This is a genomic window from Microbacterium sp. CFBP 13617 (assembly GCF_014839445.1).
In the GTDB taxonomy this organism is placed as follows: Bacteria; Actinomycetota; Actinomycetes; order Actinomycetales; family Microbacteriaceae; genus Microbacterium.
The window spans coordinates 622,227-678,427 of the sequence record NZ_JACYNW010000004.1; the positions used below are offsets into that span (position 1 = coordinate 622,227).

The 56,201-nt window shown below is 71.3% G+C and carries 52 protein-coding genes and 1 tRNA gene (1 of these 53 only partly in view); 25 read left to right on the forward strand and 28 right to left on the reverse strand.

Annotated features, from left to right (window positions below; all coding sequences use genetic code 11):
- Window positions 1–89 precede the first annotated feature (89 nt).
- From IFU40_RS14805 to IFU40_RS14820, 4 genes are all read right to left on the reverse strand, one after another.
- A complete protein-coding gene (locus IFU40_RS14805; RefSeq protein WP_191926806.1) occupies window positions 90–1,076 on the reverse strand; it encodes an ABC transporter substrate-binding protein in 987 nt (328 codons plus the stop codon).
- Window positions 1,077–1,170: 94 nt separating this feature from the next.
- Entirely contained in the window at window positions 1,171–2,253 is a 1,083-nt protein-coding gene (locus IFU40_RS14810) for an ABC transporter permease (RefSeq protein ID WP_055839353.1), read from the reverse strand.
- Window positions 2,250–3,026, reverse strand: a complete 777-nt coding sequence (locus IFU40_RS14815) for an ATP-binding cassette domain-containing protein (protein WP_055839350.1) — start codon at window positions 3,024–3,026, stop codon at window positions 2,250–2,252. The genes IFU40_RS14810 and IFU40_RS14815 overlap by 4 nt, the downstream gene beginning before the upstream one ends.
- Window positions 3,023–3,721, reverse strand: coding sequence for a nucleoside/nucleotide kinase family protein (locus IFU40_RS14820; RefSeq protein ID WP_342343443.1), 699 nt, complete (start codon window positions 3,719–3,721; stop codon window positions 3,023–3,025). The genes IFU40_RS14815 and IFU40_RS14820 overlap by 4 nt, the downstream gene beginning before the upstream one ends.
- A 235-nt stretch (window positions 3,722–3,956) precedes the next feature.
- On the opposite strand from IFU40_RS14820, the gene IFU40_RS14825 reads away from it, so the two are divergent.
- Window positions 3,957–4,685, forward strand: coding sequence for an SDR family oxidoreductase (locus tag IFU40_RS14825; RefSeq protein WP_055839347.1), 729 nt, complete (start codon window positions 3,957–3,959; stop codon window positions 4,683–4,685).
- 76 nt (window positions 4,686–4,761) lie between these two features.
- Here IFU40_RS14825 and IFU40_RS14830 read toward each other — a convergent pair whose 3' ends face one another.
- Window positions 4,762–6,006, reverse strand: a complete 1,245-nt coding sequence (locus IFU40_RS14830; protein ID WP_191926808.1) for a D-arabinono-1,4-lactone oxidase — start codon at window positions 6,004–6,006, stop codon at window positions 4,762–4,764.
- A gap of 200 nt (window positions 6,007–6,206) precedes the next feature.
- Window positions 6,207–7,358, reverse strand: a complete 1,152-nt coding sequence (locus tag IFU40_RS14835) for an ROK family transcriptional regulator (protein ID WP_191926809.1) — start codon at window positions 7,356–7,358, stop codon at window positions 6,207–6,209.
- A gap of 127 nt (window positions 7,359–7,485) precedes the next feature.
- On the opposite strand from IFU40_RS14835, the gene IFU40_RS14840 reads away from it, so the two are divergent.
- The 4 genes from IFU40_RS14840 (at window position 7,486) to xylB (ending at window position 12,407) form a co-directional block, all read left to right on the forward strand.
- Complete coding sequence (locus IFU40_RS14840) at window positions 7,486–7,971, forward strand: glutathione peroxidase (RefSeq protein ID WP_055839341.1); 486 nt, start codon at window positions 7,486–7,488, stop codon at window positions 7,969–7,971.
- Window positions 7,972–8,295: 324 nt separating this feature from the next.
- Window positions 8,296–9,192 carry a lipase family alpha/beta hydrolase gene (locus tag IFU40_RS14845; RefSeq protein WP_191926810.1) on the forward strand — a complete coding sequence of 299 codons (897 nt, stop codon included), beginning with the start codon at window positions 8,296–8,298 and terminating at the stop codon, window positions 9,190–9,192.
- Between the two features lie 103 nt (window positions 9,193–9,295).
- Complete coding sequence (gene xylA, locus IFU40_RS14850) at window positions 9,296–10,483, forward strand: xylose isomerase (RefSeq protein ID WP_055939172.1); 1,188 nt, start codon at window positions 9,296–9,298, stop codon at window positions 10,481–10,483.
- Between the two features lie 532 nt (window positions 10,484–11,015).
- Complete coding sequence (xylB, locus tag IFU40_RS14855; protein WP_191926811.1) at window positions 11,016–12,407, forward strand: xylulokinase; 1,392 nt, start codon at window positions 11,016–11,018, stop codon at window positions 12,405–12,407.
- Between the two features lie 272 nt (window positions 12,408–12,679).
- Here the strand turns inward: xylB and IFU40_RS14860 are convergent, their stop codons facing one another.
- Window positions 12,680–13,180 carry a hypothetical protein gene (locus tag IFU40_RS14860; protein ID WP_206754877.1) on the reverse strand — a complete coding sequence of 167 codons (501 nt, stop codon included), beginning with the start codon at window positions 13,178–13,180 and terminating at the stop codon, window positions 12,680–12,682.
- A gap of 259 nt (window positions 13,181–13,439) precedes the next feature.
- Here IFU40_RS14860 and IFU40_RS14865 point away from each other — a divergent pair, with 259 nt between their 5' ends.
- Window positions 13,440–14,522, forward strand: coding sequence for an SDR family oxidoreductase (locus IFU40_RS14865; protein ID WP_055839311.1), 1,083 nt, complete (start codon window positions 13,440–13,442; stop codon window positions 14,520–14,522).
- A 33-nt stretch (window positions 14,523–14,555) separates the two neighbouring features.
- On the opposite strand, the gene IFU40_RS14870 is transcribed toward IFU40_RS14865, so the two are convergent.
- From IFU40_RS14870 to IFU40_RS14890, 5 genes are all read right to left on the reverse strand, one after another.
- A complete protein-coding gene (locus IFU40_RS14870) occupies window positions 14,556–16,112 on the reverse strand; it encodes a deoxyguanosinetriphosphate triphosphohydrolase family protein (RefSeq protein WP_191926813.1) in 1,557 nt (518 codons plus the stop codon).
- Between the two features lie 603 nt (window positions 16,113–16,715).
- Window positions 16,716–19,049 (reverse strand): beta-xylosidase/alpha-l-arabinosidase, encoded by a 2,334-nt coding sequence (locus IFU40_RS14875; protein ID WP_191926814.1) that lies wholly within the window; start codon window positions 19,047–19,049, stop codon window positions 16,716–16,718.
- A 7-nt stretch (window positions 19,050–19,056) separates the two neighbouring features.
- A complete protein-coding gene (locus tag IFU40_RS14880) occupies window positions 19,057–19,941 on the reverse strand; it encodes a carbohydrate ABC transporter permease (RefSeq protein WP_055839302.1) in 885 nt (294 codons plus the stop codon).
- Window positions 19,938–20,951 carry a carbohydrate ABC transporter permease gene (locus tag IFU40_RS14885; protein ID WP_055839300.1) on the reverse strand — a complete coding sequence of 338 codons (1,014 nt, stop codon included), beginning with the start codon at window positions 20,949–20,951 and terminating at the stop codon, window positions 19,938–19,940. The genes IFU40_RS14880 and IFU40_RS14885 overlap by 4 nt, the downstream gene beginning before the upstream one ends.
- Before the next feature lie 11 nt (window positions 20,952–20,962).
- Window positions 20,963–22,246, reverse strand: coding sequence for an extracellular solute-binding protein (locus IFU40_RS14890; protein ID WP_055839296.1), 1,284 nt, complete (start codon window positions 22,244–22,246; stop codon window positions 20,963–20,965).
- Window positions 22,247–22,417: 171 nt separating this feature from the next.
- Here IFU40_RS14890 and IFU40_RS14895 point away from each other — a divergent pair, with 171 nt between their 5' ends.
- Window positions 22,418–23,419: a LacI family DNA-binding transcriptional regulator gene (locus IFU40_RS14895; protein ID WP_055839293.1), complete on the forward strand. Its 1,002-nt coding sequence runs from the start codon at window positions 22,418–22,420 to the stop codon at window positions 23,417–23,419.
- A 51-nt stretch (window positions 23,420–23,470) separates the two neighbouring features.
- Here the strand turns inward: IFU40_RS14895 and IFU40_RS14900 are convergent, their stop codons facing one another.
- Window positions 23,471–24,184 (reverse strand): response regulator, encoded by a 714-nt coding sequence (locus IFU40_RS14900; protein ID WP_191926815.1) that lies wholly within the window; start codon window positions 24,182–24,184, stop codon window positions 23,471–23,473.
- Window positions 24,181–25,434, reverse strand: coding sequence for an ATP-binding protein (locus IFU40_RS14905; RefSeq protein ID WP_191926816.1), 1,254 nt, complete (start codon window positions 25,432–25,434; stop codon window positions 24,181–24,183). Before IFU40_RS14905 ends, IFU40_RS14900 begins: the two co-directional genes overlap by 4 nt.
- 141 nt (window positions 25,435–25,575) lie before the next feature.
- Between IFU40_RS14905 and IFU40_RS14910 the strand changes: the two genes are divergently transcribed.
- The 5 genes from IFU40_RS14910 (at window position 25,576) to mmuM (ending at window position 30,311) form a co-directional block, all read left to right on the forward strand.
- Window positions 25,576–26,568 (forward strand): Bug family tripartite tricarboxylate transporter substrate binding protein, encoded by a 993-nt coding sequence (locus IFU40_RS14910; protein WP_191926817.1) that lies wholly within the window; start codon window positions 25,576–25,578, stop codon window positions 26,566–26,568.
- A complete protein-coding gene (locus IFU40_RS14915; protein ID WP_070409295.1) occupies window positions 26,565–27,206 on the forward strand; it encodes a tripartite tricarboxylate transporter TctB family protein in 642 nt (213 codons plus the stop codon). The genes IFU40_RS14910 and IFU40_RS14915 overlap by 4 nt, the downstream gene beginning before the upstream one ends.
- A complete protein-coding gene (locus IFU40_RS14920) occupies window positions 27,194–28,750 on the forward strand; it encodes a tripartite tricarboxylate transporter permease (RefSeq protein ID WP_191926818.1) in 1,557 nt (518 codons plus the stop codon). Before IFU40_RS14915 ends, IFU40_RS14920 begins: the two co-directional genes overlap by 13 nt.
- A gap of 203 nt (window positions 28,751–28,953) precedes the next feature.
- Window positions 28,954–29,460 carry a MarR family winged helix-turn-helix transcriptional regulator gene (locus tag IFU40_RS14925; RefSeq protein WP_055839275.1) on the forward strand — a complete coding sequence of 169 codons (507 nt, stop codon included), beginning with the start codon at window positions 28,954–28,956 and terminating at the stop codon, window positions 29,458–29,460.
- The gene (gene mmuM / locus IFU40_RS14930) at window positions 29,457–30,311 is read left to right on the forward strand and encodes a homocysteine S-methyltransferase (protein WP_191926819.1); all 855 of its coding nucleotides are present in this window, start codon (window positions 29,457–29,459) and stop codon (window positions 30,309–30,311) included. The genes IFU40_RS14925 and mmuM overlap by 4 nt, the downstream gene beginning before the upstream one ends.
- Window positions 30,312–30,321: 10 nt before the next feature.
- On the opposite strand, the gene IFU40_RS14935 is transcribed toward mmuM, so the two are convergent.
- Window positions 30,322–31,326, reverse strand: a complete 1,005-nt coding sequence (locus IFU40_RS14935; protein ID WP_191926820.1) for a hypothetical protein — start codon at window positions 31,324–31,326, stop codon at window positions 30,322–30,324.
- A gap of 110 nt (window positions 31,327–31,436) precedes the next feature.
- Window positions 31,437–31,910, reverse strand: coding sequence for an Lrp/AsnC family transcriptional regulator (locus tag IFU40_RS14940; RefSeq protein ID WP_055939124.1), 474 nt, complete (start codon window positions 31,908–31,910; stop codon window positions 31,437–31,439).
- 154 nt (window positions 31,911–32,064) lie between these two features.
- On the opposite strand from IFU40_RS14940, the gene ald reads away from it, so the two are divergent.
- Entirely contained in the window at window positions 32,065–33,150 is a 1,086-nt protein-coding gene (ald, locus tag IFU40_RS14945) for an alanine dehydrogenase (RefSeq protein WP_070409299.1), read from the forward strand.
- Between the two features lie 101 nt (window positions 33,151–33,251).
- On the opposite strand, the gene IFU40_RS14950 is transcribed toward ald, so the two are convergent.
- Window positions 33,252–33,935, reverse strand: coding sequence for a response regulator (locus IFU40_RS14950; protein ID WP_191926821.1), 684 nt, complete (start codon window positions 33,933–33,935; stop codon window positions 33,252–33,254).
- Window positions 33,932–35,524 (reverse strand): sensor histidine kinase, encoded by a 1,593-nt coding sequence (locus tag IFU40_RS14955; protein ID WP_191926822.1) that lies wholly within the window; start codon window positions 35,522–35,524, stop codon window positions 33,932–33,934. Before IFU40_RS14955 ends, IFU40_RS14950 begins: the two co-directional genes overlap by 4 nt.
- A gap of 137 nt (window positions 35,525–35,661) precedes the next feature.
- Between IFU40_RS14955 and IFU40_RS14960 the strand changes: the two genes are divergently transcribed.
- Together IFU40_RS14960 and IFU40_RS14965 are read left to right on the forward strand one after the other, a co-directional pair.
- Window positions 35,662–37,113 (forward strand): cation:dicarboxylate symporter family transporter, encoded by a 1,452-nt coding sequence (locus tag IFU40_RS14960; protein ID WP_055839253.1) that lies wholly within the window; start codon window positions 35,662–35,664, stop codon window positions 37,111–37,113.
- Complete coding sequence (locus IFU40_RS14965; RefSeq protein ID WP_191926823.1) at window positions 37,110–37,943, forward strand: aldolase/citrate lyase family protein; 834 nt, start codon at window positions 37,110–37,112, stop codon at window positions 37,941–37,943. The genes IFU40_RS14960 and IFU40_RS14965 overlap by 4 nt, the downstream gene beginning before the upstream one ends.
- A 123-nt stretch (window positions 37,944–38,066) precedes the next feature.
- Here IFU40_RS14965 and IFU40_RS14970 read toward each other — a convergent pair whose 3' ends face one another.
- From IFU40_RS14970 to IFU40_RS14985, 4 genes are read right to left on the reverse strand one after another with little or no spacing between them, the layout of a single operon-like run.
- Window positions 38,067–38,621, reverse strand: a complete 555-nt coding sequence (locus IFU40_RS14970) for a DnaJ family domain-containing protein (RefSeq protein WP_191926824.1) — start codon at window positions 38,619–38,621, stop codon at window positions 38,067–38,069.
- Window positions 38,618–39,550 carry an oxygenase MpaB family protein gene (locus tag IFU40_RS14975; RefSeq protein ID WP_191926825.1) on the reverse strand — a complete coding sequence of 311 codons (933 nt, stop codon included), beginning with the start codon at window positions 39,548–39,550 and terminating at the stop codon, window positions 38,618–38,620. Before IFU40_RS14975 ends, IFU40_RS14970 begins: the two co-directional genes overlap by 4 nt.
- 48 nt (window positions 39,551–39,598) lie before the next feature.
- Window positions 39,599–40,093, reverse strand: coding sequence for a hypothetical protein (locus tag IFU40_RS14980; protein WP_191926826.1), 495 nt, complete (start codon window positions 40,091–40,093; stop codon window positions 39,599–39,601).
- A 38-nt stretch (window positions 40,094–40,131) separates the two neighbouring features.
- The gene (locus tag IFU40_RS14985; RefSeq protein ID WP_055839241.1) at window positions 40,132–40,542 is read right to left on the reverse strand and encodes a DUF4383 domain-containing protein; all 411 of its coding nucleotides are present in this window, start codon (window positions 40,540–40,542) and stop codon (window positions 40,132–40,134) included.
- A 272-nt stretch (window positions 40,543–40,814) separates the two neighbouring features.
- Between IFU40_RS14985 and IFU40_RS14990 the strand changes: the two genes are divergently transcribed.
- The 4 genes from IFU40_RS14990 (at window position 40,815) to IFU40_RS15005 (ending at window position 44,563) form a co-directional block, all read left to right on the forward strand.
- A complete protein-coding gene (locus tag IFU40_RS14990) occupies window positions 40,815–41,243 on the forward strand; it encodes a YdeI/OmpD-associated family protein (RefSeq protein ID WP_191926827.1) in 429 nt (142 codons plus the stop codon).
- A 54-nt stretch (window positions 41,244–41,297) separates the two neighbouring features.
- Entirely contained in the window at window positions 41,298–41,933 is a 636-nt protein-coding gene (locus IFU40_RS14995; protein WP_055839237.1) for a hypothetical protein, read from the forward strand.
- A gap of 86 nt (window positions 41,934–42,019) precedes the next feature.
- On the forward strand, window positions 42,020–42,232 hold the full coding sequence (locus IFU40_RS15000) for a hypothetical protein (protein ID WP_191926828.1): 213 nt from the start codon (window positions 42,020–42,022) through the stop codon (window positions 42,230–42,232).
- A gap of 51 nt (window positions 42,233–42,283) precedes the next feature.
- Window positions 42,284–44,563, forward strand: a complete 2,280-nt coding sequence (locus IFU40_RS15005; RefSeq protein ID WP_191926829.1) for a hypothetical protein — start codon at window positions 42,284–42,286, stop codon at window positions 44,561–44,563.
- Window positions 44,564–44,697: 134 nt separating this feature from the next.
- Here the strand turns inward: IFU40_RS15005 and IFU40_RS15010 are convergent.
- Window positions 44,698–44,770 (reverse strand) — tRNA-Arg (locus tag IFU40_RS15010).
- Between the two features lie 146 nt (window positions 44,771–44,916).
- Between IFU40_RS15010 and IFU40_RS15015 the strand changes: the two genes are divergently transcribed.
- Complete coding sequence (locus IFU40_RS15015; protein WP_070409306.1) at window positions 44,917–46,413, forward strand: L-serine ammonia-lyase, iron-sulfur-dependent, subunit alpha; 1,497 nt, start codon at window positions 44,917–44,919, stop codon at window positions 46,411–46,413.
- Window positions 46,414–46,467: 54 nt separating this feature from the next.
- On the opposite strand, the gene IFU40_RS15020 is transcribed toward IFU40_RS15015, so the two are convergent.
- Window positions 46,468–46,899, reverse strand: coding sequence for a MarR family winged helix-turn-helix transcriptional regulator (locus IFU40_RS15020; protein ID WP_070409307.1), 432 nt, complete (start codon window positions 46,897–46,899; stop codon window positions 46,468–46,470).
- A gap of 312 nt (window positions 46,900–47,211) precedes the next feature.
- Between IFU40_RS15020 and IFU40_RS15025 the strand changes: the two genes are divergently transcribed.
- On the forward strand, window positions 47,212–47,862 hold the full coding sequence (locus IFU40_RS15025; protein WP_342343541.1) for a Pr6Pr family membrane protein: 651 nt from the start codon (window positions 47,212–47,214) through the stop codon (window positions 47,860–47,862).
- 172 nt (window positions 47,863–48,034) lie between these two features.
- Here the strand turns inward: IFU40_RS15025 and IFU40_RS15030 are convergent, their stop codons facing one another.
- On the reverse strand, window positions 48,035–48,655 hold the full coding sequence (locus tag IFU40_RS15030; protein WP_055839222.1) for a histidine phosphatase family protein: 621 nt from the start codon (window positions 48,653–48,655) through the stop codon (window positions 48,035–48,037).
- Window positions 48,656–48,941: 286 nt separating this feature from the next.
- On the opposite strand from IFU40_RS15030, the gene IFU40_RS15035 reads away from it, so the two are divergent.
- Both IFU40_RS15035 and IFU40_RS15040 read left to right on the forward strand, forming a co-directional pair.
- Window positions 48,942–49,748: a Cof-type HAD-IIB family hydrolase gene (locus IFU40_RS15035; RefSeq protein WP_342343542.1), complete on the forward strand. Its 807-nt coding sequence runs from the start codon at window positions 48,942–48,944 to the stop codon at window positions 49,746–49,748.
- A 199-nt stretch (window positions 49,749–49,947) separates the two neighbouring features.
- On the forward strand, window positions 49,948–50,730 hold the full coding sequence (locus IFU40_RS15040) for an excalibur calcium-binding domain-containing protein (RefSeq protein ID WP_191926830.1): 783 nt from the start codon (window positions 49,948–49,950) through the stop codon (window positions 50,728–50,730).
- A gap of 41 nt (window positions 50,731–50,771) precedes the next feature.
- Here IFU40_RS15040 and IFU40_RS15045 read toward each other — a convergent pair whose 3' ends face one another.
- Window positions 50,772–51,974: a trans-sulfuration enzyme family protein gene (locus IFU40_RS15045; protein ID WP_191926831.1), complete on the reverse strand. Its 1,203-nt coding sequence runs from the start codon at window positions 51,972–51,974 to the stop codon at window positions 50,772–50,774.
- A 147-nt stretch (window positions 51,975–52,121) separates the two neighbouring features.
- On the opposite strand from IFU40_RS15045, the gene IFU40_RS15050 reads away from it, so the two are divergent.
- Both IFU40_RS15050 and IFU40_RS15055 read left to right on the forward strand, forming a co-directional pair.
- Window positions 52,122–53,576 (forward strand): amino acid permease, encoded by a 1,455-nt coding sequence (locus tag IFU40_RS15050; protein WP_191926832.1) that lies wholly within the window; start codon window positions 52,122–52,124, stop codon window positions 53,574–53,576.
- A 231-nt stretch (window positions 53,577–53,807) separates the two neighbouring features.
- Entirely contained in the window at window positions 53,808–55,130 is a 1,323-nt protein-coding gene (locus tag IFU40_RS15055) for a flavin monoamine oxidase family protein (RefSeq protein WP_191926833.1), read from the forward strand.
- Between the two features lie 19 nt (window positions 55,131–55,149).
- Here IFU40_RS15055 and IFU40_RS15060 read toward each other — a convergent pair whose 3' ends face one another.
- Complete coding sequence (locus tag IFU40_RS15060) at window positions 55,150–56,010, reverse strand: sulfurtransferase (RefSeq protein WP_191926834.1); 861 nt, start codon at window positions 56,008–56,010, stop codon at window positions 55,150–55,152.
- A 29-nt stretch (window positions 56,011–56,039) separates the two neighbouring features.
- Window positions 56,040–56,201, reverse strand: partial view of a DUF4188 domain-containing protein gene (locus IFU40_RS15065; RefSeq protein WP_191926835.1) — the end only. 339 nt of this gene lie beyond the right edge of the window; the window shows 162 of its 501 coding nt (coding positions 340–501); its start codon lies beyond the right edge, outside the window; it ends in the stop codon at window positions 56,040–56,042.

Below are 56,201 nucleotides of genomic sequence, written 5' to 3' on the forward strand. Positions count from 1 at the left end.
CGGTGTCCGAAGCGACGAAGTGTGGCGACTCACGCGAGGGGGGATGCCGGGACCCCCACGCGGATGTGGGAGCCCCGGCATCCGGGGTGTCAGCAGGTGGACTTGTAGACCGCGTCCTTGCCGTCGGTGTCGATGTTGTCCTTCGTCAGGATGGTGAAGCCGGTCTGGATCTTCTCCTCCGTCGCTTCGCCCTTGAGGGCGGCGATGGCCTGCTTCACGCCGTCGGAGCCGATGGTGGCGGGCTCCTGGGCGACCAGGGCCTGGACGGTTCCGGCTTCGAGGGCCTTCACCTGGGCGGGGCCGGCGTCGAAGCCGACGATGGTGATCGATCCCTGCTTGCCGGCCTGCTGGACGCCGGTGGCGGAGCCTTCGGCGGCGAACAGGTTGGCGGCGAAGATGCCGACGATGTCGGGGTCCTTCTGCAGCGCGGCGGTGACGATCTCGGCGGCGGTGGAGGGCTCGTTGTGCGAGTACTGCACCCCCACCGACTCGAACTTGCTGTCCTTGGCGACGGCGTCTTCGAAGCCCTGGGCGCGGGCGTCGGTGGTGGAGACACCGGGGTCGGTCGACACGACGAGCACCTTGCCGCCGTTCGGGTTGGCCTTCTGGATCGCTTCGAACGCTGCGGCGCCGCCGCCTTCGTTGTCGGACGAGATCTGCGACACAGCACCCGAGGGGTCCTCGAGCGTGGTGTCGACCAGGACGACCTTGATCCCGGCGGCTTCAGCGGCGGCGATCGGCGCCTGCATCGCGGACACGTCGGTGGGGGCGATGAGCAGTGCGTCGGGCTGGGAGGCGACGACGGCGTCGACGATGGGCTTCTGCAGGGTGGGGTCGAACTTCTCGGGGCCCTGGGTCGTGACCGTGGCGCCCTCCTTCTCGGCCTCGGCCTGGATGCCGCACTGCATGGAGATGTAGAACTCGTCTCCGGCGACGCCCTGCACGAACGCGATCTTGTACCCGTCGGCGCCGGCCGACGCGCCGCCCGAGGCGGCTCCGCCCGAACACCCCGCGAGGGTGAGCGTCGCAGCCATACCGAAGACCGTCAGTGCGGTCGCCTTCTTGTTCCACTTCATTGTGATCACCATTCTTTTTTCGGGTTGTCCTGTGTCGGGTTCTTCTTGGTGGGGTGGGGTTCGAGGGGAAAGGGAGCAGGGGTGCCGCCGCGGCTCAGCCGCGCCGACCTCCGCTGATGAACTTGCGCCAGAGGCCCTGCGAGTTGCCTCGGGTGGCGGCGGTGCGGCGCACCTGGTCGACGTAGACGGCGGTGATCAGCACCGCGCCCACCGCGACCTGCTGCCAGAAGGGCTGCACGCCGGTGATGACGAAGCCGTTCTGCAGCACCGCGGGGATGAACAGACCCACGACCGTGCCCATGATCGTTCCGACGCCGCCGAAGAGCGACGTGCCACCGATCACTACGGCGGCGATGACGTTCAGGTTGGTCTGGGTCTGACCCGCGATGGCGGTGGTCGAGAACTGCGACAGCGAGAGGATGCCGCCGAGCCCGGCCAGGGCGCCCGAGATCGTGTAGATCTTGATCAGCTGCGCGTCGACCTTCACGCCGACCCGGCGTGCTGCGATCTCGCTCGAGCCGACGGCCAGCGTGTAGAGGCCGAAGCGCGTGTAATGCAGCACGATGGCGCCGATGATGACGACGACCAGGGCGATCACGCTGATGATCGGGACGCTGCCGAACACGTTGCCGTACCCGATCGAGACGGTCAGCACGGTGGGCACGTCGCGGACGTCGACGCCGCCGGTGAGGATCTGGGCGAGACCCAGGGCCATGCCGAGCGAACCGAGCGTGACGATGAGCGGCGGGATCTTCGCCTTGGCGATGAGGAAACCGTTCAGCAGCCCCCAGCAGACGCCGCTGAGGATCGAGACGATGATGCCGACGGTGGCGACGCCCCAGCCTTCGCCGCCCAGGGCCCGCATCACGAGCGCCGAGACGACTCCCGAGAACACGAGCACCGATCCGACCGAGAGGTCGATGCCGGCGGTGATGATGACGTAGGTCATGCCGACCGCGAGCACGGCGAGGATGGAGGCGTTCTGGATGATGAGGCGGAAGTTCGACCACTGGGCGAACGACTCGGGAGCCAGGATGCTGAAGACGATGATGATGGCCAGCAGCACCAGCAGGATCTGGAACGCCTGCGTGCGCAGGACGGCCTTGATCGGGTTCGTCTTGTGGTTGTCGAAGGTGCCGATGGCCACCGTCTCGGTGGGAGGTGTCTGCGTGCTCACTTCTGGTCGTCCTTCGTGACGGCGCCGGTCATGAGTCCGACGAGTTCTTCCATGGAGGTGTCCGCGGCCTTGATGTTGGCGACGCGGGTACCGAGGCGCAGCACCTGGATGCGGTCGCTGACGTCGATGACGTGCGGCATCGAGTGCGAGATGAAGACCACGGCGATGCCCTTGTCGCGGACGCGCCGGATGGTCTCGAGCACGTTCTTCGTCTGACGCACGCCGAGGGCGGCGGTGGGTTCGTCGAGGAAGACGACGCGCGACGCCCAGTGCACGGCGCGGGCGATCGCGATGGCCTGCCGCTGTCCGCCCGACATCTCACCGACGGGCGAGGTGAGCGAGCGCACGGTGGCGCCGAGCTCGTCGAACGCGGCCCGGGAGGCGACGGCCATGTCCTTGGTCTTCATGAACCCGAGCGCTCCGGCGAGGCCGGGGCGGCGGAGTTCGCGGCCCAGGTACATGTTCTGCACCGGGTCGAGGTGCGGGGCGAGCGCGAGGTCCTGGTAGACCGTCTCGATTCCCAGGCCCGAGGCGACCTGGGGGTTCGACATGTCGATCGGGGTGCCGTCGAAGCGGATCTCGCCCTCGTCGGTGGCGAGGTTGCCGGACAGGGCCTTCACGAGCGTCGACTTGCCGGCGCCGTTGTCGCCGATGAGGGCGGTGACCTCTCCGGGGTAGACCTCGAAGTCGACGTTGTGCAGGGCGCGGACGGATCCGAACTGACGCGACAGACCCCGCGCCTGCAGCACGGGCACGGTCGTGGTGGTGCTCATGAGGCAGCTCCTTCGTGGTGGCCGACGCCCCCGGCGGGGGCGTCGGAGACGGTGATGACGAGATCGGCGCGGTGGCGCCCGCGCTCGACGACGAGAGCGTTGGCCTCGTCGACGTCGCGGACCCAGGCGACGGCGTCGTCGTGGGGATGGTCGTGGGACAGGCGGCGTGCGACGAGACGTTCGCGGCGGGTGTCGGCCTCGATGTCGAGGAACCAGACTTCGTCGAGACGGGATGCCACGGCATCCCACCCGAAGTCGTCGTGCAGCAGGTAGTTGCCCTCGGTGATGACGAGGGGGACGTCGGCGGGCACGAGCACCGCCGAGCCGATGGACTCCTCGAGGCCGCGGTCGAAGCGCGGGGCGTAGACGGCGTGGCCGGCGCGGAGGCGATCGAGCAGGGCGACGTAGCCCTCGACGTCGAACGTGTCGGGGGCGCCCTTGCGGTCGCGGCGACCAAGGCGCTCGAGCTCATCGTTGGCGAGATGGAAGCCGTCCATCCCCACCAGGACCGCGTCGGATCCGAGGGCGGCGAGCAGCGCATCGCTCACCGTCGACTTGCCCGCGCCGGGGGTGCCCGCCAGTCCCAGCACGCGGCGCTCGCCGGTCGCCGCGAGGTTCCGGGCACGGGCGACGAGGTCGTCGAGGTGCACGGTGACGGCGGCGGCCGTCGCGGCGTTATCCGAGGTGTGGGTCACAGCGGTGTGGTCCTTCCGGGCGACGCCGCACATCGGAGTGCTGCGTCGGTGAAGCGGGTCCGGCGGGAGGCCGCCGGTCGAACTCCGGTTACGGTAAGCCCGTGATGACACCGGTGTCAACACCCGTGATCAATTCGTCATGACACCGAAGTCATCCGCGTGATTCTGTGGTTATCATGGGCCGCGGCGACATCGACGTCGCCCCCGACATCGTGAACCCGAAAGAGCCCCGCCCATGAGCGAATTCTCCGACCGCACCATTCTCGTCACCGGCGCCGGTGGCGGTATCGGCGGCACCACCGTCCGCCACCTCGTCGCCGCCGGTGCGACCGTGCTCGCCGCCGGTCGCACGGCCGACAGCGTCGCCGCCATCGCCGAAGAGACCGGCGCCGAGCCCGTCGTGTTCGACCTCGAATCCGAGGACGAGATCCGCGCCGCGATCGAGGGACGCGACCTCTACGGCGTCGTCAACTGCGGCGGATGGGGCGGCGAGATCGCCACCCCCATGGAGACCGACATCGACGTGTTCGACAGGGTCATGAGCATCAACGCCCGCGGCTCGCTGCTGGTCACCAAGTACGCCTCGCGCGAGATGATCCGCGTCGGCAAGGGCGGCGCCATCGTCAACGTCTCGAGCCAGGCGAGCCTCGTCGCCCTCACCGGCCACATCTCGTACGGCTCGTCGAAGGCGGCGCTCGACAACATCACGCGCGTCTCCGCCCTCGAGCTGGGCGGCTACGGCATCCGCGTCAACAGCGTCAACCCGACCGTCGTGATGACGCCGATGTCGGCCTGGTACTGGGGGCGCCCCGACATCGAGGGCCCGTTCCTCGACGCGATGCCCCTGCACAAGTGGGCCACCGAAGACGACATCGCGGCCCCCATCGTGTTCCTCCTCAGCGACGGCGCCGGCATGATCTCGGGCGTCTCGCTGCCGATCGACGGCGGCTACTCCAGCCGCTGATCCCGGATGCCACGGGGCGGCGTCGCGGTGGGCGACGCCGTTCCGCGGTCTGTCCTGCGGTGGGCGGTGCGCCGGGCTACAGGCCGAGCGTCCGCCGCAGGAAGTTGTTGCGGAAGACGCCGCGGGGGTCGGCCCGATGTGCCGCGGCGGTGAAATCGTCGATCCGGGCGAGGCTCGCCCGCACGGCCTCGCCGGGCGTGGTGAACGCCTTGCCCCAATGCGGACGCACGTCGAACGGCGCGAGGGCGGCCTCGATGTGCGGGAGCACCGCGAGGACCCCGTCGGTGTCGTTGCGCCAGGTGAAGTGGATGGCGATCACGTCGCGCTGATACGCGGGGCTCAGCCAGAGTTCGTCGGCGGCGACCGTGCGCAGCTCGGAGACGAGCAACTGCGCGGCGAACGCGGGGGCGATGGCACGCACCGCCGCGAGCGCATCGCGGGCGGAGGCCATCGGCACGAAGTACTCGGATTGGATCTCGTCGCCGTCGCTCGGCAGGGCGTCGGCGCGGAAGTGCGGCAGGCGCGTGTGCCACGGGCCCGGTGTGCCGCGCGGAGTGGTGTTGTCGACGGTGCGGATGCGTCCCAGGTGGATGTCGTCGCCGACGGGGCGGCCCCCGAGCGCCTCCACCCAGTCCGGTGCGCCGTCGTCGCTCTTCGCCCACACCAGATCGTGCGCCGGGTCGCCCCACGTCGTGAAGACGCTGACGCTGCGTGAGCCGCCGAACACGCGCTCGGGGTCGCCCACGATGTCGTCCCACGCCACGCCGGTGTACGCCTGCTGCGTCACCGTGTACGACGGTTCGGTCTGCAGCTCGACGGCGGTGATCACGCCGAACGCGCCGATGCCGAGCGCCGCGGCGGCGAACCACTCGTGCGTCTGGTCGATGTGGTGCGTCTGGCCGTCGGCATCCATGACGTCGACCGCGCGGACCGCGCTCGACAGGTTGCCGTTGCCGAGACCCGAGCCGTGCGTGCCTGTCGCGGTGGCGCCGGCCACGGAGATGTGGGGGAGCGAACCGAGGTTGTGCAGGGCGCGGCCCTCGGCCTCGAGCACCGGGGCCAGCTCGGCGAAGGTGACCAGTCCCTCGACGCGCGCGCGGTCCCCGTCGATCTCGATGCGCACGGGCAGCTGCTCGAGCGAGACGAGCACGCCGTCGGTGTCGCCCACGTCGTTGAACGTGTGACGCGTCGCCTGCACACGCACCGCGTCGGCCGAGGTCAGGACCTCGGCGAGCTCGTCGAGGTCACCGGGCAGCAGTGTCTCGGTGGCACGGTAGCGGTGGTTGCCCGACCAGGTGGCGCCGGGTGGTCGTGTCTGCATCAGTGCTCTCCTCGCGTGGATGCTCCCATCCTGCCCCGCACCACCGACATTCGGGTGGGCGCGTGCGAGTGCGGCGGCGGTGCGGAGGGGAGGGTCGGGGACCAGCGGAGGGTGCGTGGGGCGCGGTTGGTCCTCCGCTCGTCCCTGGTCCTCCGCTCGTCCCGCCCCGCGCCGCCGCCTCAGCGCTCAGCCGCCCCGGCTCAGCGCGCCGGGAACAGCGCGGCCTCGAACACCGCCTCGGCGGCGCCGACCAGCAGGCGGTCCTCGCCGAGCTCGGCGACGGCGAGGCGTAGACCCTCGGCGCACGCGGGGATGGTCTGCGCCCGCACGGCCGCGTCGAGTCCGGCCAGGTCGCGCGCCGCGAGCACGGCGAGGAACCCGCCCAGCACGATCACGGCCGGGTTCAGTACGTTGGCGGCGTTCGCCAGGGCCGTGGCGAGGATGCGCCGTTGGCGATCCACCTCGGAGACGTCGGGAATGGATGCCAGAGCACGGGCGAGGGCGGCATCGTCGCCGCCGTCGAGCGCCGCGGCGGCGAGCAGGTGGGCCCGGCTCACCTCGTCTTCGAGCACGCCGTCGGCCGCCCGCCGGTCGGCGATGTCGACGATGCCGGGCCGGTTCTGCCCGAATTCTCCCGCGTAGCCTCCCGCTCCGCCGAGGGGGGTGCCCCCGACGATCACGGCGCCGCCGATACCGCTCGCGCCGCCGTTGAGGTAGACGACGTCGTGCGCTCCGCGCGCGGCACCGAAGAGGTACTCGGCGAGTGCGCCGAGGGCGGCGTCGTTGCCGACGTGGGCGGGGAGGGCCGTGGCATCCGTCACCAACTGCGAGAGCGGGGCGTCGATCCATCCGAGGTGCGGGGCTTCGCGCACGAGTCCGTCGGAGGCCCGCACCGGTCCCGGCACGGCGATGCCCACCCCGGTGATCCGGGCGTCGGCGAGGGGGCCGTGACGCCAGGCCGCCAGCCGCTCGGCGATGATCTCGGCGGTGCGTTCGGGGGTGAGCAGCGCCCGTTGGTCGAGGCGTTCGCGCACGAGGATCGTGCCGTCGAGGGCGATCGCCGCGAGGTCCAGCGCGTCGACCTCGGGGTTGGCCGCCACGGCCACGACGCGGGGGTCGGGGGCGACGATCGGTGAGGGGCGGCCCACGCGACCCTGAGTATCGGACGCCCGCTCGATCACGAGCCCCCCGCGCTGCAGTTCTCCGACGAGGTCGGCGATCGTGGAGCGGTTCAGTCCGGTGGCCTCGGTCAGCGCGGCGCGCGAGCGCGGGCCCTCGCGGTGCACGGTTCGCAGCACGAGCGAGAGATTGGCGCGGCGCATGCCGTCGCCCCGAGTGCCCGCGGTGACCATGCGACCACTGTGCCATGCGCCGAGCGCTCGGCCCGCGCGCGTCGGTGTCCCGTGCGGGCCTGCGCCGCTTGCCGTGAAGAAGCGATGTTCCCACCCCGGGCCTAGCTAGCGGTGCCAGGATCGGAGCATGGACCTTTCCGGCATCCCCATCACCACCCTCCAGGGCGAAGAGACGACCTTCGGCGCGCTCACCGACGGCAAGGCGGCGCTCGTGGTCAACGTCGCCTCGCGCTGCGGGCTCGCGGGGCAGTACGAGATCCTCGAGGCGCTGCACAAGCGCTACGCCGAGCGCGGATTCACCGTGATCGGCTTCCCGAGCAACCAGTTCCTGCAGGAGCTCAGCGACAGCGAGAAGATCGAGCAGTACTGCTCGGCGACGTGGGGCGTGACTTTCCCGATGACCGAGAAGGTCAAGGTCAACGGGCGCAGCGCCCACCCCCTGTACAAGGAGCTCACGACGACCCCGGATGCCGAGGGCAAGACCGGTCGCATCTCGTGGAACTTCGAGAAGTTCGTCGTGGCCCCCGACGGCCGCGTGGCGCGCTTCAGCCCGCGGACCCAGCCCGACGACCCCGAGGTCATCGCCGCGATCGAGGGCGCGCTGCCGCGCTGAAGTCCTGACGCGCTGACGCCGTGACGCGCTGGCGCGGCGACGCGCTGACGCCGTGACGCCGTGACGCGCTGACGCCCTGACGCCCTGACGCCCTGACGCCCTGACGCCCTGACGCCCTGACGCGCTGGCGCCCTCCCGAAGCCGTGACGCCGAGGGCGGCGTGCCTTGGCTGTCGAGTGTCCAGAACACGCCGTCTCCGCCCGGCGTGGCGCGGCGTGCCCTGGACACTCGACGGGGGAGCGGGAGTGGGGCGCGGGCCCGAGGCGGGTCGATGTCGGAGGGCTGCCCTATCCTGACCGGGACCTGACCCGTGAAGGAGTCGCCATGGCCGATGCCGTCGTCCTCGTCTCCGGTGGTGCGGCCGTCTCGCCGTACACCGACCCCGATCACGCCGCCGGCCGCGGGCTGGCCGCGGGAAACACGCTCACCGCGCTGCGCCGGCACCTTCTCGATCGTGGCCTGCGGGTGTACACCGCACCCGCCCGCCTCGGTGTCGGCGAGGTGCGGGCCGATGCCGGGTGGCAGGGCTTCGACGACGTGCCCGTCGTGTTGCCCGCCGAGATGACGATCAACTCGGTCGGCACCATCGACGACGCCGGCGTCGCGCTCGCCGCGTTCTTGCGCCGGCTCGCCGCCGAGCACGCGGTGACGAGCGTCGACCTTGTGGGGCATTCGATGGGCGGGCTGTTCGCCCGCGCCGCGATCCGCGAGCTGGGCGACGAGGACCCGCGTGCCGAGCGGCTCATCACCCTCGGCACCCCGTGGGACGGCGCGGTGCTCGGCGATGCCGTCGCGGGCGAGATCACGGATGCCGACGCGCACGGCGACCCGTCGACGACGACGATCCTCGCGCAGGCGCGCGCGTACGCCGCGGCGAACTCCGAGGGCGCGGCCGAGCAGGTGTCCCATCGATACCTGCGCGAGTGGAATCGGGCGCAGGCGGGAGTGCTCGACGGCATCCCGGTCACCGCGATCGGCGCGGGGTACTTCGCCGCGGCGGTCGAGCCGGCGCGTCTCTGGCCGCACGACGGGCTCGTCTCGCTCCGCAGCGGACGCGCCGACGACATCCCCGCCGAGGTGCTTCCCGAGGCGAGGCGTCACGCGTTCCCCGACGACGTGCACAGCATCTTCTTCGCCGATGCGTTCGGGCTGCCGTGGGAGCGCGCGCTGACGTGGGACCCCGCGGTGTTCGCGGTCGTCGACGAGGCCCTGGGAATCTGACCGGAACGCTGGACGCCGTGGCATCCGGGTTATATGTTGTGAGAACCAACAAACCCGCCGTGCGTCACCGCGCACTCGTGCGTCTCCATGCGAAGGAGCAGGAATGCCCACCCCCACCCGCGATGACAAGTTCTCGTTCGGCCTCTGGACCGTCGGCTACAACGGCGCCGACCCGTTCGGCGGCCCGACCCGCCCGGCCCTCGACGTCGTGCACGCCGTCGAGAAGCTCGCCGAACTCGGCGCCTACGGCCTCACCTTCCACGACGACGACCTCTTCGCCTTCGGCTCCACCGACGCCGAGCGCCAGAAGCAGATCGACCGCCTGAAGGGCGCGATGCAGGACACCGGCATCATCACGCCGATGGTCACCACCAACCTGTTCTCGGCCCCCGTCTTCAAGGACGGCGGCTTCACCTCGAACGACCGCGAGGTGCGCCGCTTCGCTCTGCGCAAGGTCCTGCGCAACCTCGACCTCGCCGCCGAACTCGGCGCGAAGACCTTCGTCATGTGGGGTGGCCGCGAGGGCGCCGAATACGACTCGGCGAAAGACATCCGCCAGGCACTCGAGCGCTACCGCGAGGCCGTCAACCTGCTCGGCGACTACGTCACCGACAAGGGCTACGACATCCGCTTCGCGATCGAGCCGAAGCCCAACGAGCCCCGCGGCGACATCCTGCTGCCGACCCTCGGCCACGCGATCGCCTTCATCGACTCGCTCGAGCGTCCCGAGCTCGTGGGCGTCAACCCCGAGGTCGGTCACGAGCAGATGGCGGGCCTGAACTTCTCGGCCGGCATCGCCCAGGCGCTTTACCACGGCAAGCTCTTCCACATCGACCTCAACGGCCAGCGCGGCATCAAGTACGACCAGGACCTCGTCTTCGGCCACGGTGACCTGCACAACGCGTTCGCGCTCGTCGACCTGCTCGAAAACGGTGGCCCCGGCGGCGTTCCCGCCTACGACGGCCCTCGCCACTTCGACTACAAGCCCTCGCGCACCGAAGACGAGACGGGCGTCTGGGACTCGGTCTCGGCCAACATGAACACCTACCTGCTGCTGAAGGAGCGCGCCGCGGCCTTCCGCGCCGACCCCGAGGTGCAGGCGGCGCTCGAGGCATCGAAGGTCCCCGAGCTCGCTCAGCCGACGCTGAACGAGGGCGAGACCTACGACGACTTCCTCGCCGACCGCTCGGCCTACGAGGACTTCGACACCGACGCATACCTCGGCGGCAAGGGCTTCGGCTTCGTCCGCCTGCAGCAGCTCGCCACCGAGCACCTGCTCGGCGCGCGCTGAACGGCACGGGCCCGGATGCCGCGGCATCCGGGCCCGATGCCCCGCCCCCGGTGATGTCTCGGCGTCGCACCCCGTTGAGCGTCCAGAACACGCCGTTCCGGACCGAGCGGGTGCGGCGTTTCGTGGACACTCGACGGGGGAGGCCGGGCCGCCCGTCCGACCCGCCCAACCGTCGCGTCATCATGCCGTTGAGTGTCCAGAACACGCCGTTCCGGACCGAGCGGGTGCGGCGTTTCCTGGACACTCGACCAGGGGAGGCCTGCCCGCCCGGCTGCCCCGCCCGGCGGCGGCGCCGCCCGTCCGGCCCGCCCAACCGCCGCGTCATCACCCCGTTGAATGTCCAGGACACGCCGTTCCGGACCGAGCGGACGCGGCGTTTCCTGGACACTCAGCTACACCTCGCGGCATCCGCGTCGCGTGTCGAGGGACACCCGGACGCCCTCCGGGCACATCCGGGTGTCGTGGACACTCGACGAGAACACCACACGAACAACCCGCGCCGATGACGGCGCGGACGGCAGAGAGGGTGAGCATGGCGCTCGTCATGGGAGTCGATTCGTCGACGCAGTCGTGCAAGGTCGTCGTCGTCGACGCCGAGACCGGACGCGTGGTGCGCGAGGGGCGCGCGTCGCATCCCTCCGGCACCGCGGTCGATCCCGAGGCATGGTGGAGCGCGCTCCAGGATGCCATCGCCCAGGCCGGCGGTCTCGACGACGTCGCCGCGGTCTCGATCGCCGGGCAGCAGCACGGAATGGTCGCCCTCGATGCCGAGGGTCGCGTCGTGCGCGACGCCCTGCTGTGGAACGACACCCGCTCGGCTCAGGCGGCACGCGACCTCATCGACGAGGTCGGTGCCGACGCGTACGCCGAACGCACGGGCGTGGTGCCGGTCGCCTCGTTCACCGGGACGAAACTGCGATGGCTGCGGGATGCCGAGCCCGACAACGCCGCGCGCGTCGCCGCCGTGGCGCTGCCGCACGACTGGCTCACCTGGCGTCTGCGGGGCTTCGGTCCCGGCAACGCTGTGCTCGACGAGCTCGTCACCGACCGCTCCGACGCCTCGGGCACCGCGTACTGGGGCGCCGGCGGGTACGACCTCGAGCTGTTCCGCCGCGCCCTGGGGCACGATGCCGTGCTGCCGCGCGTGCTCGGCCCGTGGGAGAGCGCCGGAACCCTCTCGGGCGGCGCCCTCGTCGGCCCCGGCGCCGGTGACAACGCCGGCGCAGCGCTGGGCCTGGGTGCGGGGGTCGGCGACGTCGTCGTCTCTCTCGGTACCTCGGGCACCGTCTTCGCCGTCGCCGACGCACCCACGCGCGACACCACGGGCACCGTCGCCGGATTCGCGGACGCCACCGGCAAGTTCCTGCCCCTGGTGGCGACGCTGAACGCTGCCCGGGTGCTCGACGCCTTCGCGGGGCTGCTCGGTGTGACGCACGACGAGCTCGGAGCCCTCGCCCTCGAGGCAGCGCCGGGCGCCGAGGGCGTCGTGCTCGTGCCGTGGTTCGAGGGGGAGCGCACCCCCAACCTTCCGCGGGCGCAGGCGTCGCTGACGGGGCTGACCCTGGCATCCACGAACCGCGCGAACTTCGCGCGCGCCGCGATCGAGGGCATGCTGAGCGGTCTGGCCGTGGGGCTCGAGGCCATCCAGGCGCAGGGCGTTGATGTGCGGCGCATCCTGCTCATCGGCGGCGCGGCCGCGAACGAGGGTGTCGCGCGGATCGCTGCGCAGGTCTTCGACGCCGAGATCGTGGTGCCGGCGGCGGGGGAGTACGTTGCGCTCGGTGCGGCGCGACAGGCCGCGGGTGTGCTCGCGGGCGGACCGGTGGATTGGGCGGTCGCGACGACGCGCGCTGTCGACGCCGATCACCGGCCGCAGATTCGCGAACGTTACGACGTCGTCGCAGCGTTGCGTGCGGCAGAGTAGACCTGGGACCGTCGACATCTTGTAAGGGGGATGTCGGCGGTCTCTGCCTTCCGCGGCGGATGGGCTCGGTGGACGCGTCGCCGCGGCGGCCGAGGGCTGACACGCCGCTACCGCGAAGGACCATGAGCGGCGGGGCCGGGGCGGCGTGCGCGAGGTGACTACGCGTGCCGCCGTCCGTCTCGCGTCCGGCGTCGTGCGCTTCGGCGACACCGCGCTCGCCCACTTCCGCACGTAGACGCCCTGGCATCCCGTGCCGCGTGAAAGGGCGCTGCTCAGCGTGGAGCGAAGGACGACAGGGCTTCGCGATACGTGGCGGAGTCGTCGCGAACCTCGGTGGTGACGAGCAGCCCGGCCGGGCCGAGGGTGCGGACGTAAGAGCCGCGGCAGGGGATCACGACGACCCTGATGAGGCCTCTGCGCCACGCAGGGGCGAGGGCGACGACATCGCGCCTCTCCGGGAGATCGTCGAGCCGACGGGGGCGAGTCGTGCGCCAGGCCTCGAGAGAACGCTCCTCCGCGTCGCGGTACGACGGGTCGTGGAACACCTCGTGGCCGAACTCGTCGCTCCAGGACGGACCGGTGACTTCCGCGAGGAGAGTCGCGCGCTCATCGGCCGACAGGTCTTGGCGGAGGAGGCGATCCATGGCCGGGGTGTCGGTGGGCTGCCCCGCGTGCTCGATGACCGGCGTCCACAGCGAGGACCAGGCTGCCTCCCAGCGCGCGCGTTCCGTCCGACCCAGCGAGCGTGTCGCGGGTGCGGGCGGATCGATCAAGGGGGGAGGGAGGTCCCCGGAAGGCGCGAGCCCATAAGCCTCGCGGACCCACAGCATCTCCCACGCGGAATGCGGCCGGTCCTCGATCGAGACGACCATGTCGTGAGGCCAGGGGTCGCCGGCGCTCGGGTGAGCGGACTTCATCCGTCCATGTTCGCGTGCGCGACCCGGCATTCGAAACCCCCGTCGGATGATCCCCGCCGCCGAACGCGGAATACCGGCCCTCTGCCGGTGGTTTCCCCCGGTTCACCTCAACCCGATGGGAACCCCCGTTTTGACAGACTCCTCACACGCCCTCGTCGTCGGCGCCACCGGTATCGCCGGGAGCGCCCTCCTCGACCGTCTGGTCGACGACGGCTGGGAGGTGACGGCACTGTCGCGTCGGCCCGGAGCGGCGCGAACGGGAGTGACGTGGCGGTCCGCCGATCTGCGCTCGCCGACCGCGCTGACCGACGCGCTGCGAGGCGTTCCGGTCACGCACGTGTTCTTCACCGCGTGGTCGCGGCAGGACACCGAGGCCGAGAACATCGCCGTCAACGGGGGAATGGTGCGCGACCTGCTCGCGGCGCTCACCGACGCCCCGGTACGCCACGTCGCGCTGATGACCGGGTTGAAGCACTACCTCGGCCCCTTCGAGGCCTACGGCCAGGGGGACATGCCCGACACCCCGTTCCACGAGGACGAGCCGCGCCTCGACGTCGACAACTTCTACTACGCGCAAGAAGACGAGGTCTTCGCGGCCGCGCATCGTCAAGGATTCACCTGGTCGGTGCACCGCTCGCACACCGTGTTGGGGCACGCGGTCGGCAACGCGATGAACATGGGCCTCACGATCGCCGTCGCGGCCGCGATCAGTCGCCACACCGGTCGACCGTTCATCTTCCCCGGCAGCGAGACGCAGTGGAACGGCCTGACCGACGTGACCGATGCGGATCTGTTGGCGAATCAGATGGTGTGGGCGGCCACCCATCCCGAGGGCGCGGACGAGGCGTTCAACACGGCGAACGGCGACGTGTTCCGCTGGCGCTGGATGTGGCCGCGGATCGCCGCCGACCTCGGAGTCGAGGCCGAAGGCTTCGACACCGCTCCCCGCCCCTTCGAGCAGCAGATGGCTGACGCGGCACCCCTGTGGGCCGAGATCGTGGAGCAGCACGGCCTGATCGAGTCCGACCTCACGCGGGTCGCCTCGTGGTGGCACACCGATGCCGATCTGGGGCGTGACATCGAGGTGATGACCGACATGTCGAAGAGTCGTCTCGCGGGCTTCACCGAGCATCACCGCACGCGGGACTCCTTCACGCGGCTCTTCGAGCGGTACCGCGCGGCGCGTCTCATTCCCTGAGCGGGGCGCCGCCGGCCCGTCGGCGCCGGGGCGTCACAGTCGCTGCCCCAGTGCCCACAGCCGATCCGCTCGCCCCGAGATCGCCTCCGACAGCGCGAATGCCTGCGAATCGGTGAGGGATGCCACGTAGTCGACGATTCCGCGGGAGCGCGCGAGCGTCTCGGCATCGGCATCCGAGGGGCGGCGATCGGCGGGGAGCTGCGCGTACTGCTCGTGCGCGAGGGCGATGAGCTCGCGCAGGCGCCGCGGCGTGCGCGCGCGGTCGAGGTCGTCGTCGAGCCACTCGCCGAGGGCGCGCACCGAGCGGGCGAGGATGCGGCTCATCCCCCGCTGCTGGATCGCCAGGTCGGGTCGGCTGAGCACGAACCGCTTGTGCACGAACTTCAGCACCTCGACGTGGTGCCAGGCCCACGGCGACAGCACGACGGGACCGGCCCGCGGTGTGTCGAGCGGGCGCAGCTGCGCCGACTCCTGGAACCGGCGGATCCACCGGTCGGTGAACGAGGCCAGGCGCCGCTCGGCCGTCAACGAGCCGTCGAACGGGCGGGCGAGCAGGTCGGTGACCATCTCGGCATCCACGTCGCTGACCGCGGCGAGGAAGGCTTCATCGTCGGCGATCCACGGGTCGTCACGGCGCATCTTGCGGCGCAGCCGCTCCAGTCCCGCACCGGAGGCGAGCTCGGCGCGCACCTCGGCGTCGTCGCGGGAGCGCCACTCGAGCACGTCGTCGAGCCAGCCGCGGAACTCCGCCGCGATGGGGGCATGGTCGAGGATCCCCGCGCGGTAGAAGTCGTCGACGTCGTGCACCGAGTACGCGATGTCGTCGGCCAGGTCCATCACGGCGCCCTCGATGCTCTGGCGCAGGGGCTCGGCATCCACTCCCCGACGCGCTTCGACGAGGTCGTCGAGATCGAGGTCGTAGGCCGAGTACTTGTGCACGCGGTACGCGCCGTCGGAGGAGCGACGGATGCCGCGGGGCGGGCCGATCCGCTCGATGTCGGCGGCGTCGACCGTCGGCGCCCAGGGGTACTTCGCCGAGGCGGAACGCACCGCGGCCGTGAGGTTGAGTCCGCGGGGCGCGTTCTCGACGACGTCGAGGGCGGTGAGGATGCGATAGGTCTGCGCGTTGCCCTCGAAGCCGTCGGCGAGGCCGAGCTCGGTGCGGGCGAGGCGGTCGAGCGTCGACTCGCCGAGGTGCCCGAACGGCGGGTGCCCGAGGTCGTGCGCGTAGGCCGCGGCCTCGACGACCGTGGCGTTGCAGACGTCGCCCTCGCCCGCTCGGCGCGACCGGGTGTTCAGCTGCAGGGCCACCACGCGGGCGATCGCGCTGACCTTGAGCGTGTGCGTGAGGCGGTTGTGCACGGGGGCGCCACCGATCGACGGTGACACCACCTGCGTCACGGCCGAGAGGCGCGAGAAGTACGGCGAGAACTGGATGCGCTCCAGATCGATCGACCACGGGTCGGCGCGGGCGTCGTCGCGATCGGGGTGGACCCGTGAGGCCGGGTTGCCCACGACCGTGTCGGGGTGCGTCGGGGCGGTGGCGAGCGCGTCCGCGGCCGGGGGAGGGGTCTCGTCGTGCAGGGTCATCCGGTCCTCTCGCGGCGTCGGCGGCGTGGGTCAACGCTAACGCGGATGCGCGGCCCGCTCGCCGCCGCGCGTCGCTCCGCTCGCGTCGCGTGCCTCCCTCTTTTCGTTGAGTGTCCAAGACACGCCGCTCGCGCCCCTCGTCACGCGGCGTGTCCTGGACACTCAACGGGCTGGTGCGACCGCGCCGCCCCCGACGCTCTGCGGGCTCGCGTCACCCCGCCGCCTCCGACACTCGGCGGGCTCGCGAGCCCCCGCCGCCCCCTGTTGAGTGTCCAAGACATGCCGCTCGCGCCCCTCGTCACGCGGCGTGTCCTGGACACTCGACGGGCTTGTGCGCCCCCCGCCGCCCCGACACCCGGCGGGCTCGCGAGCCCCCGCCCCCCCTGCTGAGTGTCCGAGACACGCCGCTCGTGCCCCTCGTCGCGCGGCGTGTCCTGGACACTCAACGGGCTCGCAAGCCCCCGCCGCCCCGACACCCCGCGGGCTCGCGTGACCCCGCCGCCCCCCTGTCGGGTGTCCAAAACACGCCGCTCGCGCCCCTCGTCACGCGGCGTGTCCTGGACACTCAACGCCCCCACACCAATCCAGGGCGCCGCGCCGCCCTCAGCCCCGGCGCACCTCCACGTCGACCACGCGGGGGTCGTCGACGCTCAGCTCGTACGTCGGGCCGGTGATGCGCAGCGGGGCGACGGCGTCGAACGCGGCGCACGACGGGCCCAGCCGCAGCTCGACCTCGCCGGGCTCGACCACTCGGCGCAGCGCCCGGTCGCTGTAGGCCAGCCGCGAGGCGGGAACGGTGAAGCGCACTTCGGCGCTCTCGCCGGGTTCGAGCTCCACGCGGGCGTACGCCACGAGCTGCGCGACGGGGCGGGTGACGCTGGCCACGGCGCGATGCGCATACACCTGCACGACGTCGGCCCCCCGCACCCGCCCGGTGTTCGTCACCCGAGCGCTGATGCGGAACGCGTCGCCCGCGCGCACCTCGGCGGCGGTCCCGGATGCCGTGACCCCGGCCGGTGCCGTATCGACCCGCAGCTCGTCGCGCTCGAACGACGTGTACGACAGCCCGAAACCGAACGGCCGCACGGGCGTCGGATCGGTGCTCGTCACGCCCGAGGGGCCGCCGAGGATCGGGTGCAGGTACGAGTAGGGCTGGGAGCCCGCCGAGCGGGGGAGCGAGACGGGCAGGCGCCCCGACGGAGTGGCATCCCCCGACAGGAGCGAGGCGAGCGCGGGGCCGCCCTCTTCGCCCGGGAAGAACGCCTGCAGCACCGCGGCGGGGCCGTCGACGGTGTCGAGCGCCCACCCGATCGCATACGGGCGGCCGGTCAGCAGCACGAGCACGACCGGGGTGCCGGTGGCGACGACGGCGTCGACGAGCTGCCGCTGCACGCCGGGGAGCTCGAGCGAGTCGGCGTCGTTGCCCTCGCCGACCGTGCCGCGGCCGAAGAGCCCGGCGCGGTCGCCGACCACGACGATCGCAACGTCGGCGCCGCGTGCGATCTCGGCGGCGGCGTCGAAGCCCGAGGTGTCGGAGCCCTCGACCGCGCAGCCCTCGGCGTACGCGACCTCGCCGAAGCGCGCGGCCACGGCCTCGCGCACGGTGGGGATCTCGAACCCCATCGCGAAGCCCGGGTGATGCGCGAGCACGTGGTTCGCGAACGAGTAGCAGCCCATCAGAGCCTCGGCGCTGTCGGCGTTCGGCCCGATCAGGGCGATGCGACCGGGGGTGGCGAGCGGCAGCACGCCGTCGTTGCGCAGCAGCACGACCGATTCCTCGGCGATGCGGCGGGCCAGCGCCCGGTGCTCGGTGTCGTCGAGGTCTACCGCGGTCGGAACGTCGTCGAAGTCGGCATCCAACAGCCCGAGGTCTTCTTTCTCGGCGAGCACGCGGGCGACGGCGCGGTCGATCACGGCCTCGGGCAGGGCGCCGGATGCCACCCGCTCGGCCAGGTGCGGATATGCGTCGGGCCCGGGGAGCTCGACGTCGATCCCCGCCTCCAACGCCAGCTGCGCCGCCTCGCCGAGCGACCCGGCGACACCGTGCATCGAGCGCAGGAACTCGACCGCGAAGTAGTCCGAGACGACGGTGCCGTCGAAACCCCATCGACGGCGCAGCAGGTCGGTCAGCAGCTCGGGCGACGAGGCGACGGGGACCCCGTCGATCTCGGTGTACGAGTTCATCACCGAGCGCACCCCGCCGTCGCGCACGGCCATCTCGAACGGCGGAAGGAAGACGTCCTGCAGCTCGCGCTGACCGGCGTGCACGGGCGCGTGATTGCGACCGGCGCGCGAGGCGGAGTAGCCGACGAAGTGCTTCAGCGTCGCGTGCACGCCGGCGCCCTGCAGGCCCCGGACGTACGCGGTGCCGATCGTGCCGACGACGTAGGGGTCTTCGGCGATGCACTCGTCGACGCGGCCCCAGCGGGCGTCGCGCACCACGTCGAGCACGGGCGCGAGGCCCTGGTGCACCCCGAGTTCGCGCATCGAGCGACCGATGGCGGATGCCATGAGCTCCACGGCATCCGGATCGAACGACGCGCCCCAGGCGAGCGGGGTCGGGAAGGTCGCCGCCTGCCAGGCCGCGAAGCCCGTCAGGCACTCCTCGTGCACCAGGGCGGGAATGCCCAGGCGCGTCTCGGTTCTCAGTCGCCGCTGCTCGCCCCACAACCAGGCGGCGCGTTCGATCGGATCGACCGGCCGGGTGCCGTACACGCGGGTGAGGTGGCCGAGGCCGTGCACGGTGGCGTCGGTGTACGCGGCCGAGGTGACCTTCTCGCCCGAGAGGGGGGCGACGACCTCGTCGCCCTGGTCTACCCAGTAGCCCACGAGCTGTGCGAGCTTCTCGTCGAGGGTCATGTCGGCCACGAGAGCCTGCACCCGGGGCGAGAAGCCCGCCGCCAGGGCAGCGCCGACGTCGGTGTTGTGGATGGTCATGGCGGGGTCAGCCCTTCACGGCGCCGGTGAGACCGCCGACGATCCGTCGCTCGAACACGCTGAAGAACAGCAGAGCGGGGATCATCGACAGCGAGGTGAACGCGAGCACGCGCGCGGTGTCGACGGAGTACTGCGAGGCGAAGGCCTGCGTGCCGAGGGGCAACGTGTACGCGGCCTCGTTGTTGAGGATGAACAGCGGAAGCATGTACGAGTTCCAGCTGTTGACGAACGCCAGGATGCCGACCGTCACCACCGCGGGGACCGCGAGCGGCAGCACCATGCGCCAGAAGAAGCCCAGGCGGCCGAGGCCGTCGATCGAGGAGGCCTCCTGCAGTTCGGCGGGGATCGCGGCGAGGAACGGCGACAGGATGATGATCGTCAACGGCAGCGCGAAGGCGATCTGCGGCACGATGACGCCCGCGAGGGAGTTCATCAGGCCGAGGTTGCGCACCAGGATGTACAGGGGCGTGATGGCGACGGTCATCGGGAACATGAGCCCGGCGGTGAACAGGGCGTAGACGGCCCCGCGCCCGCGGAAGCGGTAACGGGCGAGGGCGTAGGCCGCCATCAGGCCGAGGGCCACGACGAACAGCGTCGTCGCGATCGCGGCGATGGCGGAGTTGCCGACCTGCCCCCAGAAGATGCCGCTGGTGAGGACGTCGGAGTAGTTCTCCCAGTTCCATCGGGTGGGAAAGCCCGAGGGGTCGACCGTGATCTCGGCGTTCGAGCGGAACCCGCCCAGAATGATGAACACCACGGGCGCGAGCATCATGCCGATCAGCAGCAGGGCGACGAACCCGACGATCACCGAGGTGCCGCGGCTCGATCCGACGGGGGCTCGACGCGGGGTCCTGCTTCCGCGCGGGGTGACGAGGGTGGCGGTGGCGGTCACTTGGTGCCTCCGGTGAGGGCGCCGGCCGTGTCACGACGGAGCACGAAGCGCTGGTAGATGAGGGCGACCGCGAGCGAGATGAGGAACATCACCACGGCCACGGCGCTGCCGTACCCGAAGCTGCCGGCGTTGCGGCCGTTGGCGACCATGTACGTGGCCATGGTCGAGGTGCCCGCTGTCGAGGCGACGTACTGGCCCCAGATGATCCAGACGAGGTCGAACAGCTGCAGCGAGCCGATGATCGACAGGAACGCCCAGATGCGGATGGTCGGGCCCATGAGGGGCAGCACGATGTAGCGCTGGATCTGCCAGTACGAGGCGCCGTCGATGGCGGCGGCCTCGCTGAGCTCCTCGGGAATGCCCTGGAGGCCGGCGAGGAAGAGGATCACCGCGAAGCCGATGTACTTCCACGTGATGATGATGAGCAGCGTCCAGATCGCGAGCGCCGGATCCGAGATCCAGTCGGCGCGCAGGGCGCCGAGGCCGATCCTGTCCAGCGCCCCGTTGAGCGCGCCGCCCGACTGCAGCATGAGGCCCCACCCGAGGCCGACGACGACCTCGGAGATGACGTAGGGGACGAAGATCAGCACGCGGATGAGCGACTGGCCGCGCATCTTGCGGTTCAGCAGCAGGGCCAGACCGAGCGCGAGCGGTCCCTGCAGCACCAGCGAGCCGACGACGATGAACGCGTTGTGACCCAGCGCCTCGTGGAAGGCGGGGTCGGTGAGGATCGTGACGTAGTTCCGGATGCCGACGAAGTCGACGGGGGTGCCGAAGCCCGACCATTTGTAGAAGCCGTAATAGGCGGCCAGGGCCACGGGCAGGATGACGAACGACACGAAGACCACGAGGGCGGGGCCCAGGAGGATCGCGAGTTCGCCGCGGATGCGCCAATTCTCGAGTCGGCGCCGCGCGGGCGGCCGCCCGGCCGAGGGGACGCGGTGAGCGCCCTCCCCGGCCGGGCGGCGAGACCCGGCGTCGGTCGCCGAGGTGGCGAGCTGGGTGGTCATAGCCGTCGTCCTCAGCGCGAGGCCGCGGCGTTGACGGCGTCGACGATGCCCTGCGGGCTGCCCTTGCCGGCGAACAGGTCGACCACCGCGACGTTCAGCGCGTTGCCGACGTTCTGGCCGTACAGGGTGTCGAGCCAGACCGAGACGTACGGGGCGTCGGTGTAGGCCTGGAGCGCCGACTGCAGGGCGGGGGTGGTGACGGCCTCCGTGGCCTCGCTCGAGGCGGGGATGGTCTGGAAGGCGTCGGCGTAGCTCTCCTGGTTCTCCTTGTTGACGAGGAAGTTCAGGAAGTCGGTGCACTGCGCGGGAGCGTTGACCCAGCACGAGTATCCGTCGACGCCGCCCATGATCGCGCCGGGCTCACCGTCGCCACCGGCGACCTCGGGGAACGGGAACCAGCCGAGGTCGGCGAGCGGCTTCTCGTCGGGGGTCAGCGAGGCGATCACGCCGGGGTTCCACGCGCCCATGAGCTCCATGGCGGCCTGGTGGTTGGCGAGCAGGCCCGCCGAAGATCCCGCGCCCTGCTGGGCGGCGGTGGTGAGGAAGCCGTCGTTGAACGGCTGCGTCTGCAGGAACGACTGCAGGTTCTCGCCGGCTTCGAGCCAGCACGGGTCGTCGAAGCTCCGGCTCTGCGCGGCCTCGTCGAGCACGTCCTTGGCGCAGGCGCGCAGGGCGAAGTTGTAGTACCAGTGCGCGGCGGGCCAGGCGTCCTTCGCACCGACCGCGATGGGGGCGACGCCGGTGGCGCGGATCTTCGCGTCGGCGGCCTCGAGGTCCTCGATCGTGGCCGGGGCCTCGGTGACGCCGGCCGCGCTCAGCAGGTCCTGCGCGGTGAAGATGCCCGAGGGGAGCACGGCGACGGGCATGCCGTAGTTCTTGCCGTCGACCTCGAAGGCGTCGAGCGAGGTGCCGAGGGCGGTCTTGGCCTCCGCCGAGATCTTGTCGGTGAGGTCCATCGCCTGACCCGCTGTGACGATGTCGGCGAGCTTGCCGCCGCCGCGGGCCATGAACAGGTCGGGGGCGTCGCCGGAGTTGAGGGCGGTCTGGAGCTTTCCGTCCATCTCCTCGTTCTGCACGGCCTGGATCTCGACCGTGACGCCGGGGTTGGCTGCCTCGAAGGCGCTGGCGGTGTCTTCCCAGTACTGCTTCCCGTCGCCCGTGGTGGAGTTGTGCCACAGGGTCAGGGTGACCGAGCCGTCGGCGTTCTCTGCGCCGCCGCCGCCGGCGCAGCCGCCGAGGGCCAGGGTGCCGGCGACGGCGAGGGCCGCTCCGGCGAGGATCTTGCGCGTGTTCATGTGATTCCCGTTTCTCTTCGTCGAGGTGCGTCCGTGAGGAGGCGTCGGTTGTCATGGGCAGCGTTGCCGTTTCCCGGGGTGTTGCTGCGCCCCGGGTCTGAGCAGTGTCGCCCCGCGCGGAAGGGTCGTCAAACGTTTTCGAAAATGATTTCCACGCTAGGGTCGGATGCCATGACGAGGCGCCCGACCATCCACGACGTCGCTGCGGCGGCCGGCGTCTCGGTCGCCACGGTGTCGAAAGCCGTGAACGGCCGCTACGGGGTTTCGCCCACGACGGTGAGCCGGGTACTGGACGCCGTGAAGACCCTCGGCTACGAATCGAGCCTCGTCGCGAGCAGCATGCGCTCGCGCCGCACGGGGGTCATCGGCGTGCTCGTCGCCGACATCGAGCCCTTCTCGGCCGAGATCCTCAAGGGCGTCGGCGGGGCCCTGTCCGACACCGGATACGACCTGCTCGCCTACACCGGCGCGCGCCGCGACGGTGAGGGGTGGGAGCGCCGCTCGCTCAGCCGTCTGAGCGGCACGCTCATCGACGCCGCGATCATCGTCACGCCGACCATCGTCACCGTCGCGAGCGAGGTGCCGATCGTCGCGATCGACCCGCACACCGGCCGCGGGGTCGTACCGACCGTCGAATCCGACAGCTTCACCGGTGCGCAGCAGGCGGTGCACTACCTCGTGCAGCTCGGCCACCGCCGCATCGGCTTCATCGCGGGGCGCCCGGATCTGCGTTCGGCGGTCGCCCGCGCGTCGGGGTACCGCGCGGGGCTGTCGGCGGCCGGCATCCCCTTCGATCCCGCCCTCGTCGGCGTGGGGCGCTACGCCCAAGACGTCGCGCGCGAAGCGGCCGAGGCCATGCTGTCGCTCGACGACCCGCCCACCGCGGTGTTCGCTGCGAACGACCTGTCGGCCCTGTCGATCATCGACGTCGCCGCCGACCGCGGGCTGCGGGTGCCCGAAGACCTCTCGGTCGTCGGGTTCGACGACGTGCCCGAGGCCGCCCGCGCCCAACCGGCGCTCACGACCGTGCGCCAGCCGATGAAGCGCCTCGGCGCCGAGGCGGTGCGGATGGTGCTGGCCCTGCTCGCCGGCGAGGAACTGCCCGAGACGCACATCCAGCTGCCGACGCGCCTGGTCGCGCGTGGCACGACCGCGCCGCCGCGGGCGGGCTGACACCGCGCGCGGCGCCGAGCTCCGGTCGCGCCGCGCACTCGAACCCCCGCGTCAGCGCGCCGCCAGCCGGTACAGCACCTCGGGTCGCCCGCGCGCGCCGAAGCGGTGCGAGACATCGACCTCGCCGCGAGCCACGAGGGCGTCGAGGTACCGGCGCACGGTCGCACGCGAGGCGCCCGACGCGGCGGCGACGTCGCGGGCGCTCGCCGGGGTCACCGGGTGCAGCGCCGCGCGGATGGTGTGCAGGGTCGATTCTGCGAGGCCCTTGGGGAGGAGGGGCTCGGATGCCGACACCGCACGCACCGGAGCGGTCGCCGGACCCACCAGCCGGTCGATGTCGCCCTGCCCCATGCTCACCGGCACCTCGGCGGGGCGGGCGGCGCGACCGCGGCGGTACTCCTCGAGCCGGCGCACGAAGGCCTCGCGCGTGAAGGGCTTCGCGAGATACCCCACGACGTGGGCGGCCGCAGCCTGCCGGATCGTCAGGGTGTCACGGGCCGAACTGATGACGAGCACGTCGACGTTCCACTCCCGCACGAGCCGCAGTCGGTGCAGCACCTCGACCCCGCTGAAGTCGGGCAGGTTCATGTCGAGCAGCACGAGCTCGACGTCGGTGCCCGTCGCCAGCGCCGCCCCCGCGGCCCCCGTCCGCGCCGTCCCGACGAGCCGGAACCCGGGCAGCGACTCGAGATAGGCGGTGTGCAGCCGCACCACCGCGGGGTCGTCGTCGACGATCACGGTGCGGATCGCGGCATCCGGGGTCATGCCCGCACCCCCGCGTGCGGCAGCTCCACCGTGAAGCGCGCCCCGCCCGCGGCCGCCGCGCCGACGGTGATCGAACCGCCGCGCGCTCCCGCGATGCGGCGCACGAGGTCGAGGCCGACGCCGCGGCCCGAGGCAGCCTTCGAACTGACGCCGCGGTCGAAGATGCGGGCGACGTCGGCGGGCGGCACGCCGGGGCCGTCGTCGGCGACATCGATCGTGAGCCGTTCGTCGCCGGCGAGCACGAGCACGTCGACGTGTCCGCCGGGGCCGGCCGCTTCGGCGGCGTTTCGCACGAGGTTGCCGATGACGCTCAGCGCGTCGTCGTCGACGACTCCGCGCGGCACGAGGCTCGCCGGATCGACCCGCAGGCCCCGGTGCTCGGCCGCCAGCCCGTCGAGCAGGGCGCGCAGCGCCGGGTCGTCGATCGAGAGACCGGACGCCACGGGCGCCAGCCCTCCGATGTAGGTCAGCGCGTCGCCGGTCTCGCCCTCGGCGACGAGCCCGCGGATGACGTGCAGCCGCGTGTGGAACTCGTGCGTCTGGTCGCGCAGGGCGCCCGAGATGCGGCGCTGGGTCTCAAGTTCGCGCGCGTCGGCTTCGAGTCGTCGCACGCGTCGACGCAGTGCCGCCGTCAGCAGACCGCTCAGCACGACGCCGAGCACGATCGATCCGGCGACCCAGGGCAGCAACCCGCCGACGGCTTCCTCGTAGCTGCCCGCGATCTCGGACTCCAGCACGCCGACCGAGGCCGTGCCGATGACCGCCCCCGTCTCCGCATCACCGGCCCGCACGGGCACCTTGGCGCGCAGGCTCGGGCCGATCGTGCCGGTCTCGGTGCCGAGGAACGTCTCGCCGGCCAGCACCGCCGTCGCATCCGTCGACACGCTGCGCCCGCGCTCCGCCGGGTTGGGGTGGGTGAGACGGATGCCGCGGGCATCGGTCACCACGACGTAATCCACCCCGGATGCCGCGGCGACGACGTCGGCGAGGGGCTGGAGCTCTGCGGTGGCGGCGTCGGCGTCGAGCAGCACGGCGCGCCGCACCTGATCGAGCTCGGCGAGGCTCCGAGCGACGTCGAGCACGCGCTCCTCGGTCGCGGTGCGGATGCTGCGCTCCTGCGTCGACATGGCGACGAGGGTCGTGGCGAGCACGCACACCAGGACGACGGTGCACTGCAGGGCGAGCAGCACGGCGAGGCGCACGCGCACCGGCGCACGGTCGGCCGCGCGGTCGAGGGGGGCGGTCGACATGGGCACCTCCTCGTGCGCATCGCGGGTGAGTGCGAATCGTGAGCATCTAAGAGCGCAATGCCTTCGCACGGCGCCGCAGGGGGGACGGCGCTGTCAACCTAGCTTCTCATCCGGCAACGACGATGTCCCGGGAGGGCGACGATGCAGTCATCAGCGCGAAAGCGGATCACCGGAGCGATCGTGGGCGTCGCCGCCGCCGCCCTGTTCGTGACGGCGGGTCTGAGCGCGGCCGCGAGCGGCGGGGTGGCGAACCCCCGCACGAAGCTCACCATCGTGGCCCCGGCCGCCCCCGGCGGCGGGTGGGACACCTTCGGCCGCGAGGCCCAGCAGGTCATGCGCGAAGAGGGCATCGCCGGCGCCGTGCAGGTGATGAACATCCCGGGAGCCGCCGGCACCATCGGCCTCGGCGCGGTCGCCGAGATGGGCGATCGGCACGACATCATGCTCGTCACCGGCGGCGTGATGGTGGGCGGCGTGATCGTCAACCGCTCGCCCGTGAGCCTCGAGGACGTGCGGCCCATCGCGCGCCTCGCCGACGACTTCAACGTGCTCGTCGTGCCCGGCGACTCGCCCTTCCAGACCCTCGACGACTTCATGGCCGCGTTCCTCGCCGACCCCGAGGGCACCGCCATCGCGGGCGGGTCGCTCGGCGGCATCGACCACCTGCTCGCCGGAATGCTGGCCCAGCAGGGCGGCGTCGATCCGCAGCGCGTGAACTACCTCGCGTACCCCGGCGGCGGCGAGGTCGTCACCTCGCTGCTGTCGCACACCACGCAGGCGGGGCTCTCGGGGTACAACGAGTTCCGCGACCAGATCGAGTCGGGCAATCTCCGCGCCCTCGCGCTGTCGGCCGAGGAGCCGCTCGACGACGTCGACGTGCCCACCTTCCGCGAGCAGGGGGTCGATGTCGCCATGTCGAACTGGCGCGGGCTCGTGGCGCCTCCCGGCATCGACGACGAGGTGCACGCGGAACTGGTGGCCATGGCATCCGAGATGCGCGAGACCGACGCCTGGCAAGAGGTGCTCGCCCGCAACAGCTGGGTCGACAGCTTCCTCGTCGGCGACGAGTTCGCCGCATACCTGGCGGAAGAGACCGAACGCACGACCGCGATCATGAAGGAGCTGGGTCTGTGACCGAACCGTCCACCCTCACCACGGGATCGCTGCGCGTGCAGCGCACGCCCCGCTGGTACACCGGCCGCAGCGAGCTGGTGGTCGTCGCGGGAGTCTTCGTCCTCGCCGGGTTCATGACCCACGGCACGGTCACCATGCAGGTGCCCGCCGACGTCGCCGTCCCCGGTCCCCAGTTCTTCCCGATGCTCGTCAGCGGTTTCCTCTGGCTCGCCGGTGTCGGCCTGCTCGTTGAGGTGCTCCGCACGACCCGTCGCTCCCACGTCGCCGACGACCCCGTCGAGATCTCGAACGAGATGCTCGAGGACCTCGGCGCGATCGACGAGACCGGCGAGATCCGTGTCGTCTCACCCGAAGACGTCGCCTCGTCGTCGGCGCCGGCGCGCGTCGACTGGCGGACCCTCGGGATCACCGTCGTCAGCCTGGCCGCGTTCATCGTGGTGCTGCCGGTGCTCGGCTGGCTCCTCTCGGCCGCGGCCCTGTTCTGGGTGCTCTCGTGGGCGTTCGGCAGTCGCCGGCCCCTTCTCGACATCGGCGTTTCGGTGATCGTGTCGTCTCTCGTCCAGCTCGCGTTCGGCGCGGGCCTGGGCCTGTCGCTTCCCGCCGGCATCCTGGAAGGACTCTCGCCGTGGATCAGCTGATCAACCTCGCCGATGGATTCGCGGTCGCCTTCACGCCGCAGAACCTGCTCTTCCTCGTCATCGGCGCCGTGCTCGGCACCGCCGTGGGCGTGCTCCCGGGCCTCGGCTCGGCCATGGCGGTCGCGCTGCTGCTGCCGGTCACCTTCAGCCTCGACCCCACCGGCGCGTTCATCATGTTCGCGAGCATCTACTTCGGGGGGCTCTTCGGAGACTCGACCGCCGGCATCCTGCTCAACACCCCCGGCAACTCCTCGGCGATCGCGACGACGTTCGAGGGTCATCGGATGGCCAAGAGCGGCAGGGCGGCGAAGGCGCTCGGCACGTCGGCCATCGGCGCCTTCATCGGCGGCACGATCGCGTGCGTGCTGGTGGTGTTCTTCGCCCCGTACATCGTCGAACTCGCCAAGGTCTTCGGCCCCGCGGAGTACTTCGCGCTCGCCGTCTTCGCGTTCGTGGCGATCTCGGCCGTCGTGGCCGACTCGATCGTGCGCGGTCTCGTCGCCCTGGGGCTCGGCTTCGCCCTGGCGCTGGTCGGTATCGACGGGATGACGGGAGCCGAACGCTTCACCGGCGGCAGCCCTGTGTTCTTCGACGGGATCTCGATCATCGTGATCACGGTCGGTCTGCTCGCCATCGGCGAGGTGCTGCACGTGTCGTCGCACATCCGCCGCGCGGGCGGACCGGGCAAGCTCGTCACACCCAGCGGCTCGCCGCTGCTGTCACGGAGCGAATGGCGTCAGGCCCTGCCCGCGTTCCTGCGGGGCACGGCGTTCGGCGTCCCGTTCGGGGCGATCCCGGTCGGCGGGTCGGAGGTACCGACGTTCCTGGCCTACGGCACCGAGAAGCGCCTGGCCCGCCGCCGCGGTGACACCGATTTCGGCTCGCGCGGAGCGATTCAGGGCGTCGCCGCCCCCGAGGCTGCCGGCAACGCCACCGCCGGCTCCGCGATGGGCGCGCTGCTCGGACTCGGCCTCCCCACCTCGGCCACGGCGGCGATGATGATCGCCGCGTTCCAGCAGTACGGGATGCAGCCGGGCCCGCTGCTGTTCGAACGCTCCGGCGATCTCGTCTGGCCGCTGCTGGCGAGCCTGTTCCTGGGCCTGATCATCCTGCTGATCATCAACCTGCCGTTCGCGGCGGTCTGGGCCAAGCTCCTGCTCATCCCGCGCCACTACCTGTACGCGGGCATCACCGTCGTCGCGATGCTCGGCATCTACGCGATCGCCTCGCGCGTGGTCGACCTGTGGCTCGCGCTGGCGATCGGCGTCGTCGGGTTCGTCATGCGGCGCTTCTCGATCCCGCTCGCTCCGGTGCTCATCGCCGCGATCCTCGGACCCATGGCCGAGACGCAGCTGCGCCGGGCGCTCGCCGTGTCGGAGGGCGACCCCACGATCCTCGTCGCCTCGCCGCTGACCATCGTGCTGTACGCGCTGCTCGCGATCATCGTGACGGTGAGCGTGCTGCAGCACGCCCGTCATGCTCGCCGCGAGCGCCTCGAGGCCGCCGCCCGCCGCGACGCGCCGGTGCCCGCAGTGCGTCGCTGACCGCTGCGCCTCCTCGGCGTTTCCCCGAGGTCGAGTGTCCGAGACACGCCGGTCGTGCCCCTGGCCGCGCGGCGCGTCTCGGACACTCGACGCCCTCCGGCCGACGCAGGGCGCCGCGCCCCTCGGGCCGGCGCATCTCCCAAAGCCCCGCACACGCCCCCGCCGCGCGCCGCATCCCCTCGCGGCTCCGGTACCGTCGAGGTGTGACTACCGCCAGCAGCAAAGACGACGAGGTCGACCTGCTCATCGACGCGTGGTCGCAGCTGCTGCCCGAGGTCGACCTCACCCCGCTCGACGTCATGTCGCGCCTGCGTCGTGCGGCGTTCCACCTGTCGAAGCTGCGCGCGAAGGCGTTCGCCAGCGCGGGCATCGCCGTGTGGGAGTTCGACGTGCTGGCCGTGCTCCGCCGCGCGGGCACCGAGCTGAGCGCGACGCGCCTGATCACCGCCACGATGATCGGCAGCGCCGCCATGACCAACCGTCTCGACAAGCTCGCCGAGCGCGCTCTCGTCCACCGGCGCCCCAATCCCTCCGACGGCCGCGCGATCCTCGTCGCGATCACCCCCGAGGGCATCGAGCGCGTCGACGCCGCGATGACCGAGCTCGTCCGCCTCGAGGGCGAGGCCCTGCGCGATGTCAGCCGCGGCGACCAGGCCCTGCTCGCCAGCGCCCTGCGCGTGCTCGCTGCGGGCGAGACGCACGAGGCGTGATCGACCTCGCCGCGACCCTGCGGCAGCGTCCCGTCGTGCTCGACGGCGGCCTCGGCACCCTGCTCGAGGCCCGCGGCAACGACGTGTCGTCGGCCCTCTGGTCGGCGCAGGTGCTGCGTGACGCCCCCGACGAGATCCGCGCGGCGCACGCGCAGTTCGCCACCGCGGGCGCCGAGATCGTGATCACGGCGTCGTATCAGGTGGGGTTCGGCGGCGAGATCCCCGATGCCGAGGTCGAGACGCTCCTGCGACGTTCGGTGTCGCTCGCGCGAGAAGCCGCCGACGTCGTGGTCGCGGCATCCGTGGGTCCGGTCGGAGCGCTGCGCGCCGACGGCAGCGAGTACACGGGAGAGTACGGACTCTCGCTCGACGAGCTGCGTCGCGCGCATCGACGGCGCCTGCACGTGCTGGCCGACGCCGGGGCCGACGTGCTCGCGGTCGAGACGATCCCCTCTCCCCTCGAGCTCGAGGCGGTGGCGCTCGAGCTCGCCGACCTCGGAGTCCCCGCGGTGGTGAGCCTCTCGGCCGACAGCACCGGTTTCTCCGTTTCCGGCTCTCGAGCCGCGGCGCTGCGCCTCGCGGCATCCGTTCCCGGGGTCCTCGCCGTCGGCGTGAACTGCTGCGCGCCCGACACGGTGCTGCCCGCGCTGGCCGAGGCGCCCGGCATCGCGCTCGTCGCCTACCCGAACACGGGGGAGCGGTGGGATGCCGAGACCCGCACCTGGCACGGCGGCACCGCCCCGCTGGCCGAAGGCGTTCCCGCGTGGGTCGCCGCGGGAGCGCGCATCGTGGGAGGCTGCTGCCGCTCGATGCCGGCCGACATCGCCGCGATCGCTGCGGCGGTGCGCTGACCCCGCACGGTCACCGCGCGTCGAACCCGGGGAGCGCGGCGCCGCCCCCGTCGACGACCTCCTCGCCGGCCAGCGGAGTCACCGACGGCGGCAGCTCCCGATCGCTGCGGCGGAGCGAACGCGGAGCGGCGGTGGTGAGCAGCGCGACCTCTTCGGGTTTCCAGCCGTGGGAGTCGCGCATGCGCGCGCTGAGCGTCGAGACGGCCGAGGGGTGCGCGACTTCGACGCCGTGCATCGCGTCGACGGCCGAGGGGTCGACCTCGCGGGCGGCCAAGCGCAGGTCCAGCAGCAGGGCGAGCACGCGGTCTCTCCCGTACGCCGCGGTCGCGAGCTTCCAGTCGCCGATCACCACGGCGGTGCGGGGCCGGCGATCGGCGTAGGTTCCGACGGTCGCCGGGCGCCCCACGAGGGCGACCGAGAGTCCCGTCAGCATCATCGCCGTGATGGCTGCGACGACGATCCCCGCGGGCGAGAAGACGAGGTCGGCGGCGGGGGATCCCAGACCGGGCAGCGCCGTCACCGCTCGACCCGCCGAGTAGAGGGCGTAGGCGGCCGTCGTCACGAGCAGCACTCGTCGAGAGCTTCGGGGGAGCGCGCGGTTGCGCACGGTGAGCAGCGCGCAGACCGTGCAGCTGAGGGCGAGAGCGGCCGCCTTGACCACGAGCGCGCCGCCGTGCGGAAGCAGCGCGGAGCTCGCCGCGACCCCCGCCCCGACGACCAGCACGAAAGCCACGGCCGCGCGCAGGCGCCGCCCACGGGGTGCCGACACCGCGAGGCACATCGTCGCCGGACCGAGCACCATGGCGGTGTCGGCCATCACCTGTGACACTGCTCCACCGCCGTTGAAGCGCACCACGTACAGGGTTCCCGCGCCCACCGACATGGCGCCCGCCACCGATGACAGTCGCAGGAAGACGCCGAGAGGGGTGGGGCTTCCCACGCGCGGCAGCACGATGACGATGATGCCGGCGGCCAGGCCGGCGCACATCACGACCACCCCGATCGACAGCAGCATGGCACCCCCGCGCCCCATCATGCCGCCGCGCCGCACGCGCCGTGGAGTGGGGGCGGGTGTTGACGCCGGGCGTGGAACGTGACAGGGAGTCGACGTCGCCGTACGCGGGATCAGTCGAAATCGGCCGCCACGGCGTTGCGGTGGTACTCGAAGATGATGCTCGTGCGCGTGGATGCCACGCTGTGCCGCGCCGAGAGGTGATCGACGACGAAGCGTCGCACGGCCGAGGAGTCATCGACGGCGATGTGCACGAGGAAGTCGTCGGCGCCGCCCAGGAAGAACAGCTGGATGACGTCGGGATGCCGGCGCACTTCCTGCGCGAAGGCGTGGATGCTCTCCTGCCGCTGCCCGGGGCGCAATGTCACACCGACGATCGCCTGCAGCCCGCGGCCGAGGCGACGCTGATCGACGGCGGCGTGGAACCCGGTGACGAGGCCGCGGTCGACGAGCGAGCGCAGGCGCGAGTGCGCGGTCGAGGGGGCGACCCCCAGCGCCTCGGCCAGTGCCGCGTTGGTCATGCGCGCGTCGACCGAGAGCAGCTCGATGATGCGGGCGTCGTGCGGGTGCAGTTCGTCGTCGGGCATCGCAGATCCTTCGGCCGTCGGTCGCGCTCGGAGCGTCAGGATCCGACGATACGCGTGCTCCTCGACCGCTGCGCGAAGAATCTGCGGGTTTACACCACCGAAACACCCTGTTCTGCGATTCTTCCGGCACGCCCATCCGCTCGAGGAGGAACCCATGCGCGTCTCTGTGCCGACCGAGATCAAGAACAACGAGAACCGCGTCGCCATGACCCCCGCCGGGGTCGACGCGCTCGTGCACCGCGGCCACGAGGTCCTCGTGCAGGCCGGTGCCGGGGTCGGGAGCGGCTTCGCCGACGAGCAGTACCGCGCAGCGGGGGCCGAGATCGTTCCGACCGCCGACGAGACGTGGGCGCGGGCCGAGCTGCTGGTCAAGGTGAAGGAGCCCATCGCGCCCGAGTACGGCTTTCTCCGCCGCGACCTCACCCTCTTCACCTACCTGCACCTCGCCGCCGACCGCCCTCTCACCGACGCGCTCATGGCCGCGGGCACCACGGCCGTGGCCTACGAGACCGTGCAGACCGCCGACCGTGCGCTCCCGCTGTTGGCGCCCATGAGCGAGGTCGCGGGACGCCTGTCGATCATCGAGGGCGCGCATCACCTGCTGCGCGCGTCGGGCGGGCGCGGCCTGCTTCCCGGTGGCGTTCCCGGCACCCCGCGGGCCAAGGTCGTCGTGATCGGCGGCGGCGTCGCGGGCGAGCACGCCGCGGCCAACGCGCTGGGCCTCGGCGCCCGGGTGACGGTCGTCGACATCTCGCTGCCCAAGCTGCGCCAGCTCGAGGAGCGCTTCGGCGGCGCCATCGAGACCCGCGTCTCGACGCGCCTCGAGATCGCGGAGCAGCTCGCCGACGCCGACCTCGTGATCGGTTCGGTGCTCATCCCGGGCGCCGCCGCCCCGAAGCTGGTCACCGACGAGATGGTCGCGTCGATGAAGCCCGGCTCGGTGCTCGTCGACATCGCGATCGACCAGGGCGGCTGCTTCGAGGGCTCTCGCCCGACCACGCACGACGCGCCCACGTTCCGCGTGCACGAGGCGCTGTACTACTGCGTCGCCAACATGCCCGGCGCCGTTCCGCACACCTCCACGCGGGCGCTGTCGAACGCCACGCTCCCCTACATCACGCGGATCGCCGACGCGGGCTGGGAGTCCGCGGCATCCGCCGATCCCGCCCTCGCGAGGGGGCTGAACGTGCGCGCCGGCGTCGTGGTGAACGAGGGCGTCCGCGCCGCCTTCTCGCTCTGACTCCCCAGACGTCCTTCACCCCCTGTTGAGTGTCCGAGACACGCCGCGCGCCTGCGCGCCCGAGCGGCGTGTCCTGGACACTCGACGGGGGCTCGAGCGACTCAGCCCCGCACCCACGCGTACGTGATCTCGGGGCGCCCCTGTCCGCCGTAGCGGGGCTCGCGGCGCACGCGGCCGACGTCGGCGAGGTGCTCGAGGTAGCGCCGGGCGGTGACGCGCGACATGCCCTCGCTCTCGCCGAGCTCGGTCGACGACACGGCTCCGGATGCCGTGCGCACCCGTTCCGCCACGGCCTGCAGCGTCTCATCGCTCAGGCCTTTCGGCATGAGGGGCGGCGCCACGGTGCGCAGTGACCCGAGCAGCGCGTCGACCTCGGACTGCGTGGCCTCTCCGGCTGCGCGGTCGAGGCCCTCGATGTACGCGCGGTACGCCTCGAGGCGCTCGCGGAACGCGGCGAACGCGAACGGCTTGATCAGGTACTGCACGACGCCGATCGAGACCGCGGCGCGCACGGTCGCGGCATCGCGGACCGCCGTGACGGCGATGATGTCGACGCGCGAGCCCGCGGCACGCACGCGCCGGGCGACGTCGAGACCCGAGCCGTCGGGCATGGTCATGTCGAGCAGCACGAGGTCGATGCGGCGCTGCGCGTCCGACAGGGCGGTGAGCGCGGCCCGGGCGCCGGCGGCCTGCCCGACCACTTCGAAGCCCGGCACCCGCGCGACGTAGGCGGTGTGCAGTTCGAGGGCGAGCGCGTCGTCGTCGACGACCAGCACCCGGATCATGACGGCGCCCCCGCCAGGAACACGCGCACGGTCGTGGGGTCGGTGCCCAGCTGCAGGGTGCCTCCGTGCGCTGCGACGATGTCGCGCACGAGGGCCAGGCCCACGCCGCGCCCGCCGACGGCATGGGCGGGTTTGGTCGAAGCCCCGAAGGCGAAGGGGTCGTCGAGTGCGGGGTCGAACCCGGCTCCGCTGTCGCTCACCTCGAGCACGACGTCGCCGCCGCCCTCGCGCACCACCACGCGCACCCACCGCGGCTCGGCGCCCGAGCTCGCGGCATCCAGGGCGTTGTCGACGAGGTTCCCCACGATCGTGACCGCCTCGGCCGGGGCCAGGGGCAGTGCGGGCGTCGGTTCGGCGACGTCGAGGTCGAGGCGCACGTCCCGCTCGGCGGCCTCGTCGAGCTTGCCGAGCAGCAACGCGACGACCACGGCGCCCTCGTCGTCGGACACCAGGCGGTCGGCGAGTTCTTGCCGTTCCCCCGTGGATGCCACGATCAACCGCCGCGCGTCGTCGATCCGCCCGAGTTCGAGAAGCGCCAGCAGCGCGTGCAGCCGGTTGCCGTGCTCGTGCGTCTGCGAGCGCAGGGTGTCGCTGAGGGTGCGCACGCCCTCGAGTTCGCCGAGCAGCGCCTGCAGCTCCGAGCGATCGCGCAGGGTCATGACGTGTCCGCGTTCGGGGGCGCGGCGGCCGGCGAGGTCGCGGGCCTCCTCCTGGTTGACCAGGAGCACGCGGTCCCCGTTGACGATGGTCTCCTCGACCATGCGCCGCCCGGTGACGATGGCGTCGGCCAGGGCGGCGTCCATCTCGACGTCGCGGGGGTCGAGCGAGACCTGCCCGCTCGTCGCCGGTGGCAGGGCGAGCAGGTCGGCGGCTTCGTCGTTGTACAGCACGATGCGTCCGTCGCGATCGGTGACCACGAGCCCCTCGCGCAGCGAGTGCAGCACGGTCTCGTAGCTCTCGACGAGGCGCGACAGCTCGCCCGGGGTGTACGACCCCGTCACGCGGCGCGCACTGCGGCGGATGTAGAGGGCGCCCAGCACGCCGAAGCCGACGATGGCGGCGGCGGCGGCGGCGATCACCGGCACGCGGGCGGCGAGGTCCTGCTGCACGGCGCCGAGCGTCACGCCCACGGCCACGAGTCCGACGATGGTGCCGTTCTCGTCGCCGCCGTCGCGGATCGGGACGATCGTGCGCACCGAGGGGCCGAGCGTCCCCTCGTACACCTCGGTGAACGACTCGCCCGCGAGTGCCTCGGCCCGCGAGCCCTGGTACTGCTGCCCGATCTCGGAGCGGTTGCGGTGGGTGAGCCGGATGCCGTCGGGGGTCATGATCGTCACGAACGACAGTGAGGCGTCGTCGAGGATGTACTCGACCATGGGCTGCAGCGCGTCGGAGTCGCCGCGTTCGACGAGGTCGGCGACGTCGGGTTCGTGCGCGAACGTCTCGGCGACCGAGCGCGTGACCTGCTCGGCCTCGCGCTGGCCGGAGTCGCTCAGCTGCATCGAGAGCAGGGCGGCGAGGACTCCCGCGACGAGCACGACGACGCCGAGCGCCACGAGCGCCAGGCGTCCACCCACGCTCAGTCGCATCACCGCACCTTTCGTCGCGCTTGCCGTGAACAATACGACCACAAATCGCTCCCGCGTCCCGCGTCGATCAAAGTCATGACATCGACCGGCACCCCCGCCGGACTCAACGAAGGCGTTCAGAAAAGGGGAAGTCGCCCATGGCACTCTCACTCCGCACCACCCGAGACGGTCGGCCTCGGAAGAAGATCGACCGCAACCACTGGCTCTACATCTCGGTCATCATCGCCGTCGTCGCCGGTGTCGTCGTCGGTCTCGTCGCTCCGGCGTTCGCCACCACGCTCGAGCCGGTCGGCAAGGGCTTCGTCAGCCTCATCAAGATGATGATCGCCCCGGTCATCTTCTGCACGATCGTCGTGGGCATCGGCTCGATCGCCAAGGCCTCCACGGTCGGCAAGATCGGCGGCCTGGCGATGGTCTACTTCCTCGTGATGTCGTCGTTCGCGCTCATCATCGGCCTCGTCGTCGGCAACATCATCCACCCCGGCGAGGGCCTCAACATCTCGGGCTCGACGTACGAGGCGGCCGCCGAAGCGACCACGACCCAGGACTTCATCCTCGGGATCATTCCGACCACGTTCTTCTCGGCGTTCACCGGCGGCAGCATCCTGCAGGTGCTGTTCATCGCCCTTCTCGTCGGCTTCGCCCTGCAGGGCATGGGCGAGCGCGGCGCGCGCATGGTCGAGGGCATCCGCAACTTCCAGGTGCTCGTCTTCCGCATCCTCGGCATGATCCTCTGGCTCGCCCCGATCGGTGCCTTCGGCGCGATCGCCGCGGTCGTCGGCAAGACCGGCTTCCAGGCCGTGATCAGCCTCGGTGTCCTGATGGGCGCGTTCTACCTCACGTGCTTCCTCTTCATCACCCTCGTGCTCGGAACGCTGCTCTACGTCGTGACTCGCACCAACATCTTCACGCTGATGAAGTACCTCGGTCGCGAGTACCTGCTCATCGTCGGCACCTCCTCGTCCGAGGCGGCTCTTCCCCGCCTCATCGCCAAGATGGAGCACCTCGGTGTCTCGAAGCCCGTCGTCGGCATCACCGTCCCGACCGGCTACTCGTTCAACCTCGACGGCACCGCGATCTACCTCACGATGGCGTCGCTGTTCATCGCCTCGGCCATGGGCTCGCCCATGTCGATCGGCGAGCAGATCGGCCTCATGATCTTCATGATCATCGCGTCGAAGGGGGCGGCCGGTGTCACCGGTGCCGGCCTCGCCACCCTCGCCGGCGGCCTCTCGGCCTACCGCCCCGACCTGGTCGACGGCGTCGGCGTGATCGTCGGCATCGACCGGTTCATGTCGGAGGCCCGTGCGGTCACCAACTTCACCGGCAACGCCGTGGCCACGATGCTGATCGGCGTCTGGACCAAGCAGTACGACGGTCAGCGTGTGCGCGAGGTCCTCTCCGGCAACATCCCGTTCGATGAGACCCTGCTCACCGGTCACGACCACTCGGCCACCCCGGCGGCGGATGCCAAGGAGCTCGCTTCGGCAGAGGTCGGCGCCGGCCCCGCCGTCAAGGTCGACACGCAGTCGCTCGACGCGTTCCGCGCACAGGCGGCGGCGGAGGCGGCGGCGCGGGGTCGTTCGTGAGCCTGACGCACGACACCTCGGCGGGGGCGGCTTCGGTCGCCCCCGCCCCGGCGCGTGTCGACCTCGCGCGCACGTGGATGCTGCGCTCGCCGCTCGTCGGCGGCCTCGAGACGTCGGCCGATGTGCTGGTGCTCGACCTCGAAGACGGCCTCCCGGCCGGGCGCAAGGCCGAGGGTCGGGACCGCGCCCGCGCCGCGGCCTCCGACGCCCCGGTGTGGTTGCGCATCAGCGCCGCCGGAACCCGCGACGGCCAGGCCGACCTCGCTCTCGGTCGCGAGCTCGATGACCGCCTTGCCGGCGTCGTGCTGGCGATGTGCGCCGGGCCCGCCGACGTCGCCCATGTGGCGGCATCCCTCCCCGCCGGTGTCCCCATCGTCGCCATGGTCGAATCGGCTGCGGCCCTGTTGGCCGCCCCCGCGATCGCCGCGCACCCGGCCACCCGCCGTCTCGCGTTCGGCACCGGGGACTTCCGCCGCGACACCGGCATGGGGGTCGACCGCATCGCCCTGTCGTGGCCGCGGGCGCAGCTGGTTGTCGCCTCCGCCGCGGCCGGTATCGCCGGACCGATCGACGGCCCGTGCGGCCCGGTGGATCAGGCTCAGGATGCCGCCGCGCACGCCGTCGCGATGGGATTCACCGGCACTCTCGCGCTCCACGATGCCGCCGTCGCCGGCGCACATGCCGCGTTCACGCCGTCGCCGGCCGAGGTCGACGCCGCTCTCGCGCTGCTGTCGGTGACGCCCGACGGTCCGGTCGACGGATCCTACGCCCCGACCCTCGCGCGTGCCCGCGCCCTGGTGGAGCGCGCCGAGGCGTTGGCCTCGCTCTGACCGCAGCCCTGAGCCTGTCGCGGGGCCGGCCCGCGTTCCGGTCCCGGTGATGTCGACGAGGTCGGGATCCGTCTGTCGCCGGGTCTCCGTCTCAGCGCCCCGGGCCCCCAGCCGGTCGGCGCCTCAGCGGCCCCGCCCGAACCAACGCCGACGCCGAGCCGGTGCCACAGCGACCGCCGCCTCGCGTGCACGCCGCCGCTCGCCCCATGCCCGCACCTCGGCCTCGACGTCGACGGTCGGCGTCACCACCGGCGGCCCGCCCTGCAGCTGACGGCGGGCTTCGATGACCCGGCGGTTGAAGTCCTCCACGGCTTCCCGCACCTCGGGCTCGCGCGTGAGGGCGTCCAGCCTTTGCGCCATCTCGGCGTGCTCGACGCGCAGGGTCAGCGCGGGCGGTCCGAGCCCGGTGAGCTGCTCGGTCTCGATCTTGCGGCGGATCCACCAGTCGGGGTCGTGAGCGCCGCCGAGGTCGGGGAGGGGCTTGCCCGCGCCGGGGAGGTCGTCGAACTCGCCGCGTCGGATCGCCTGCTGCAGCGCCGTCTCGACGAAGGCGGCGCGTTCTGCTGCCGTCGACCCCCGCGCGGGGCGCTCGTCCGACGCGGGCTCGAGAAGGCCGTCGTCGTGGAGCGCGCGATCGAGGCGATACCGTTCGGCTGCCTGGCGGGGGTCGTCGCTCACGCGGCCTCCCGCCCCTCACGCTCCAGGCGCCGCAGCCGCTCGCGCGCCATGTCCTGGGCCCGCGGGCCGGAGCCCAGGGCCCGCTCGGTGACGCGCAGGATCACGCGCGTGAGCGTCAGGACGGGAAGAGGCCAGCGCCGCACGCCGAGCATCTTCCGGTAGCGGCGGGGGATCGTCGCCACCGCCGCCGCGAACAGCACGCGGTACGACAACCCCATGACGCCGGGGAACGGCGGTCGGCGCAGGAACGAGACCACGTCCGCGACCCGTTCGTCTCCGCGCAGCTCGCCACGCTCCCAGAACCCGTCGATCTCGGCGCGCAGGGCCGCGCGCGTGAGGGGCGGGTCGACGACCCGCATGAGCCGCCCCGCGGTCGCCCAGTCGGCGACGTAGGCATCGGGTCCGCCGGGGATGGGTTTCTTCGAGGCCTCGTGCCCGGCGAGGAACGCATCGGTGAAGGCCAGGTGCACCCACCGCACGAGGTCCTGCGCCTCGGCCGTGTACCGGCGTTCCTTCCCGTCGCCCGCCTGGTACTCGCCCTTCACCCGTTGGTGGAAGCGCCCGACGCGGGCGGTCTCGGCATCCGCCTGCGTGCGCGAGCCGTAGGTCAGCGTGATGACCCAGCGCACCGTGCCGGTGAGGCGTCCGATCGGATCCTCGCGGTAGCGCGACCAGTCGTGCACGCCCGCCAGAGCCCCCGGGTGCAGCGCCTGCAGCAGCAGGGCACGGATGCCGGCGACCAGAGTGCCCATTCCGGCGTGCACGGTCCACGCGGGACCGTTCTCGACGAAGTAGCCGGCGTCGTCGCCCTCGGCGATCGCGCGCACGTAGGGGGCCATGCCGGTCGGGTCGCCCGCGAGGGCGACGAGGATCTTCCCGCGCAGCGACTGGATCCAGTCGGGAGCGGGGGAGTGGGGAGCGTCGGTCACCCTTCCAGCGTGCCACCGTCTGAGCGGGTGGGCTCCGTGGAGAGAGGGTCAGTGACCTTCGTGGGTGATGACGGGCACGGTGCCGTCGTCGCGTAGCAGCACGGCGTTCTGCGTAGCGCCGAGGGCGGGGGTGACGACGACGGCGATGACGGCGGCGGCGACCAGCAGGCCGATCACGCTCATGGGTTTGGCGGTGCGCTCGGGTGCGGCGGCCCGGCGTTGCCGGCGTAGGTGCACGGCCGTGGTCGCGCCGACGACCACCAGCAGAAGGGATGCCGCGGCGACGGCCACGATGCTGGTGCGCGCGGGAGCGGCGAACATCAGGGCGAAGACGGTGAACAGAGAGACCAGGCTGCCCGCGAGGGCGGCCCGGGGGGTGACGAGGCGCCCGGCGGAGAGAACCGCGGCGCCCCAGACGAGGGCGGCGAGTCCGAGGACCACCGCCCCGACTCCGAGGCCGCGCGCGGCGACCCCGGAGCCGGTGGTGATGATGGCGCCCGCACCGAGGGCGGCGGTGATGAGCCCGGCCCCCCATGCGGACACGGAGGGCCACGACCGTACGAACGTCGCGGCGGTCATCGTCAGACCGCTGCGGTGCGGGGGACGTTGCGCTCGGTGCCCAGGCCGACACCCAGCAGCACGACGGCGCTGCCGAGGTGCAGGAAGTGGTCGGGCACGTTCAGGGCGAGGATGTTCGCCGAGGTGCCGACCAGGAAGAAGCCGACGATGCCGAGCAGCAGGTAGACGGCGCCGACGGTCGTGTTGACGCCCTTGGCGGCGCGTGCGTTGGCCAGACCCGCGACGAGCAGCGCGCCACCGATCAGAAGGTGGGCGATGTTGTGCAGCGGATTGACCTCGAAGATGCCCAGCAGCAGGCCACCCTGCGTGGCGATGAATCCGACACCGCCGGTGACGGCGAAGCCGAGCAGACCGACGAGCAGGTAGACAGCGCCGAAGACGGTGGCCACGAGACGGTTGGGTGATGAGCTCATGATGAACCTCCCAGAGAGTTGGCAGCGACCGTCCGGCCGCGTCATCTCATCTTCGGAGACAATCCATGGTTCGGATTGGCCTTTGCGTCAGTGGCAGGCGATCCGGTAGAACCCGGGGGTGTGGGGCGACTCCCGAAAACGACAGAAGGCCCCCGAGTACTCTCCGAGGCCCTCCGTTATATAGCCGACCATAGGTGAGAGGCGAACGCCGACTCGGGGCATTGCGTTTCACCCGGTGTTCACGTAACCCGCGGTTCTGCCACACTGCGGTCATGCGTTTCGAGACGACCCTGTCGCAGATCGGCAACAACACCGGTATCGCGGTGCCCGCCGAGGTGGTCGAGGCCCTCGGCGGCGGCAGACGCGCCGCCGTCGTCGTCGATGTGAACGGGTACGTCTATCCCAGTACGCTCGCCGTCATGGGCGGGCTGCAGCTCATCCCGTTCTCGGCCGACAAACGCGCGGCGACGGGGTTGTCGGGCGGCGATCCGATCGTCGTCGAGCTGCGACTCGACACCGCTCCGCGCACCGTCGAGGTACCCGATGATCTCGCCGCGGCTCTCGACGCGGCGGGCGCGCGCGCCGCGTTCGACGCTCTCGCTCCCAGCGCGCGAAAGGCCCACGTCGCGAACGTCGAGGGAGCCAAAACGGCCGACACCCGCGCGCGGCGCATCACCTCCCTCGCGACGAAGCTCGGTTGACCTCGACGGACCGCGTGGGGGACGCGCGACCGATAGCCTGGAGCGGGAGGTCACGTGGGGCGCACGAAGGAAGCCATCGCCGAAGGGCTGTCGATCGCGACGGCCGCGGCCCGGCTTTCGCTGCGCAATCGCATCCTGGTCGAGACGATCGCCCGAGGCGGTCACTTCGACGGTGACGTCTTCGCGGAGTTCGCCCGTAAGACGCTGAGCTCTCTCGCCGACGAGCAGGACCAGGCCGCCGAGCGCGTGACGCATCAGCGAAAGCGTGCGTGGGGCCGATTCTCCGACTCCTCGGGAACCCACGACTACCGCGACCGTGACACCCGCAACCTGCGGCGTCGCGCCAAGCAGTCGCACGGCGTCGCCAAAGAGCTGCGTGCCCTCGCCGACGATCCCGAGCGCGTGCGCCAGCTCGTCGCCGCGGCGCGCATCGCGGCCTGGGGTGACGTCGAGGCCAATCTCAGTCAGCGTCTCGACGTCGAGGGGATGACGGCCGACGCCGACCCCGAATACGCGACGATGCGGCGTGCCCGCATGGATGCCCTGCGCATGGTCGACCTCGCCCGCCTCGCGTCGCAGGCGAAGCGCCGGGCGAAAGACAAGGCCGAGGCGGCCGAGGCGGCCTCCGAGGCCGCGCCGACGACCGGCGGCGGCAAGAGCGGCAAGAAGAAGAAGTCGGCCGCGCTCTGACGCGACTCCGGAGCGCGGCGAGGGCGGCGTCCGGATGCCGACGCCGTGCGCAGCCGCGGTCGACGGCTACACGGAAGGCGGATGCCATGGCGAAGCGACGGTTCGGACGCACGGCTCGGGTCGCCCGGCCGGGGTACGCGATGGTGTCGGTGAGCGCGCGCGACGCGAACGGGTTCGTGCACCACTACGACGACATCGAGGCATCGCTCGATTCCCTGCGCGAGGCCATCGCGATCCTGCAGCGCACATCAGCGCGGGACGATGCCGCGTCCGGCGACGAGGCCGACCCACTCTCCTGAGACGCGATCTCGCTCGAAGAACGCGCTTTCTCGAGTCGATAAGCTTCGCCCGTGAAACCGCTGGGACAGCCGCGTCGCCCCTCTCGATTCCTGACCATTCTCGCGACGCTCGCGTTCACGGCGAGCGCCCTCGTGCCCAGCGGCGTGGCCACGGCCGCGTCGGCGGTCGATACGCCGCCGGCAGCCGAGGTCGCCGCGTGCCGTGCGCCGGCGGGGGAGAGTCCGCTTCGGGAGGGATTCCCCCTGCCGGCGAACGCGCTTCCCCCCTCGGGTTCCCCGGTGGTCGCGACGCTGTACGTCGACTTCGACGATGCGCCCGGAGACCCTCGGGAGATCCCCGGGATCGAGGAGACCCTCGACGTCTCGGTGAAGGCGCTCGACGACGCTTCGCGCGGCGCATTGACCCTTCAGCGACGGTCGCATCCCGAGTGGACGCGCCTGGCCGGATCCTCTGCTGAGTGGGAGGAGGGTCAGCAGGATCTCGCGAGTGCCGTCGCCGCCACCGACGACGTCGTCGACTTCTCGAACGTCGACGTGGTCTGGGTGGTCTGGACGACGAAGACCCCGCGTGACGCCTTCCGCTCGCACGCGGGCAACGACTACCAGGTCGTGGCCGACGGACGCACTCTGACGCACGGGGCGCTGCTGCGGCAGGTCGATCTCAACGGGGGCGGCCATTGGGTGCCCACGCACGAGATGGGTCACGTCCTCGGTCTGCCCGACCTGTACGACACCTCGAATGACGGGGCACCGTCCACGCGATGGACCGGACCGTGGGACCTGATGGGCTCGACGATCGGTCCGGGGCATGCGTACTTCGCCTGGCACCGATGGATGCTCGGCTGGGCGAGCGACGCACAGGTTGCCTGCGTGCTGCCCGGTGAGACGCGCGCCGTGTCTCTCTCGCCGGTGCAGTCCGACGGCCCGACCCTGCTCGCCGCGGTGCGTCTCGACGCCTCGCGCGTGCTGACCGTCGAGTCCCGGCGCGCCGAGAAGTGGGACGTCGGCATTCCCCACGAGGGCGTCCTCGTGTCCACCGTCGACGTGTCTCGCACGACGGGCGACGGCCCGATCCAGGTCGAGTTCGCCGATGGCCGGCATCCCGACGTCCGGAATGAGACGACGCTGCTGAACGCCCCGCTGCGCGTCGGCGAGACGTACACGGATGCCGCGACGGGCGTCTCCATCCACGTGGACAGCATGGGCGCAGACGTCGATGTCGTGCGGGTGGACGCGTCGTCGATCACCCCGCGGCCCGTGACCGCCACGAAGACGATCGCCACGTACCGGACCACGAACGACGGCGCAAAGATCATCCCGCTCGATGACCTCGTCACCCGCGACACGGGAGTGGATGCCGTCGCCTTCGGCACGTTCGATCTGAGAGACGACGGCGCGTTCCTCAGGAATGGAGAGCCCTTCTTCGCCGACACCGACCCGGACGCACGGGCCGAGCTCGCCGAGGTCCGTGCTGCCGGGATCCCCGTCGTCGTGACCCTCGGCGGCGAGTCCGCGTCGATCTGGTCGGTGCTGAGCCAGGACTTCGACCGCTACTACGGAAACCTCCGCGGGTATCTGCAGATGAACTCGTTCGACGCCGTCGAGCTCGACATCCGCACGGACCTCGACACGGGCATGATCGTGCGACTGGTCGACGCTCTGCGCCGTGATCTCGGCCCGCTGTCCACCGTGTCGCTCGTCGGTGACGAGGCGGCGTTCGCGGGAGCAAGCGACTCGGCTCCCGACTATCCCGCCGTCGCGGCGGCGCGCGGCGACGACGTGGCGTGGTTCGCTCTTCGCCTCGCCTGCGACGCCGTGGTGACCGGCGACGACTACCGCCGGTTGGTCGACCAACTGGGGATGCCGCCCGAGAAGGTCGTCCTGTCGGCCAGCACCTCGCCCGCTCTCTGCCCCGCGGGAAGCGCGTTCACCTCACCCGACGAGCTCGCTCGATCGCTCCAGGACATCGTCGCTGCCGAGCCGCGGTTCGGCGGAGTCCGGGGGGACGAGTACGCGGGGGCCCTTCCGGGCGGTGCGTCGGCACCGTGGCAGTGGTTCGCGACGATGACCGCCGCGATGAACGACCCCGCGCCGCAGCCGACGGTGTCTCCGCAGCCGACGGCTTCGCCGGATCCGACGGCGTCGCCGGAGCCGAGCGTCTCGCCGGAGCCGACGGCCTCCGCGGGCCCGACCGCGTCGGCCGCACCCGGCCGTCCGAGCGCGCTCGCCCAGAGTGGCACCGTGGTGTGGCTCGGGCTTCTTCCCGTCGCGGGAGCGATCATCGCCGCCGGCGTTCTGCTGTCCGCGCGGAGGCGTCGGACGACGAGCTGAGATCCGGTGCTGCTCTCTTCACGAGGCAGGGAGAGCAGCACCGAATCGCGGCGGCGGATCGTCTCCGCCCGAAAACGAGACAAGGCCCGGTCGGAATTTCTTCCGGACCGGACCTCTACTGTCTCAACACAGTGTGCGCCCGAAGGGACTCGAACCCCTAACCTTCTGATCCGTAGTCAGATGCTCTATCCATTGAGCTACGGGCGCAGGGCCTCCGCGCGAAACGGCGCGCAGGCCGTGGTCAAGCATAGCCGCGACCCCGGGGCACGTCTAATCGGCCCCGAACGGCGTGCATCCCGGGCGTGGCGCACAGGTGACCACACGGTGTCGGACGGGACACGTACGCTGGCGACATGAGCGCCTACGTCTCCGCGTTCGAGCTGTTCTCCATCGGGATCGGACCCTCGAGCTCCCACACCGTCGGCCCCATGCGCGCGGCCGTCGATTTCGCCGCCCGGCTGCGCGCTCACGGCATCCTCGAGCGGGTGGCATCTGTCTCGTGCGCGCTCTACGGATCGCTCGGTGCGACCGGCATCGGCCATGGCACCCCCGACGCCGTCGTGGCGGGCCTGCAGGGCCTCGAGCCCGAGACCGTGGATCCGGATGCCGTCCGCCGCGCGTGGTCGGACTGGCCCGACGGGCGTTCCCTCCGCCTCGCCGGCGAGCACGAGATCCCGTTCGCGAAGAGCGATGTCGCCCTGGTGCCCCGGACGCGCCTTCCCGGGCATCCCAACGCCCTCACCCTCGTCGCGCGCGACGCCGACGGGGTCGTCCTCGTCGAGGAGACGTTCTACTCGATCGGCGGGGGCTTCATCCGCCGCGAGGGCGAACCGTCGGCTGTCGCGGCCGCGCCCATGCCGCTCGCCTTCGACGACGCGGCCACCCTGATCGAGCTGTGCGACGAGCGCGGCATCACCATCGCCGAAGCCGCGCGCCTCAACGAAGCGGCCCTGCGCTCCGACGACGAGATCGCCGCGGGCCTCGACCGCATCTGGGACGCCATGGCCACCTGCGTCGACGCCGGCCTGCGCAACGACGGGGTGCTCCCTGGCATCCTGAAGGTCAAGCGCCGAGCCGCCGTCATCCGAGGACAGTTGGATGCCATCGAGGCCGAGGGGCATCGAGAGTTGCCGGGGGAGTGGCTCGGGGCGTTCGCGCTCGCCGTGAACGAAGAGAACGCGGCCGGTGGTCGAGTCGTGACGGCGCCCACGAACGGCGCGGCTGGAATCCTTCCGGCGGTGGCGATGTACTGGTGGCGTTTCCTCGCCGACTCGGGACTGGGGGCGGGCAACGCCGTGACCCCCTACGGCGAGCTGGTGGGCAGCGCTCTTCTCGGGTACGACGGCCACGCCGTCACCCGCGGCGAGGTCGCCGCGTGGGACGACGGTGACGTGGCCGAGGCGAACCGTCGCCGTGGAATTCGGCGCTTCCTGCTCACCGCGACGGCGCTCGGCTCGCTCTTCAAAGCCAACGCGTCGATCTCGGGCGCTGAGGGCGGATGCCAGGCCGAGGTCGGCTCCGCGTGCGCGATGGCTGCGGGTGGTCTCACCGCCGTCATGGGTGGGACGAACCGGCAGATCGAGAACGCGGCCGAGATCGCGATGGAGCACCATCTGGGCCTGACGTGCGATCCGGTGGGTGGGCTCGTGCAGATCCCCTGCATCGAGCGCAACGCCATCGCCGCGTCGACGGCGGTCACCGCGGCGCGGCTCGCCCTGCGCGGCGACGGCTCGCACTACGTCTCGCTCGACGCCGTGGTCGAGACCATGCGCCAGACCGGCATCGACATGTCGACGAAGTACAAAGAGACCAGCGAGGGCGGCCTGGCGGTCAACGTCATCGAGTGCTGACGCCCGTGGCTCGGCTGGTCGCGGCGCGCCCGCGGACCGGCCAGGAGGCCGCCGTCAGGCGGGGGCGCGCAGTTTCGCGGTGAGCGCCTGCAGCTGGGCGAGCTCGTCGTTGTCGAGGCGCGCCATGCGCGCGGCGATCGAGCGGCCGTGTGCGGCGGCGATGCCCCGGAACGTGACGGCGCCGGCTTCGGTGGCGGTCACGAGCGAGCCTCGACCGTCTTCGGGGTCGGCGCACTTGGTGAGCAGACCTCGCGTGACCATGCGCTCGACCAGGCGTGACACGCTCGGCTGGCTGATGAGCATGTTGCCCGTGACGTCGCGCAGGCGTGCCGTCATGCGCGGTGACCGTGTGACGGTGAGGAGCACGTCGTACTCGGCCTGCGTCAGCTCGGTGCTGTCGAAGTCGGACCGGATGTCTTCGAACACCTCGTGCTGTGCGCGGAAGAGGCTCTCCCACGCCTGCACGGCGAGACGTCGATCGGTCATGCATTCAGCGTAGAGGGAGGACGCCTCGGGAGGACGCGCTCTCGGGTCCCTCCTGTGGACAAAGAGTAAGGGCCGGTCGGAGAGGCTTCCGACCGGCCCTTGTCCCTGCACCAAGAGTGTCCTGCAATCACATGTCGGTAGCTGCCACAGCAAAACAACTACCGTGCGAGCACTCTATAACGACGAGATAACGGAAGGGAAGAGTTCGCCGTTATCTTTTCGTGATCGCGTTCGCCGGGGGACTCCGGGTCGCAGCCGGATCCGCATCGGCTGCTTTCGTCGTTCGACCGGAGCCTCCCTAGGCTGGTCGACGTGCCCTCGTCCGTTGCCGATCGTCGCGTGATGCTCGTCATCGGGTGGACGCGCATCCTGGTTGCCGTCGCCGTCGTGGGAGTCCTCCTCCTCACCTTCGCGGGACGCGTCGCCGTCGGAGACGACAATCCCTTCGACTACTTCGGCTACTTCACGAACCAGACCAGCCTGCTCACGAGCGGCGTGCTCATCGCGACGGGGGCTCTCACGGTTTCCGGGCGTCCCGTGCCGCGCTGGCTGACGAGCGCACGAGCCGTCGCCGTGGCGTGCCTCATCGTGGTCGCCGCGGTGTACAACGTGCTCGTGCCGGGGACGGGATCGGCGCCCGCCTGGGTGAGCGCGATCCTGCACGTGTTCTTCCCTCTCTTCGTCCTGGTCGACTGGCTGATCGTCGGAGACCGTCGCCCTCTGTCGTGGGGCAGGTTGTGGATCGTCCTCCCCTACCCGCTTGCCTGGCTGACTGTCGTCCTCATCCGCGGAGCCACGGACGGCTGGGTGCCGTATGGGTTCCTGCTGCCGGAGCGGGGCGCCGTGTCTCTCGTCGGGCATTCGATCGGGATTCTTCTCGCGCTCGTCGCGGCGGGCGCCCTTGCGTGGGCGGGCTCGCGCGCACCCGGCGTCGTCCTGCGCGCCGGACCGGCCCGCGACTAGCGAACGGGCGGGCGACTGCTCACGCGTCCGCGGTCACTCCGTCCGGGGTGCGCGGTCGCGCGACGCCGAGGCTTCGGCATCCGGAACCACGCCGGACCAAGGACTCGTTTGCGCTCGGCGGATCGCTGAGGTGCGCACGGCATCGTCGAGACCGGATGCCGGGAGGCCGGGGTCAGCGTCCGCGCACGTGGTTCCACTGCGTGATGACCTCGGAGCCGTGCTCGAAGCCGAGTTCGCTGACCGCGGAGGTGCCGAGCACGAAGTAGCGACCGCCGGCGGCGGTGAGCCCGAGCCAGACGCCGGCCAGCGCACGCAGGAAGTGCGAGTGCGAGAAGAGCAGAACCTGTTCGCCGGCGCGCACGCGGGGGCGGAGCTCGTCGAGAAGCGACGCCGCGCGTGCGGTCACCTGCTCGATGCTCTCGCCGGGGGTCGCGCCGGCCGGCGCCCCCGACTGCCAAATGGTCCAGGGGCGGCCGAGCTGCTCGATGATCTCGGGAGTGGTGAGGCCTTCGTAAGCGCCGTAATCCCACTCGACCAGGCGGGGCTCGTGCTGCGCCCGCGGAAAGCCCGCCCGCCGCGCGGTTTCGACGGCGCGCTCGAGGGGGCTCGTGAGCACGAGGTCGTACCGGCGGGTCGCCAGCAGGGTGCCCGCGAGCTCGGCCTTGTATGCGCCGGTCTCGGTGAGTGGGATGTCGGTGAGCCCGGTGTGGCGACCGGTGCGGCTCCACTCGGTCTCGCCGTGGCGCACCAGAACGAGGCGTCCGTCGGGTTCGGTCAGGTCGTCGTCCTTCACGGAACCATCCTCGCGCGTCGAGAGCCGTCGGGGGAACGCCACGACCCGGGAAAGGACGAAGGGCCGGTCGAGAAAACCCGACCGGCCCTTTCCTGCACCAGAGTGTCCTGCAATCACATGTCGGTAGCTGCCACAGCAAAACAACTACCGTGCGAGCACTCTATAACGGTGGGGTAACGGAGCGGAAGAGTCGGCCGTGATGATTCTGTTATTCATAGTTTTCCCAGGTTCGGGATGCCGGGTCGGCCGCCGCGTGCCCCGCTCCGGAGCCTGCGAGGATGGCCGCGTGCCCCACGACATCCGCCTCATCGCCGTCGACATGGACGGCACCCTTCTCGACGCGTCCGGGAACGTGCCCGAGACCCTCTGGGGTCTGCTCCCCAGGCTCGAAGAACGTGACGTGACGTTCGTGCCCGCGTCGGGACGCCAACTCGCCACCCTGCGCGCCACCTTCGGCGAAGCGGCGGATGCCATGACCTTCATCGCCGAGAACGGCGCCTACGTCGTACGAGCGGGGGTGGAAGTGGCATCCGACGCACTGGAACCCGCCGTCGTGGCACGAGTCGTCCAGCGCCTGCGCCGCCTCTCCGCCGAGGGATACGATCTCGGCGTCGTGGTGTGCGGCAAGCGCTCCGCCTACATCGAGCGCACCGACGAGGCGTTCCGCTCCCAGGCCGCGATCTACTACGCCGCCCTCGAGATCGTCGACGACGTGCTCGCGATCGACGACGACGTCCTGAAGATCGCCGTGTACGACTTCGCGCTCGCCGAGGACAGCGTCGGACGAGCGCTCGACGAGATCGCCGAGACCCATCGCGTCGTCGTCTCGGGACAGCACTGGGTCGACATCATGAATGCCGGCGTCGACAAGGGCGTCGCCCTGCGCCGTTTGCAGGCGGCCCTCGACGTCACCCCCGCGCAGACCGTCGCATTCGGCGACTACCTCAACGACCTCGAGATGCTGGATGCCGCCGACTGGTCGTTCGCCATGCACAACGCCCACCCCGATGTCGTCGCCCGCGCGCGCCACCGGGCTCCGTCGAACGTCGACCACGGCGTGATCACGACGATCGAGGATCTGCTCGCCGGCTGAGAGGCCGCGAAGATCGCACGCCGCGGGCGACCCCGACGCGCCGTGAGGGCGGCATTTACACACCAATGCGATGAGCGTGAGCCCCGAAGCGCAGTCGCATTCGAAATCCTCCGCCGGCCTCCTCCATGATGACCACGGGGGTGCGCCGCTCGGCGCACGCAAGACCGACGGCGATGACGCCGTCGACAAGGGGGATGACATGAGTGACTCTGGCCTGCCCGTTGCCGGGTGGTACCCGGCTGCGCACGCGAACGGTGAACAGAGGTACTGGGACGGTGCCGCCTGGATTGAGCCGACCACCCCGATCGTCACCACGGTCCCACCCACTCCCGCGCGACGCCGACTCTTCGCCGCACGCGACGCATCCGCACCCGCCGTGTCCATGCCGGGCTCGGCCGGGACGGGCGTGCCCGCCTCGACTCCCGAGGCCGCCGTCGCACCGACATTTTTCGCCCGGCCGGTGAAGCGCCGCACGGGTGCGATCGTCGCCGGTGCCACGCTCGTCCTCGGGCTGGTCCTCGGGTCCGCCATCGGAGGCACGACGGCGCAGTCGCAGACCGCCGCTCTGACCGCCCAGGTCGCCTCCCTCGAGGTCGAGATCATCGACGCCGCCGAATCTGTGACCGACGCAACCGCCGACGTGAAGCAGGCCACGGCCGAGTTGGCCGAAGCGAAGTCCGAGGTGGCGAAGGCCGAGAGCGATCTGGCCGCCTCGACCGCAGAAGTGAACAAGATGAAGGATGCCGCGACCGTCGCCCAAACCGAGCTCGACGCCCGCGCCACCCAGATCGCTGATCTGCAGGGACAGGTCTCGGCCCAGGCGGCTCCCGCCCCCGCTCCCGCCCAGCCGGCGGCACCGTCGGCGACCTACTACAAGAACTGCAGCGCCGCCCGTGACGCGGGTGCGGCCCCCGTGCGCCGAGGAGACCCCGGTTACGGCTCGCACCTCGACCGCGACGGAGACGGCGTCGGCTGCGAGTGACCCCCCCCTGGCGCCGGCGGACCTCCGCCGGCGCCACGGACTCAGAGCGCGGTCGCGTCCAACGCGGCGGAGAGATCCGCCATCAGGTCGTCGGCGTCTTCCAGGCCGACCGATAGGCGCAGGTGACCGTAACGTCGGAATTCCTCGGGATAGGTCGCGGTCCGCGGTCCCTCGGCCGCGGTGTGCACGATCAGGCTGTCCTCGTGTCCGAGCGAGAATCCCGACGTGATCAGGCGCAGGTGCGACACGAAGCGGTTCTGCGCGTCGGGGTCGCCCTCGACGGCGAACGCCATCATGCCGCCGAACTCGCGGCCGCCGAACTGCCGCGCGGCCACCTCGTGCTGCGGATGCGACGCCAACCCGGGGTACGCGACGAACGCCACCCGCGGATCGGCCTCGAGCATCTCGGCCACCCGTTGCGCCGACGCGAAATGCTGACGCAGTCGAAGCGGAAGCGTCACCGATCCGCGCTGGATCATCCAGGCGTTGAAGGGTGAGATGACGCCGCCCACGTCGACCATCGCGTCGCCCTTGATCGGGTCGATGAGATCGGCACGTCCGATCACGGCCCCGCCCATGGCATCGCCGTGTCCGTTGATGTACTTCGTCAACGAGTGCACGACCAGATCGGCGCCGTCGGTCAGCGGGCGGTAGAACGGCGGCGGCGTGAAGGTCGAATCGACCATCAGGATCGCCCCGGCCGCGTGCGTGATCTCGGCGAGCATCGCGATGTCGGCGACCTTCGTGGTCGGGTTGGCGACGGCCTCGACGCACACGAGACGCGTCTCAGGGCGCAGGGCGGCGCGGACGGCATCCGGATCCGTCACATCGACGAAAGTCGCGTGGATGCCGTACCGCTCGGGGAGCAGTTCGGTCCACAGTCGCCACGTCGCCTCGTAGACGACGTCGCTGACGACGACGTGATCGCCCACTTTCACGTGGGTGAAGAACACGGCGTGCAGAGCGGCGACGCCCGAGGCGAGGACCACCGCCGTCTCGCCCCCGTCGAGAGCGGCGAGCTTCGCCTCGAGCGCGGCCTGGTTCACCCCGGTGTTGCGGGTGTACAGGCCCGGCTCGTACGCCGACCAGCTGATCTCGCTCGGATCGTCGGGCAGGGCGAACGAGTTCGACATGACCAGCGGCGTCCTCAGCGCCCGAGTGCTGTCGAGCGTCTTCCCGCCGTGGACGGCCAGGCTCGCCTCTCCTAGTGAGTGGGCGTCGGTGCGATCGGGGCGCGTGGTCATCTCGGTGTCCTTCCCGTCCGCGCCGACGAGGGAGCGGCACCGCCTCAGCGTAGTGAGCGCGGTCGTGTCGGCGGCATCCATTACTCTGACCTGCGGCGCCCGCGAGTCCCGTCTGCCACCGGCTCGAGCACGAATGCGAGAACACCCATGAACCGACCCACGGGTCAGCCCCTCGAGCGCTCCGGTGCGGGCACGCCCGAACGCCACTTGCGGCGGGCGATGGATGCGCGCCACCTCGTGATGATCGCCCTCGGCGGCGTGATCGGGTCGGGACTCTTCCTCAGCTCGGGCTACACGATCCACCAGGCCGGTCCGCTGGGAGCCGTGCTCGCGTACCTGCTGGGCGCCTTCGTCGTCTGGCTGGTCATGGTGTGCCTGGGCGAGCTCGCCGTCGTCTATCCCGTCTCGGGGTCCATCCACATCTACGCGGCACGCACCATGGGGCCGGCGACGGGCTTCGTGACGGCGTGGCTGTACTGGCTGTGCTGGGTGGTCGCCCTCGGGTCGGAGTTCACGGCGTCCGGAATCCTCATGCAGCGTTGGTTCCCGACGGTCGACGTGTGGGTGTGGTGCCTGGTGTTCGCCGGCATCCTGTTCACGCTCAACGCGATCTCGGCGCGCGTGTTCGGTGAGACCGAGTTCTGGTTCGCACTCATCAAGGTGGTCGCGATCCTGGCGCTGATCGTGCTCGGCACGATGGCGATCTTCGGCTTCACGCCCCTGTCGACCACCCCTCACGAGGCCGTGTTGTTCAGCAACTTCGTGACCCCCGAGGGGCTGCTCCCCGCGGGTCTCGGCGGCGTGCTCGTCACCTCGCTCGCGGTGTTCTACGCCTTCAGCGGTGCCGAGCTCGTCGGCGTCGCCGCGGGCGAGACCAAGGACCCGGGTCGCAACATCCCCCGGGCACTCCGCTCGACCGTGCTGCGTCTGCTCGTGCTGTTCGTCTGCTCGATCACCGTCATCGCGGCCCTGCTGCCCTACGAGAAGGCCGGGCTCAGTTCGAGCCCGTTCGTCGACGTCTTCGAGTACGTCGGTGTGCCCTACGCGGCCGACATCATGAACTTCGTCGTCATCACCGCGCTGCTCTCGGTGGGTAACAGCGGTCTGTATTCGTGTGCGCGCATGCTGTTCTCGCTCGCCGAAGAAGGCTACGCGCCCCGCTCGTTCACGCGCCTCACCCGCCGCGGCATCCCGTTGGTCGCGCTGATCGTGAGCTTGGCCATCGGCCTGGTCTCGTTGATCTCCAGCGTGATCGCCGCCGAGACGGTGTACCTCGTGCTCGTGTCGATCGCCGGTTTCGCGGCGCTCGCGGTGTGGATGTCGATCGTGGCCGCGCAGTTCTTCCACCGCCGGGCGTTCCTGCGCGCGGGCGGAGACCTGTCGAGCCTCGCCTACCGCACACCGCTGTATCCGCTGGTGCCGATCCTCGCCTTCGTGCTGCTCACCGCGTCGATCGTGGCGATCGCCTTCGACCCGCAGCAGGTCGCGGCGCTGTACTTCGGCATCCCGTTCGTGGGCCTCTGCTACCTGTTCTTCTGGTGGCGTTACGGTCGTCGCGGCGTCAGACCCGCGGCGCTCGACGAAGAGGCGCCCGCCCCCTGACCCCCGGGCTCGGCGACGCCGGGCCCGTAGCGGCGTGCGCGATGTGGCACTCCGTTTCACTCGCGGGATCGGCCGAGGGTCGTCGTGCTCCGCGTGCGCGCGTTCCCGCTGTACGCGGTGTCCACTCCGACGCCATGGACGCTCCGTCGAGGCGGATGCCACCGGCTCTCCGCCCGCAGTACGGTCGCGGGAAGTCGGGTCGAGTGATCGGCCTGGAACGGGGGAGGACGCATGGACACTGTCGACACCATCGTCGTCGGCGCGGGGATCTCGGGCCTCGCCGCGGCGCGTCTGCTGGCCCGCGCCGGCCGCCGGGTCGTCGTGCTCGAGGCACGCGATCGGATCGGTGGGCGCGTCTTCTCGGACCGCTCTCACGGGCACGTCACCGACCGCGGGGCCTCGTGGATCCACGGCATCGACGACAGCCCGGTCGCCGAGGCCGCCCGCGCGTTCGGCATGCCGATGATGGAGTTCACCGTCGGGGGATACCAGCCCGACAGTCGCCCGCTGGCTTACTTCGACGCCGACGGCGAGCGACTCGACGACGACGCGGTGCGGCGGTACGCCGACGACATCCGCGCGCTGAACGCCGCCCTCGTCGAGATCATCGCCGACGCCGATCCGGATGCCAGCTATGCCGACGTCGTCGAGAAGGCGCTCGCCGCACAGGATTGGGATGCAGAACGGACGGAACGCGTACGCGAGTACAACGACCGCCGCGCCCAGGAGCAGTACGGCATCGGCATGGATGCCCTCGGCGCCCACGGCCTCGACGACGACACCGTCAACGGTGACGAGGTCGTGTTCCCGCACGGGTACGACGAACTCGCCCGGAACTTCGCCGACGGCCTCGACGTGCGCCTCGGACACCTCGTCTCGCGGGTGCACTGGTCGCCCGACGGCGTGCGGGTCGACACCGACCACGGCACCTTCACCGCCGCCCGGGCCGTCGTCACGGTTCCGGTCGGAGTCCTGCACGCCGGCGACGTCGTGTTCGAGCCCGAGCTTCCCGCTCGTCATCGCCGCGCCCTGGACCTCGTGCGCATGAACGCCTTCGAGAAGGTCGTGCTGCGTTTCGACGAAAGATTCTGGGATGCCGGGGTCTACGGCATCCGTCAGCTCGGCGACGAGGGGGAGTGGTGGCACTCCTGGTACGACATCGGGCGACTCCACGACGAGCACGCGCTGCTCACCTTCGCGGCGGGCCCGGCCGCCGTCGCGACGCGGGAGTGGACCGATGCCGAGATCGTCGCCTCGACCGTGGCGCAGCTGCGGCGCCTGTACGGCGATGTCGTCGCGGAACCGACCAGCGCCATCGTGACGCGCTGGCAGGACGACCCGTTCTCGCGCGGTTCCTACGCGTACATGCTGCCGGGATCGGTCGGTGCCGACCACGACGATCTCGCCGAGCCCGTCGGCGGGGTGCTGCACCTCGCGGGGGAGGCGACCTGGGGCGACGATCCGGCCACCGTCCCCGGCGCGATGCTGTCGGGCCATCGCGCCGCGCAGAACGTGCTCGGTCACGACATCCCGGTGAGCGACCTCTGGTCTTAGCCCGTCGGCGGCGCCGGTCTCAGCGCGGTGCGGGTCCCGTCTGCACCGGCAGCTCCGGGTGGTTCGACCACTGGCTCCACGACCCCGGGAAGACGCGCGGCTCGAACCCGGCGAGGGTCAGCGCCACCGCCTGGTGGGCCGCCGTCACACCGGAGCCGCAGTACACGCCCACCGACATGCCGTCCTCGGCGCCGAGCATGCGGAACCGCGACCGCAACGCGTCGGGCGTGTGGAAACGCCCGTCGGCGTCGACGTTCTCGGTCGTCGGCGCACTGATCGCCCCGGGAATGTGTCCCGCCCGCGGGTCGATCGGCTCCACCTCGCCGCGATAACGCTCCGCGGCGCGCGCGTCGAGCAGCAGGGAGTCGTCGGCGAACGCGCCCACCTCGCCCAGCTCGAGCGACGGCAGCGCGCCGTAGGCGAGGTCGATGTCGCCCGGCGTCGGGATCGCCGCGTCCCCGGTCTCACGGTCGAATCCGGCCTCGGTCCATGCCCGCCACGCCCCGTCGAGCAGGCGCACGTCGGCGACGCCCGCGAACCGCAGCAGCCACCACGCGCGGGCACTGGACATGTTGTTCAGGTCGTCGTAGACGACGACCGTGTCGCCGGCATCGATGCCCCACCGTCGGGCGGCGTTCTGCAACGCCTCGACCGGGGGGAGCGGATGCCGGCCCTCGGTCGCCGCTCCGTGCGCGGCGAGATCGTGGTCGAGGTCGACGTACTGCGCCCCCGGGACGTGGCCGGCGCGGTAATCCGGCCGTCCGTCCGGTCGATCGAGGCGCCAGCGTACGTCGAGGACGCGCACGGGACCGCCGTCGGGGAACGCGCCGGCCGAGAGGGCGGCCTGCAGGTCGGACGCGGTGACGAGGATGCGGCTCATTCTCCCAGTATGCGAGTGCCGGGCCCGTGTCATTCGGTCCCCGCCGTACGCGGGGTGGCGCCATCGGCGACGCGCGCGCGGGCGCCGTCGTGTCGCGCGCCGACGGGAACGATCGAGGTCGCCCGGGGCAACCCCATCGCGGGGGTGTCGACGTAGATCGACTCCGCCCGTTCGACCACGTACGTCTCGTG

What these genes read in the sequence shown, in the direction of transcription:
- IFU40_RS14910 (WP_191926817.1), top strand. Translation starts at nt 25,576, where the DNA reads ATGCAGTCATCAGCGCGAAAGCGGATCACCGGAGCGATCGTGGGCGTC.
- IFU40_RS14870 (WP_191926813.1), bottom strand. Translation starts at nt 16,112, where the DNA reads ATGACCCTGCACGACGAGACCCCTCCCCCGGCCGCGGACGCGCTCGCC.
- IFU40_RS15060 (WP_191926834.1), bottom strand. Translation starts at nt 56,010, where the DNA reads ATGAGCCGCATCCTCGTCACCGCGTCCGACCTGCAGGCCGCCCTCTCG.
- IFU40_RS14990 (WP_191926827.1), top strand. Translation starts at nt 40,815, where the DNA reads ATGCGTTTCGAGACGACCCTGTCGCAGATCGGCAACAACACCGGTATC.
- IFU40_RS14805 (WP_191926806.1), bottom strand. Translation starts at nt 1,076, where the DNA reads ATGAAGTGGAACAAGAAGGCGACCGCACTGACGGTCTTCGGTATGGCT.
- IFU40_RS14950 (WP_191926821.1), bottom strand. Translation starts at nt 33,935, where the DNA reads ATGATCCGGGTGCTGGTCGTCGACGACGACGCGCTCGCCCTCGAACTG.
- IFU40_RS15050 (WP_191926832.1), top strand. Translation starts at nt 52,122, where the DNA reads ATGAACCGACCCACGGGTCAGCCCCTCGAGCGCTCCGGTGCGGGCACG.
- IFU40_RS14830 (WP_191926808.1), bottom strand. Translation starts at nt 6,006, where the DNA reads ATGCAGACACGACCACCCGGCGCCACCTGGTCGGGCAACCACCGCTAC.
- IFU40_RS14825 (WP_055839347.1), top strand. Translation starts at nt 3,957, where the DNA reads ATGAGCGAATTCTCCGACCGCACCATTCTCGTCACCGGCGCCGGTGGC.
- IFU40_RS15045 (WP_191926831.1), bottom strand. Translation starts at nt 51,974, where the DNA reads ATGACCACGCGCCCCGATCGCACCGACGCCCACTCACTAGGAGAGGCG.
- IFU40_RS15020 (WP_070409307.1), bottom strand. Translation starts at nt 46,899, where the DNA reads ATGACCGATCGACGTCTCGCCGTGCAGGCGTGGGAGAGCCTCTTCCGC.
- IFU40_RS14935 (WP_191926820.1), bottom strand. Translation starts at nt 31,326, where the DNA reads ATGCTGCTGTCGATCGGGGTGGTCGTGATGTGCGCCGGCCTGGCCGCC.
- IFU40_RS14960 (WP_055839253.1), top strand. Translation starts at nt 35,662, where the DNA reads ATGGCACTCTCACTCCGCACCACCCGAGACGGTCGGCCTCGGAAGAAG.
- IFU40_RS14835 (WP_191926809.1), bottom strand. Translation starts at nt 7,358, where the DNA reads ATGGTCACCGCGGGCACTCGGGGCGACGGCATGCGCCGCGCCAATCTC.
- xylB (WP_191926811.1), top strand. Translation starts at nt 11,016, where the DNA reads ATGGCGCTCGTCATGGGAGTCGATTCGTCGACGCAGTCGTGCAAGGTC.
- IFU40_RS14905 (WP_191926816.1), bottom strand. Translation starts at nt 25,434, where the DNA reads ATGTCGACCGCCCCCCTCGACCGCGCGGCCGACCGTGCGCCGGTGCGC.
- IFU40_RS14985 (WP_055839241.1), bottom strand. Translation starts at nt 40,542, where the DNA reads ATGAGCTCATCACCCAACCGTCTCGTGGCCACCGTCTTCGGCGCTGTC.
- IFU40_RS14890 (WP_055839296.1), bottom strand. Translation starts at nt 22,246, where the DNA reads ATGAACACGCGCAAGATCCTCGCCGGAGCGGCCCTCGCCGTCGCCGGC.
- IFU40_RS14815 (WP_055839350.1), bottom strand. Translation starts at nt 3,026, where the DNA reads ATGAGCACCACCACGACCGTGCCCGTGCTGCAGGCGCGGGGTCTGTCG.
- IFU40_RS15015 (WP_070409306.1), top strand. Translation starts at nt 44,917, where the DNA reads ATGAGCGCCTACGTCTCCGCGTTCGAGCTGTTCTCCATCGGGATCGGA.
- IFU40_RS14840 (WP_055839341.1), top strand. Translation starts at nt 7,486, where the DNA reads ATGGACCTTTCCGGCATCCCCATCACCACCCTCCAGGGCGAAGAGACG.
- IFU40_RS14885 (WP_055839300.1), bottom strand. Translation starts at nt 20,951, where the DNA reads ATGACCACCCAGCTCGCCACCTCGGCGACCGACGCCGGGTCTCGCCGC.
- IFU40_RS15040 (WP_191926830.1), top strand. Translation starts at nt 49,948, where the DNA reads ATGAGTGACTCTGGCCTGCCCGTTGCCGGGTGGTACCCGGCTGCGCAC.
- IFU40_RS14865 (WP_055839311.1), top strand. Translation starts at nt 13,440, where the DNA reads ATGGGAACCCCCGTTTTGACAGACTCCTCACACGCCCTCGTCGTCGGC.
- IFU40_RS14900 (WP_191926815.1), bottom strand. Translation starts at nt 24,184, where the DNA reads ATGACCCCGGATGCCGCGATCCGCACCGTGATCGTCGACGACGACCCC.
- xylA (WP_055939172.1), top strand. Translation starts at nt 9,296, where the DNA reads ATGCCCACCCCCACCCGCGATGACAAGTTCTCGTTCGGCCTCTGGACC.
- IFU40_RS14875 (WP_191926814.1), bottom strand. Translation starts at nt 19,049, where the DNA reads ATGACCATCCACAACACCGACGTCGGCGCTGCCCTGGCGGCGGGCTTC.
- IFU40_RS14845 (WP_191926810.1), top strand. Translation starts at nt 8,296, where the DNA reads ATGGCCGATGCCGTCGTCCTCGTCTCCGGTGGTGCGGCCGTCTCGCCG.
- IFU40_RS15000 (WP_191926828.1), top strand. Translation starts at nt 42,020, where the DNA reads ATGGCGAAGCGACGGTTCGGACGCACGGCTCGGGTCGCCCGGCCGGGG.
- IFU40_RS14895 (WP_055839293.1), top strand. Translation starts at nt 22,418, where the DNA reads ATGACGAGGCGCCCGACCATCCACGACGTCGCTGCGGCGGCCGGCGTC.
- IFU40_RS14955 (WP_191926822.1), bottom strand. Translation starts at nt 35,524, where the DNA reads ATGCGACTGAGCGTGGGTGGACGCCTGGCGCTCGTGGCGCTCGGCGTC.
- IFU40_RS14940 (WP_055939124.1), bottom strand. Translation starts at nt 31,910, where the DNA reads ATGCCCGACGACGAACTGCACCCGCACGACGCCCGCATCATCGAGCTG.
- IFU40_RS15055 (WP_191926833.1), top strand. Translation starts at nt 53,808, where the DNA reads ATGGACACTGTCGACACCATCGTCGTCGGCGCGGGGATCTCGGGCCTC.
- ald (WP_070409299.1), top strand. Translation starts at nt 32,065, where the DNA reads ATGCGCGTCTCTGTGCCGACCGAGATCAAGAACAACGAGAACCGCGTC.